Genomic DNA, 55625 nt, shown 5'->3' on the forward strand with positions numbered 1-55625 from the left:
TGGCTCTCGCGCACCCGAATTCCCAGACCCGGTCCCGGCCCTTAGACTGGAACGATGAACACATTCACCCTGTACCGGGGGCGCGCGCCTCTGCTGATCAGCCTGCCGCACGATGGCAGCTTCATTCCGGCGGACATCGCCGCGCGCATGCACCCGGCCGCGCGGCGCTCGCCCGACACCGACTGGCACGTGGCACGGTTGTACGAACCGCTGGCCGAGGCACTGGGGGCCAGCGTGCTGAAGCCCGTCGCCTCGCGTTACGTGGTCGATCTCAACCGGCCGGCCGATGGCCATGCGCTGTACCCCGGCCAGCGCGAGACCGGTCTGGTGCCGCTGGTCGGTTTCGATGGCGAACCGCTGTATCGCGAGGGCGAGGCGCCCGATGCGGCCGAAGTTCAACGGCGCATGAACGAATATTGGCAGCCGTACCACGATGCCCTGGCGCAGGAAATTGCGCGCCTGCAGGCGGAACACGGCCGTGTGGTGTTGTGGGAGGGGCATTCGATCCGCGGTCGCGTGCCGATGCTGTTCGAGGGCAGGCTGCCGGATTTCAACCTCGGCACCGCCGACGGAGCCAGCTGCGGCGGCGCCCTGCAGGCACGCCTGGTCGAATGCCTGCAGGCGCAGTCGCGATACAGCATCGCCGTCAACGGCCGTTTCAAGGGAGGTTACATCACCCGCCATTACGGCCGTCCGGATGCGGGCGTGCAGGCCGTGCAACTGGAGCTGGTGCAGCTCAACTACATGGACGAGGCAAGCTTTGCCTACGAGGCCTCGAAGGCGTCGCAGGTGCAGGCGTTGATCGGACGGTTGCTGCGCGCCTGCGTGGCTTGAACGCAAGAAATTGCCGACCGCGGGAGCGTTTTGCGACTGTCAAGTTCCAGCGCAATCCGGCGCAGGAAAATGGCCTGCCGCATTCAGCAGCCGTATCTCCTGCGCGCTGCATTGTCTCGTCGTCGCGCTACCCGAGGCGCCGGGTTCCGGCCGGGCTCGCGGCATTCCTTGTCCGAGGTTTGTCACCATGATGCGTAATGTTCTGATTGCCTCCCTGCTGGTTGCGGGCGTGGCGCTTTCCGGTTCGGTGCTGGCCCAGGCCGCTGCCCCGCAGGCCGCCACCCCTGCGGCGCAGACTGCAGTGGCAACCAAGGCCGCCCCGGCGACCGAAGCTGCGCCGAAAGCCGTCGCGCATACCACGACGCACCACAAGACCCACAAGCATCACAAGAGCCACAAGAAGGCCGCCACCACGCCGACCGCGGGCTGATCCCGCGCCGACCTGGAAAGGTTCTGGCTGAATGCCCCGCCGACTCAGGTCGGCGGGGTTTTTTGTGCCGGCAGCGCAGCGATGCACTTGAGCTCGATCGCGATCGGCGTGGGCAGGCTGTGGATGCCCAGCGTGGTGCGGCAGGCGTCCACGCCGGCGAAGTATTCCGCGTAGAGGCGGTTGTAGGTCGCGAAATCGCGCGACATGTCGGTCAGGAACACGGTGACGTCGACCAGGTCGGTCCATTGCGCGCCGCTGGCCTCCAGCACGGCGCGCACGTTGGCGAACACCTGCCGGCATTGCGCCTCGATGTCGTAGTCGATCAGCTTGCCGCCCGCGTCGTGCACATTGCCGGGAATGGCATTGCTGCCCGGTTGGCGCGGACCGACACCGGACAGGAACAGCAGGTCGCCGACCCAGCGCGCATGCGGATAGGTGCCCACCGGTTGCGGCGCGGCGTCGGTGCGGATGCCTGCGCCGCTCATGCGTCGCCGGTCCAGCGGCGGGTCAGCTGGGTCACGGCCTGCTCATATGCTTCGGGCAATTGTTCGCGTCCGCGCACGTCCAGCCCCAGATCGTGGATGCAGCCATTGTCCAGGCCGTAGATCCAGGCGTGCACCGCCAGTTGCTGGCCGCGCTCCCAGGCTTCGCGCACCACCGTGGTGTGGCATACGTTGAGCGCCTGTTCCAGCGCGTTCAGCTCGCACAGGTGGGCGTGGCGCAGGGCGAACGACTGGTTCGGGTCGAGCTTGTCCGAGTGCTTCATGGCGATGTCGGTGATGTGCCGCAGCCAGTTGTCGATCAGGCCCAGGCGGCTTTCCTTCAGTACCGCGCCGACGCCGCCGCAGCCGTAGTGGCCGACGACCAGGATGTGCTTGACCTTGAGCACGTCGACGGCGAACTGGATCGTGCTGAGCGCGTTGAGATCGGTGTGCACCACCACGTTGGCCACGTTGCGATGCACGAAGATCTCGCCCGGCGGCAGGTCGACGATCTGGGTGGCGGGCACGCGCGAATCCGAGCAGCCGATCCACAGATACTGCGGCGCCTGCTGCTGCGACAACTTCTCGAAAAAGGTCGGGTCCTGCGTGGTGACCTGATCGGCCCAGCGGCGGTTGTTCGCAAGCAGATCTTTCAGTGAATTCATCGAAACTCCCGTTCCTCGGACGTGCAATGGTCGCAGCGCGCTACGGCGTGGGGCCGTACGCGATGCAGATGTTTTTCGGTTCGGTGAAGAAGTGCAGCGCTTCGGCGCCACCCTCGCGCCCGACGCCGGATTGCTTGGCGCCGCCGAACGGCGTGCGCAGGTCGCGCAGCAGCCAGCAGTTGATCCACACGATGCCGAACTCGAGTTGCCCGGCCAGCCGGTGCGCGCGGGAAAGGTCCCGGGTCCACAGCGACGCGGCCAGTCCGTAGTGACTGTCGTTGGCGATCGCCAGCGCCTCCGCTTCATCCTCGAACGGGATCAACGCCACCACCGGACCGAAGATTTCCTGCTGGTTGGTTTGCGCCGACGAGGGCAGCCCTTCGATCACGGTCGGCGCAATGAACCAGCCGTGGGCGCAACGGCCGGGCAGGGTGATCGCCTCGCCGCCGCACAGCACGCGGCCGCCTTCGGCGCGGGCCTGCGCGATGCAGCCGATCACCTTGTCGTAGTGTGCCTGCGACACCATGGCGCCGAGGTCGCTGTCAGCGTCGTCCGGATCTCCCACGCGCAATGCCCGCACGCGCGCAAGGTAGCGTTCGCGGAACGCATCGTAGATGGAGCGCTGCACCAGCAGGCGCGAACCGCACAGGCAGATCTCGCCCTGGTTGGCGAAGCCCGAGCGCACGATGGTGTCGAGGTTGGCGTCGGAAAGATCCGCGTCGGCGAACACGATCGCCGGGTTCTTGCCGCCCATCTCCAGCGAGACTTTCTTGAACGCCGGTGCCGCGGCGGCAGCGATGGCCGCGCCGGTGCGCGTGGAGCCGGTGAACGACACCGCCTTGACCGCCGGATGCGCGACGATGGCCTCGCCGACCTTCGGTCCCAGCCCGTGCACGATGTTCAGCACCCCGGGCGGAAAGCCGGCCTCGATGCTCAGCTCGCCCAGCAGGGCGGCGGTGCACGGCGTGATCTCCGAGGGCTTGGCCAGCACCGTGTTGCCGGCCGCCAGTGCCGGCGCGATCTTCCAGGTGAACAGGTACAGCGGCAGGTTCCACGGACTGATGCAGCCGACCACGCCGAGTGGCTGGCGCAAGGTGTAGTTGATGGCGCCCGCGCCCGGCGTGCCCGCCTCCATTGCGTGCGACTCGCTGCCCCAACCGATGATCGCGGCGGCAAAGTAGCGCAGGTTGCTCACCGCGCGCGGAATGTCGAGACGACGTGCGAGGGCGAGCGGCTTGCCGCTGTCGCGCGATTCCAGCGCGGCGAACTCCTCCAGCCGCGCCTCGATCAGGTCGGCCAGGCGGTGCAACAAGTGAGCCCGTTGCTCGATCGGCGTGGCCGCCCAAGCGGTGGCCGCGCGACTGGCGGCTGCCACGGCGGCCCCGACATCGGCGACATCGGAATCCGGGCATTGCGTCAGCACGGCCGCCGTGGCGGGTTCGTGCACGTCGAGCCAGCTGTCGTGGACGGACGCCTGCAGGCGGCCGTCGATCAGGTTGGCTAGGCGCGGAGTCGACATCCGCATCATCTTAGATCCGGCACGCGACAATTGCACCGAACGCGACCGTATGCAGCGCACGCGGCGTACTGGATTGGCCGGGACTCAGTCGCGCTGCCTGCGCGTCCTGGCGCTCACAGCGAGCGCATGCGCCCACCATCGACCGGCAGGCTCACACCGGTGATGTAGCTGGCTGCCGGCGAGGAGAGGAAGGCCACGGCGGCCGCGGTTTCCGCGGGGTCGGCGAAGCGGCCCATCGGAACCTCCGCGGCCATCTCGCGCGCCACCTCCGCATCGTCGCGCCCGGATTTCTGCGCCCGCACCCGGACGATCTGCTCGATCCGCGGCGTATGGGTGGAGCCGGGCAGCACGTTGTTGACCGTGATGCCCGACCGTGCCAGTTCGCCGGCGAGGGTCTTGGCCCAGCTGGCCACCGCGCCGCGCGTGGCGTTGGAGACGCCGATACCGGCGAGCGGTTCCTTCACCGAAGTGGAGATGATGTTGACGATGCGGCCCCAACCGGCGTCGCGCATGCCGGGAATCACCACCTGCGCCAGCGTGTGGTTGGCCAGCAGGTGCTTGCCGAAGGCGTCGAGGAATTGCGGTGGCGTGGCGTCCAGGATGCTGCCCGGTGGTGGGCCGCCGCTGTTGTTGACCAGGATGTGCACGGGTGCCGCCGCGACCAGGGCCTCGACCCGCTCGCGCAGGCTGTCGATGTCGCCCGCGTCGGCGACGAGGAGATCGTGGTGCTGCGCGTCACCGGTACGCGGCAGACTGTCGACCACTTCGGCGAGCACCTCGGCGCGGCGCGCCAGCACGGTGACGCTGGCGCCGAGCAGGGCCAGCTCCACCGCGCACGCGCGGCCGATGCCCTGGGAGGCGCCGCAGACCAGCGCGTGGCGTCCGCTCAGATCCAGTTGCATGGGTGTTGCCTCCGCGAAAGATTCAGGACGAGAGACGTGTGGCCAGGGCGCCCAGCCAGCACAACCAACCCAGCCAGGGGCTCAGCCGCCACAGATTGCGCCAGCGGTCGATTGCCCGGTCGCCGAGCGCCGGCAATGCGGGCGAGCGCAGCACCTGTTGCATCCGCGCCCAGCGCCGCCAGGCGGAAGGCCTGGCATGGTCGGCTGCCGCGATGATCTGCCAGTGTTGCGGATAGCGCTGCCGCAACAGTGCGGCCAACCGGTATTGGGCCACGAACGACAACGCGAACAGGCTCACGCCGGCAACCAGCAACGACAGATACAGCACGATCACGATGGACTGCTGCTCTTTCCGCTCCACGGCAGCGGCAGATCGTTCAGCAGACCATTGCCGGTAGGCGCCTTGCCGCACACGGCGCTATCGATGGCCTTCTGATAAGTGGAGTTCATCACGCCGATCCACAGCGAGCCGTCCGGCCCGTGCGGAATGCTGAAGCTGCCGGTCGAGCTCATCTGCAAGGTGGCCGCCGTGGTGGTGGAGAACGAGGCCGGCGACTGTTCCCAGTAGGTCTTGCCCGCTTGCTGGTCGGCCGAGCTGTAGACCAGCAGGTAATGGGCCTTGTCACTGGCGATCTTGAAGCTGCCGAAGGCGCCGGTGGTCTCGTCGCTCCAGCCCATGTGTTCGCAAAGGCGGATGTCATCGAAGCGGATCGGCTGGAAGCCGTCGTCCAGCAGCACGATGGTGGGCGCGAAAAGATAACTGGAATGCAGCCAGCGGCCGTTCAATTCCGATTTGAGGGCCACCCGGTACGGCAGCTTCATCCCGGTGGGAAGGCGGAAAGCCAGGAAATAGCTCTTGGTGCCGTTGAGGTTGGCGACCATGCTGCCGCTGCCCAGGGTGAACTTCTGCGGCTGCCATGGCAGCAGGCTGCGGTAGGAGAAATCGGCGAAGCTGCTGCAGCAGGGCGTGGCCTGTTGCAGGTGCAGCTGGGCGATCTTCAGCGGATCGCCGGGATCCTCCGCGGGCGGCCGCAGGTTGGGCGGCAGCAACGCCTTGGCGGCATGGCAGCCGGTCAGCGCAAGGGCGGCGGTGAGCACGGCAGCAAGGGTGGCGAAGCGGTACGACATGGGCGTCAGAACTCGGCGGTGCCGGCGGCACGCGGGTAGGGGATGGCGTCGCGGATGTTGGACAAGCCGCAGATGTACACCAGCAGGCGCTCGAAGCCGAGGCCGAAACCGGCGTGCGGCACGGTGCCGTAGCGGCGCAGGTCACGGTACCAGCCATAGCTCGCCGGATCGAGGCCGAACTGGATCATGCGGCGGTCCAGATGATCCAGCCGCTCCTCGCGCTGGCTGCCGCCGATGATCTCGCCGATGCCGGGCGCGAGCACGTCCATCGCGGCCACGGTCTTCTCGTCATCGTTCAAGCGCATGTAGAACGCCTTGATCGCCTCGGGATAGTTCATCACGACCACGGGGCGGCCGACATGTTTCTCGGCGAGGTAGCGTTCGTGCTCGGTCTGCAGGTCGATGCCCCAGGCCACCGGATATTCGAACTTTTCGCCGGACTTCTTCAGGATCTCGATCGCGTCGGTGTAGTCGATGCGCTCGAACGGCTTGGCGATGAACGCCTCCATCCGGGTGATCGCATCCGCTTGCATGCGCTCGGCGAAGAACGCCATGTCGTCCGGGCGCTCGTCGAGCACGGCCTTGAAGATCGCCTTGAGGAACGCCTCGGCGCAATCGGCGTTGGCGGCGAGATCGGCGAACGCGATCTCCGGCTCGACCATCCAGAACTCGGCCAGATGGCGCGGGGTGTTGGAGTTCTCGGCGCGGAAGGTGGGGCCGAAGGTGTACACCTTGCTCATGGCCAGGCAGTACGCCTCGACGTTGAGCTGGCCGGACACGGTGAGAAACGCCTCGCGGCCGAAGAAATCCTTGCGGAAGTCGATCTTGCCGTCGGGCAGGCGCGGCAGGTTGGCCAGGTCCAGCGTGGACAGCCGGAACATGTCGCCGGCGCCTTCGGCGTCGGAGGTGGTGATGATCGGGGTATTGATCCAGAAGAAGCCCTGTTCGGTGAGGTGGCGATGGATCGCCGTCATCATCGTGTGGCGCACGCGGGTGACGGCGCCGAACAGGTTGGTGCGCGGGCGCAGGTGGGCCACCTCGCGCAGGAATTCCATCGAGTGCTGCTTGGGCTGGATCGGGTAGGTTTCCGGGTCGTCGACGAGGCCGGTGACGATCACTTCGTTCGCTTGCAGCTCGAAGCGCTGGCCCTTGCCCTGTGACGGCACCAGGGTGCCGCTGGCGATCACGCCGGCGCCGGCGGTGAGGTGTTTCACCTCGCTCTCGTAGTTGGCCAGGGTGGCCGGCACCACGGCCTGGATCGGGTCGAAGCAGGAGCCATCGGTGACATTGACGAAGGACAGGCCGGCCTTGGAGTCGCGGCGCGTGCGCACCCAGCCGCGCACGGTCACCTGGCTGCCGGCATCGATGCTGCCGGACAACGCCTGCTTCACACTGACCACGGCCATGAGTTGGAACTCCTGCTGCTTGCGCGCCGGTCGGCGCACTGGATGGGTGGCACGCGCGGCGCGCTGGGCCAAACCTGCATGATAATGTAGGGCTTGCCCGGGTCGCGACACCCGTGCTCCATTCCATGAGGTCGAACCTGCCAGCCATGAGCATCAGCATCACCCCCGCCGCCAACGAACGCATGCGCCACTTCCTAGCCTCGACGCCCGCAGCGGCAGGCGTTCGCTTCGGGGTCAAGCGCACCGGCTGTTCGGGGTTCGCCTACGTGGTCGACCTGGCCGAGTCGATGGACGAGGGCGACCGGCTGCTGGAGGTGGACGGCGTGCCGCTGATCGTCAGCGACAAGAGCCTGGCCCTGGTCGACGGCACGGTCATCGATTTCCAGCGCCACGGGCTCAACGCCAGCTTCGTGTTCCACAACCCGAACTCCACCGGCGAGTGCGGCTGCGGCGAGAGCTTCACCGTCAGCTGATTGTCTCCGCCCGGCGCGCAGGCTTTTCAATGACTTGCGTGGCCGTTGCGGGCCATCGTACAATTCCGCTTCTGTCCGCACCCGAAAGGGTGTTGACGGGACACTTGCCTCACCGCACCGACGGGAGGCTGCCAGGCCTCCGGGCCGCATCCACAAGGAGTCAACCCACAATGACCCTGCGTCATTACGAAGTCGTATTCATGGTCCATCCGGACCAGAGCGAGCAGGTTCCGGCCATGCTCGAGCGCTACAAGTCGCTGATCGAGGCCGACGGCGGCAAGATCCATCGCCTGGAAGACTGGGGCCGGCGCCAGCTGGCTTACCCGATCGTCAACCTGGCCAAGGCACATTACGTGCTGCTCAACATCGAAGTGAGCCAGAACGCGTTGAACGAGCTGGAGTCCGGCTTCCGTTTCAATGACGCGGTGCTGCGCCACCTGGTGATCCGTCGTGACGAGGCCGACATCGAGCCGTCCTTCATCCTGAAGTCGAAGGAAAAGGACGACGCCAAGTCCAGCCGTCGCCGCGACGACGACAACGATGGCGAGAGCCGTGGCCACGCCGACAACGATCGCGACAGCGACGACTGATCAGGGAGCACCGACATGTCCAAGTTTTTCCGCCGCCGCAAGTTCTGCCGCTTCACTGCCGAAGACGTGAAGGAGATCGACTACAAGGATCTCAACACCCTGCGCCAGTACGTCACCGAGAACGGCAAGATCGTGCCCAGCCGCATCACCGGCACCAAGGCGCGCTACCAGCGCCAGCTGGCCACCGCGATCAAGCGCGCCCGCTTCCTCTCGCTGCTGCCGTACACCGACAACCACGACGTCTGATTCAGACGCCGGGAATGGGGAATCGGGAGTCGCAAGAGCGTTGAGCTCTGCGGTTTCCGGGTTCCCATTTCCGATTCTCGATTCGCGAAAATTCGGACAACCGTCCTCTGGCTGCGTCGGGCCACACCGGCGCTAACGAACAGGAAAGCATCATGGAACTCATTCTTCTGCAGAAAGTCCGCAACCTCGGCAACCTCGGTGACAAGGTCACCGTGAAGCCGGGTTACGGCCGCAACTACCTGCTGCCGCAGGGCAAGGCCGCGCGCGCCAATGCGGCCAACCTGGCCGCATTCGAGCAGCGTCGCGCCGAGTACGAGGCCAAGGCCAACGCCGTGCTGGCCGATGCCGAGGCCCGCAAGGCCAAGCTCGCCGACGTGTCGGTGACAATCGCGGCGCACGCCAGCGCCGAGGGCAAGCTGTTCGGTTCGGTCGGCCCGCGCGACATCGCCGAGGCCCTGGCCGCCGAAGGTCACGCCGTCCACAAGGGCGAAGTGATCCTGGGCGAAGGCCCGCTGCGCAACACCGGCGAGTTCGAGGTCGCCGTGCACCTGCACGCCGACGTGCACACCACCGTCAAGGTGATCGTGGTCAGCGACAAGTAAGTTCCAGTCCGTCGGAAAACGTCCGGGCGCCGCGAGGCGCCCGTTTGTTTTTGGGGCAGGGAACGGGGAGTGGGAAACGGTCTGAGCATCGCGCTTCTGCCTTCGAGGTCCTGTTCCCTGTGCGCTGTGCGCCATCCCGGCCTTATCCCCATCAACCCACAGCTTATCCACAGGGTTGTTGTCTCGACGGTTGAGACGCCGCCGCGCATCATGGTGTCCGTGTGGCTACCCGCGTAGTGTCGGCGCATGACGTGCCGCTCGCGGGGCAATTCTCCGAGGTAGCTCGATGTCATTCGTACCCGAACGCAAGTCTTCTTCGCCGGCGATCGAGGCGCTGCGGGTGCCGCCGCATTCCATCGACGCGGAGCAGGCGGTGCTGGGCGGGTTGATGCTGGCTCCCGGCGCGCTGGACAACGTGGCCGACCGGCTGGGCGAGGACGACTTCTACCGCAAGGACCACCGGCTGATCTGGCGCGCGATCAACGAGCTGGCCAACAAGGGCATGCCGTGCGACGCGGTGACCCTGGGCGACTGGTTCGAAAGCAATGGCCTGGCCGAGATGGTCGGCGGCGCCGGCTACCTGATCGAGCTGGCCAACAGCACGCCCAGCGCGGCCAACATCGCCGCTTATGCCGAGATCGTGCGCGAGAAGTCGGTGCTGCGTCAGCTGATCGACGCCGGTACCTCGATCACCGAGGACGGCTATCGCCCCGAGGGCAAGAGCGTGCACGAGGTGCTGGAAAGCGCCGAACAGCGCGTGTTCCACATCGCCGAATCCGGTGCGCGCGGCAAGAAGGATTCCGTCTCGATGCGCGAGGCGGTGAAGGACGCCTTCAAGTTGCTCACCGAGCGTTACCAGAACCGCGGCCAGCTCACCGGCGTCAGCACCGGCTTCACCGACCTGGACGAGCTCACCTCCGGCCTGCAGCCGTCGGATCTCATCATCGTGGCGGCGCGCCCCTCGATGGGCAAGACCGCCTTCGCATTGAACATCGCCGAGACTGCGGCGCTGGGCAGCAAGAAGGCGGTGGTGGTGTTCTCGATGGAGATGTCCTCCTCGCAGCTCGCGTTCCGCCTGATCTCCTCGGTGGGCCGCATCCATCAGCAGCATCTGCGCAACGGCACGCTGGAGGAGGAGGACTGGCCGCGCGTCTCCAATGCCATCGCGCTGCTTTCGGACGCGAAGATCTTCATCGACGACACGCCCAGCCTGTCGCCGGTGGAGCTGCGTTCGCGCGCGCGCCGGCTGCATCGCGAGCACGGCGGTCTCGGCCTGATCGTGATCGACTACCTGCAGCTGATGCAGGTGCCCGGCAACACGGAGAATCGCGCCACCGAAATTTCAGAAATCTCGCGTTCACTCAAGGGACTTGCCAAGGAGCTGAACGTGCCGGTGATCGCCCTGTCGCAGTTGAACCGCTCGCTGGAACAGCGCGCCGACAAGCGCCCGATGATGTCCGACTTGCGCGAGTCCGGCGCCATCGAGCAGGATGCCGATGTGATCATGTTCATCTACCGCGACGAGTACTACAACAAGGAATCGCCGGACAAGGGCATCGCCGAAATCATCATCGGCAAGCAGCGCAACGGCCCCACCGACACCTGCAAGCTGACCTTCCTCGGCCACTACACGAAGTTCGTGAACTACGCGCCGGACTCGTTCGTGGGAGGGTTCGATTGAGGGCCGGGCATGGCGGGAAGGAAGCCACGAGCCGGGTAGCCTTTCCGGCGGTTCAGGCGACGCTGCCCGTCGTGCATGCCGTTCCAGACTGGCGCAACCTCTGCGGTTGCCAATCCCGTATCCCTGATTCCGAACTCCGCCCACAGTGAGTCGCACCACCGTCGCCACCATCCATCTCGGTGCGCTGCGCCACAATCTGGCGCGGCTCAAAACCATGGCCGCGCCGGCCAGGGTGATGGCGGTGGTCAAGGCCGATGCCTACGGCCACGGACTGGAACGTGTCGCCCGCGCGCTGGGGAGCGAGGCCGAGTGTTTTGCCGTGGCGGCGCTGGGCGACGGCCTCCGGCTGCGCGCGGCGGGGCATCGGCAGCGCATCGTGGTGTTGTCCGGGCCGGACAATGCGGGCGACCTCGCCGAGATGCAGCGGCTGCAACTTGAGGCGACCATTCATCACGAGGCGCAGTTGCCGTGGCTGGCTGCGATGGCGTCGGCGCGCGGAAGGCTGCGCGTGTGGCTGAAGGTCGACAGCGGCATGCATCGGCTGGGCTTCGCGCCCGAGCGCGTCGCGGCGGTGCACGCGCAGCTTGCCGCGATGGCCGGCGTCGATCCCGAGATCGGCCTGCTCACGCATTTTTCCGACTCGGAAGTGTTCGGCGGCGCGCAGACGCCGGCGCAGATCGCCCGCTTTGCGGCAGTGACCGATTCGTTTGCCGGCCCGCGCTCGCTGTCCAATTCTGCTGCGGTGCTCGGCTGGCCCGATGCGCGCGGCGACTGGGTGCGCACCGGCGGATTGCTGTACGGCTTGTCGGTCGTGGACGGCAAGTGCGGCGCCGACTTCGGCTTCCGCCCGGCGATGACGCTGTCCACCCGGCTGATCGCGATCAACCGCATCGGCCGCGGCGAGCGCATCGGCTACAACGGCACCTGGACCTGCCCCGAGGACATGCCGGTCGGCGTGGCCGCGGTCGGCTATGGCGACGGCTACCCGCGCAGCGTCGCCGCCGGCACCCCGGTACTGGTCGGCGACCGCCGCGTGGTGTTGATCGGCCGCGTCTCGATGGACCTGATCACACTCGACCTGCGCGATGCGCCCGAAGCGAAGATCGGCGACCGGGTGACGCTGTGGGGGTCGCAGCTTCCGGTCGAAACCATCGCCGCCGCGGCCGGCACGATCTCCTACGACCTCACCTGCGGCATGACCCGTCGCGTGCTGTTCGTCGAGGACGAAGGCTGACATCGTTGCGCGCCGCGCGCGTCTCGCCGCCTGCGATGGCCGCGCACTAAACTCGTCGTCCTCAGTCGCCTTCACCCGGGAAACCCGCATGGCCAAAGCCAGGACCGCCTACGTCTGCACCGAATGCGGCGCCGAGCACAGCAAGTGGCAGGGGCAGTGCGTCGAGTGCGGGGTGTGGAACACGCTAAGCGCGATCGTGCTGGAGCCGGCCACCGCGGGCAAGGCGTCAGTGGGCGCGCAGCGATCCAGCTACGCTGGCGCCGCCGCGGGTGCGCCGAAGATCACGCCGTTGACCGAGGTGATGCTGACCACCGAGGCACGCACGCTGACCGGCATCGGCGAGCTGGACCGCGTGCTTGGCGGCGGCTTGGTGCAAGGCTCGGTAGTGCTGATCGGCGGCGATCCGGGCATCGGCAAGTCGACCCTGCTGCTGCAGGTGCTCGGCACGCTGGGCCTGCAGTTGCCCAGCGTCTACGTCACCGGCGAGGAATCGCTGGCGCAGGTCGCCGCGCGTGCGCAGCGCCTGGGCCTGGCGCTGGAGCCGCTGCAGGCGCTGGCCGAGACTTGCATCGAGCGCATTCTCGAACAGGCCATGGCCACCCGGCCGAAGGTGCTGGTGATCGACTCGATCCAGACCATCTGGACCGAGCTGCTGGCCGCCGCGCCCGGCTCGGTGTCGCAGGTACGCGAGTCCGCCGCCAAGCTCACCCGCTTCGCCAAGGAGACCGGCACCGCGGTGTTCCTGGTCGGCCACGTGACCAAGGAGGGCGGCATCGCCGGCCCGCGCGTGCTCGAGCACATGGTCGATGCGGTGCTGTATTTCGAGGGCGAATCGGGCAGCCGGTTCCGCGTGCTGCGCGCGTTCAAGAACCGCTTCGGCGCGGTCAACGAGCTGGGTGTGTTCGCGATGAGCGACAAGGGCCTGCGCGAGGTGCCGAATCCGTCGGCGATCTTCCTTTCGAACCATGCCGGACCGACTTCCGGCAGTGCCGTGATGGTCACCCGCGAGGGCACTCGGCCGCTGCTGGTCGAGGTGCAGGCGCTGGTCGACCAGTCCTCGCTGGGCAATCCGCGCCGGGTCACCCTGGGCCTGGAACAGAACCGCCTCGCCATGCTGCTGGCGGTACTGCACCGGCACGGCGGCGTGGCGGCGTACGACCAGGACGTGTTCGTCAACGTGGTGGGCGGCATCCGCGTGCAGGAAACCGCGGCCGACCTGCCGGTGTTGCTGGCGGTGCTGTCCAGCCTGCGCGATCGACCGCTGCCGGAGCACATGGTCACCTTCGGCGAGGTCGGCCTGTCCGGCGAGATCCGCCCGGTGCCCAATGGCGAGGAGCGGCTCAAGGAGGCCGCCCACCATGGTTTCCGTCGCGCGATCGTGCCCAAGGCGAATGCGCCGAAGAAGGGCAGGGTCGGCGAGATGGAAGTGGTCGGCGTGGAGCGCTTGGGCGAGGCGATCGACGCCTGCCGCTAGAGCGTTGCGGGCGGATTCAGCCCATCGTGCGCTGCAGAACCACTTCCAGCACGAATTTCGAGCCGAAGAATGCCAGCCCCAGCACCGCCATGCCGATCAGGGTGAGATTGACGGCGCTGCGCCCCCGCCAACCATGGCGCCAGCGCCCCCACAGCAACGCCCCGAAGATCAGCCATGCCACGACGCTGAGCACGGTGGTGTGTACCAGGTGTTGCGCGCGGATATTGGCGATGAACAGGAAGCCACTCAGCAAGGTCAGGGTGAGCAGCGCGAACCCGGCGCCGATCAGGCGAAACAGCAAGGCTTCGGTCTGGGTCAGCGGTGGCAGGGCGCGAACCAGCCGGCCCGGTCGGCGCGCGCGCAGCGCGCGCTCCTGCACCGCCAGCAGCAGGGCAAGCACAGCCGCGATCGACAGCACGCCGTAGGCAAGCAGGGCGATCACCACGTGCAACTGGATCTGCCAGTCCATGGGCCTGGGCACGGTCGGTGGCGCCAGGAACACATCCAGCGCCAGCAGCAGCGCGGCCAGCGGAAACACGATCACGCCCAACCCGGCGACCGGTCGCGACACATTCACCAGCAGGGTCAGCGCGGCCACCACGCAGGCCACCAGCGACAGCGCGGCGAAGAAATGCAGGTCGAGCCGGCCGCCATGTGCTCCCAGCAGCACCGCTGCGTGCAGCAGGACCGCGACCGTCGCCGTCGCCAGGCCGAGTCGCCGCGGCGCGCGCGGGCAACCCGTCAGCGGTGCGGCCAGCAGAGCGGCGCCGCCGGCGTAGAGGGCGATGGAGAGAATGGAAGGAAGGATCAGCGGCATGACGGTGAAGTGTCGCACAGGGCCCGGCCGGGTTGCATGCGGGAGCCGGTCGATCCGTCCGCTATAATCGCCGTCTTTCCCGTTTGCCGGTTTCGCCATGTTCGAGTCGCTCAGCCAACGCCTTGCCACCACCGTCAACCGACTGCGCGGTCGCGGCCGGCTGACCGACGAGAACATCCGCGAGGCCCTGCGCGAAGTACGCATCGCGCTGCTGGAGGCCGATGTGGCCTTGCCGGTCGTGCAGGCGCTGATCCAGCGCATCAAGGTGCGCGCGGTCGGCCAGGAGGTGGCGCGCAGCCTGTCGCCCGGCCAGGCGCTGGTGAAGGTGGTCAGCGACGAGCTGACCATGGTGATGGGCAAGGCGAACACCGAGCTGAACCTTGCCCAGCAGCCGCCGGCGGTGGTGCTGATGGCCGGCCTGCAGGGCGCCGGCAAGACCACCACGGTGGCCAAGCTGGCGCGCCTGCTGACCGAGCGCAAGAAGAAAAAGGTGATGGTGGTCAGCTGCGACGTCTATCGTCCGGCCGCGATCGAGCAGTTGCGCACCCTGGCCGAACAGGTCGGCGTGAAGTTCTTCCCCTCCGAAGCGGGCCAGGATCCGGTGCGCATCGCCAGGGACGCCGTCGCCGCCGCGCGTCGCGAAGTGGTCGATGTGCTGCTGGTCGACACCGCCGGCCGCCTGCACGTGGACGAGGCGATGATGGCCGAGATCAAGGCCTTGCACGCCGCGATCACCCCGATCGAAACCCTGTTCGTGGTCGACTCGATGACCGGCCAGGATGCCGCCAACACGGCCAAGGCGTTCGACGAGGCACTGCCGCTGACCGGCGTGGTGCTGACCAAGACCGATGGCGACGCCCGCGGCGGCGCGGCGCTGTCGGTGCGTTACGTCATCGGCAAGCCGATCAAGTTCCTCGGCGCCGGCGAAAAGACCGACGCGCTGGAACCATTCCACCCCGACCGCCTCGCCCAGCGCATCCTCGGCATGGGCGACGTGCTGAGCCTGGTCGAGGAGGTCGAGCGCAAGGTCGACCAGGACAAGGCGCAGAAGCTGGCCCAGAAGGTGATGAAGGGCAAGCGCTTCGACCTCAACGACATGAAGGACCAACTGGAGCAGATGGGCAACATGGGCGGCCTCGCCGGCCTGCTGGACAAGCTGCCCGGCGTCTCCAGCCTGCCCGACAGCGTGAAGTCGAAGGTCAACGACGGCGAGATGAAGAAGATGATCGCGATCATCAACTCCATGACCGGCAAGGAGCGCCGCCACCCGGATCTGCTCAACGGTTCGCGCCGCGCCCGCGTGGCGCGCGGCTCCGGCACCCAGCCGGCCGACGTCAACCGGGTGCTCAAGCAGTACATGCAGATGGAAAAGATGATGTCCAAGCTGGGCAAGGGCGGCAGCAAGGGCCTGTTGCGGCAGATGCGCGGCGCCATGAAGGGCATGGGCGGCATGGGCGGCTTGCCGCCGATGCGGTGATGGGCGGCGGTGCGGGCGGGGATGGCTTTGCCGTTGCCTATTCCCTTTTCGCCGTTACCCCTTTAAAATGCCCCGTTTCCCGCGCACGACTCTCGTGCGCCTGCCGCTGATTCGGCAATTTCCGGAGTTTTACCATGGTCAAGATTCGTCTTTCGCGCGGTGGCGCCAAGGGCCGTCCGTTCTACCACGTCGTGGTGACCGATCAGCGCAGCAAGCGCGACGGCCGCAACATCGAGAACGTGGGATTCTACAACCCGGTGGCATCGGGCAAGGACAAGCGCCTCGAGCTGAACGTGGCGCGCGTGCAGGAGTGGGTCGGCAAGGGTGCGCAGATGAGTGACAAGGTCGCCGCCCTGGTCAAGGAAGCCGGCAAGCAGCAGGCTGCCTGAGCGACGCTCGCGTGGGTGGCGTGGCAACCGGTCGGCGCGTGCTGATCGGGCGCATCGTCGGGCTGTACGGCGTGCAGGGCTGGCTGAAGATCGAATCCTTCGCCGAGCCGCGCATGCGGATCTTCGATTACCAGCCGTGGCTGCTCGGTGCAGCGCCCGGCACGGAAATGCAGGTCTCGGGAGTAAAGGGTCGGCCGCAGGGCAAGGGCATGGTGGCGCAGCTGCCCGGCGTGGACGACCGGGATCAGGCAGCAGCGCTGATCGGTCTCGACATTCATGTCGCCCGCGAACAACTGCCTGCTCCGGCGAAGGATGAGTATTACTGGGTCGATCTCGAAGGACTTGAGGTCGTCACCACGGACAACGTGGAGCTGGGACGGGTCAGTCACCTGTTCGCCACCGGTGCCAACGATGTCGTGGTGGTCAGGGACGGTACGCGCGAGCGGCTGATCCCCTTCGTCCAGGGTTCGTATGTGCGTTCGGTGGACTTGTCCGCAGGGCGCATGGTGGTGGACTGGGATCCCGAGTTCTGACGTCCCCGGGTTGTGGGCAGAGGATCCAGGATCATGCGCATCGACGTCGTCAGCCTGTTTCCCGACTTCGTGCGCCAGTGCGCCGCCGTCGGTGTGGTGGGACGCGCGCAGCAACGCGAGTTGCTGCAGGTGGAAACCTGGAACCCGCGCGACTACGCCACCGACAGGCACCGCAGCGTGGACAGCAGCTCGTACGGCGGCGGTCCCGGCATGGTGATGATGATCGAGCCCTTGCGCACCACCTTGAAGGCGATGCGCGAGGCGGCACCGGAACCGGTGCATCTGGTTTATCTCAGTCCGCAGGGAGCGCGGCTGACGCAGGGCAGGGTGGAGGCGCTGGCGAAACTGCCGCGCATCGGCCTGCTCTGCGGACGTTACGAAGGTGTGGACGAGCGTCTGCTGGCGCACGAGGTCGACGAGGAGCTTTCCATCGGCGATTATGTGCTGTCTGGTGGCGAGCTTGCCGCGGCGGTGATCATCGACGCGGTGGGGCGCTTGCAGGATGGCGCGTTGAACGACGCGCAGTCCGCCGAGCAGGATTCATTCTCGGATGGCCTGCTGGATTGTCCGCATTATGGAAAACCGGTGCGGGATGCGCTGGGTGAAGTACCGGCAGTGCTGCTGTCCGGCGACCATGCGGCCATTGCCCGCTGGCGCCTCAAGCAATCGCTGGGACGCACCTGGCTGCGCCGTCCGGACTTGTTGTCACAGCATGGGCTGGATGCGGCATCCCGGGCCTTGCTGGATGAATTTCGCCGTGAACATGCCTCCGGGCAGCCGACACGGCAAGACGATGCGGTCGAGTGACGGCCGCAGCCTTGATATCGCAAAAGTGAACCGACAGGTGCGCCATGAACAAGATCATTGAACAGTTCGAATCCGAGCAGATCACCCGCCAGCTGCCGGACTTCGGCCCCGGCGACACCGTGGTGGTCAACGTGAAGGTGAAGGAAGGCAACCGCGAGCGCGTGCAGGCGTTCGAGGGCATCGTCATCGCCAAGCGCAGCCGCGGCCTGCATTCGGCCTTCACCGTGCGCAAGATTTCGCATGGCACCGGCGTGGAGCGCGTGTTCCAGGCGCACAGCCCGGCCATCGACTCGGTGTCGGTCAAGCGCAAGGGCAAGGTCCGCGGCGCCAAGCTGTATTACCTGCGTGGCCTGGAAGGCAAGGCCGCCCGCATCAAGGAAGACATCGCCGCCGCTGCCGCCGCCAAGGCGAATGCCAAGGCCGCCGCTGCCGCCGCTGCCGAGTAATCCTCGCGCTGCGAAGGCTGCATGAAAAACCCCGCGGAGCGATCCGCGGGGTTTTTTTGTGTGCCTCGGCCATTCGGCGAAAGCCGCCTGATGTTCCTGCGGTTCCCGAATCCCGAAACGGCATTCACTCCAGCCGCTGCGGTACCTGCAGGAAGTTGCCCTGCACGAAGTCGACGCCGCAGGCGAACAGCAGCGACGTGCTGGTGGCATCCTCGACCCATTCGGCGATCGTCAGGCGCTTCAGCTCGTGCGCCTGCTGGCAGATCTCGGCGACCTTCTTCTGGCTGTCGGCGTGCTGCGGCAGGTCGGCCATGTGGCTGCGGTCGATCTTGAGGTAGTCGGCGTCGATGTGGTTCAGCAGCTGGAACGAGTTCAGGCCCGAGCCGAACTGTTCCAGCGCGAAGCCGCCACCCATCTTCTTCCAGGTGTTGACGAACTCCTGCGCGGGTCGCAGCAGGGTCATCACCTTGCTTTCGGTCATCTCCAGCACCAGGCGGCCGTGTTTCAGTCGCGCCTTGCCCAGGCGCTCCTTCAGCCAGGGCAGCAGGCTGTCGTCCTGCAGCGAGGCGGCGGTGAGCTTGATGAAGAACGTGGTCGGCTGCCCCTGCGGTTCGCGTGCCTGCAGGATGCGAATGGCCTGGTCGAGCACCCAGCGGTCGATCGCGCCGGTGAGGTTGTGCTTCTCGGCGATCGGCATGAAGAACCCCGGCAGCACCTCGCCCTGCGGGCCGTTCATGCGCAGCAGGATCTCGGAGAACTCGCCCTCGGCGTCCTGCAGGCTGATCGTCTGCTGGTGGTACAGCACCAGGCCGTTGCTGGCCAGGGCCTGTTGCAGCAGGTCCAGCCAGTAGCGCTCGCGCTCCTCGTCGGCCTTCTCCCGCGCCGCCGGATCGTGCAGTTCGACCTGGCTGCCGCCCAGGTTCTGCGCGGTGCGCAAGGCGTGGCTGGCCTGGTTGAGGAGGAGTTCGCTGTTGGCGTTCTTTTCGCCGAGCAGGCTGCCGCCCACGCTGGCGGTGACCGTTACCGAGCGCGTGCCGACATCGAAGATTTCGCTGCTGACGCTGTGCTGCAGCTTGGCGATCCATTCGCGGATCGCCTCGTCCGAGCGCGAATCCAGGGTCACCCCGAAGGTGTGCTCGGCGAGCATGCCGGCGATGTCGGTGGAGCCCAGCAGCATGCGGATGCGCCCGGCGAAGCCGGCCAGCAGCTCGTCGGTCTTGCCCAGACCGATGCCGTTGACCAGCGAGGCCCAATTGTCCGGTTCGATCAGCAGCAGCGACTGGCCCTTCTTGCCCTTGGCCGCCTCGGTCACTGCGTCGTCGATGCACGCCAGCATGTGCTGGCGGTTGTACAAGCCGGTGACCGGATCGCGCTGCAACTGCTCCAGCACGGCCGGGTCGACCACCTGGCGGCGGAACACGATCTGCAGGCAGCGTTCGCCCTCGAAGGTGGCCGGGGCGAACTCCACCGTGGCATCGAAGCGGCTGTCGTCGGCACGCCGCGCGCGCAGCGGGAGCTGGGCGGGGAACTTGCCCTGGTGGGCCTGGCCGCGCAACAGGGCCTTCATCTCCTCGGCGTTGGCCGAGTCGATCATGTCCAGCAGCGGCATGCCGAGCAGATCGTCGAAACTCTCGTAGCCGAAGGTGTCGAGGTAGGCCTGGTTGGCGCGCACGTGCATGCCCTCGTGCACATACGCGATCGCATCGGTGGAGGAGTCGAGCAGGGCGTCGCAGCGACGCTCGGTTTCGCGCAGCGCGGTATGCAGCCAGCGCACCTGGCGGCGGGTATGCAGGGATTCGAATTCGCGTTTCAGCACCGCGATGAGCTGCTTCGGGTGGTTGCGCGAGGCCACGCCGCGGGCACCGTGGACGAACAGGTCGGCGACCAGCTCGCTGTCCATGTTGGTGACCAGACCGACCAAGGCGAAGTCGCGGCCGGAGGCCTCCATCACGCCCATGGTTTCGTCCAGGCCGACATCGGTGACCGACGGATCGAACATCACCACGTCAGGTTCCAGCTCGGCCACCGCCGAGCGCACCTGCTCGATGTTGGTGGCGCGCGCCGGACGCACCGCGATGCCGCTGTTGCGCATCAGGCTGATGATCTGCTCGGCCTCCTCGAGGGAGTTTTCCACGAACAGGATCTTGATGACGAAGTCTTTTTTCATGGGGTGCGACGTGGGTTCCGGGCAGGGCGGGCGCCCGAGACGGGTCCGCATGGTCGATGGCAATGAGTGTTTGTAGCGGATTCCGCTGTCGCTCGCCACCGCTGCGGCAGGTCCGGGCCCGGGTGCCGGCGGCTCACAACGGTCGCTTGGCCGGGTCGCCCGCCACCTCGCGCACCAGCCGCGGCACCAGGTAGCCGGGCAGGCGCGCGCGCAGGGCATCCAGCAGGGCCAGCGCGGTGTCGTCGGCCACCTCGAAATGGGCGGTGCCGTGGACCCGGTCCAGCTGGTGCAGGTAATAGGGCAGCACGCCGGCGGCGAACAGGCGCTCGGAAAGGTCGGCGAGCGCGTCGGCGTCATCGTTGACGCCGCGCAGCAGCACGGACTGGTTCAGCAGCGTCGCGCCGGTGCCGCGCAAGGCGGCACAGGCCGCGTCGACGCTGGCATCGAGCTCGTTGGCGTGGTTGGCGTGCAGCACCACGACTTTCTGCAGCGGGAGGCCGGCCAGCCAGGCCAGCAGGGCGTCGTCGACCCGCTCGGGCAGCACGACCGGCAATCGCGTGTGGATGCGCAGGCGGATCACCTGTGGCAGCTCGGCCAGGCCACGGGTCAGCTCCTCCAGCTTGGGCGTGACCAGCGACAGCGGGTCGCCGCCGGACAGGATCAGTTCGCGGATCGACGGGTCGGCGCGCAGCCGCTCCAGCGGCTCGCGCCAGTGCGATGCGGCTGCAATCTCCTCGCCGTAGGGGAAGTGCCGACGGAAGCAGTAGCGGCAGTTCACCGCACAGCTGCCGCTGGCGATCAGCAGCGCGCGCCCCTCGTACTTGTGCAGCATGCCGTGGCCGGCCTTGGCCGAGAGGTCGCCCACGGCGTCAAGGGTGAAGCCGGCGACCCGGTCGTGCTCGGCGCGCTGGGGCAACACCTGCAGTAGCAGCGGGTCGCGCGGGTCGCCGCGCCGCATGCGCGCCACGAAACCGCGCGGCACGCGCAGGGCGAAACCGGCGTCGTCCGGCGGCAGCAGGTCGGTGCGGTCGCCCAGGCCCACCGCCTGCAGCAGTTCGGCCGGGTCGGTGATGGCGTTGCGCCATGGCTCGCGCCAGTCGGTTGCAGGCGACGATAGGCGGGCACTGGGGCTTGCGGTTATCATGGAGAGCCTTGGGCGGGCCTCTTGGCCCGTGAAAAGATACCCATTTTAGCCGTCCTGGGGGACGGTTTTACCTTTGGAGCAGACAGCGCATGGCGACCCTCGGCCTCAACGACGTCAAGACGGGCAAGAAGATCCTCCACAACGGCGATCCCTGGATCATCACCGAGGCCGACTTCATCAAGCCGGGCAAGGGCCAGGCGTTCACCCGCATCCGCATCCGCAACCTGAAGGACGGCCGCACCACCGAACAGACGCTGAAGTCCAGCGACTCGTTCGAGGAGGCCGACGTCACCGACACCGACATGCAGCTGTCCTTCATCGACGGCATCGGCAAGGATCGTCTGTGGCACTTCATGAACATGGAAACGTTCGAGATGGTGCCGGCGACACAGGCCGCGATGGGCGATGCGTGGAAGTGGCTCAAGGGCGAAGAGGAGTGCGTGGTCACCCTGTTCAACGGCAACATCGTGGCGGTGCAGGCGCCGAAGTTCGTCGAGCTCAAGATCGTCGAGACCGACCCCGGTGTGCGCGGCGACACCTCCGGCGGTGGCGGCAAGCCGGCCACGCTGGAAACCGGTGCCGTGGTGCGCGTGCCGCTGTTCGTCGGCCAAGACGAAGTGATCAAGGTCGACACCCGTACCGGCGAATACGACAGCCGCGTCAAGTGACGTATCGGCCTGCGTGCTTGCGCGCGGCTTTGCCGATACGTCATCCCTGCGAAGGCAGGGATCCAGTGCAGCACTCGTGCGAAGCACGCAAAGCCCTTTGCGCTCAGGCAACGGCGAGGGGGCCGGATGACCAGCCCCGCTGTTGCAAAGCGGCACCAGCCTTATGCTGGTGCACGATTCGAAGGGGCGGCGACCGCAAGGTACCGCCCCTTGTCGTATCAAGATCGACCATGGAATGAGCGAACGATGAGCCAGACCACGCCGCACCCCATCGACCTGCTGATCGAGGCGCGCTGGGTGGTGCCCATCGAGCCGCATGCGGTGGTGCTGGAAAACCACGCCGTGGCGATCGACGGCGGGAACATCTTGGCGTTGCTGCCGATCGCCGCCGCCCGCGCCGCCTACGCGCCGCGCGAGCGCGTCGAGCTGGGCGAGCACGCGCTGATCCCCGGCCTGGTCAACAGCCACACCCACAACCCGATGACCCTGCTGCGTGGTCTCGCTGACGACCTGCCGCTGATGGTCTGGCTGCAGCAGCACATCTGGCCGGCCGAGGCCAAGGTGATCGGGCCGGAGTTCGTGCGCGACGGCGTCGAACTGGCTGTCGCCGAGATGCTGCGCGGCGGCACCACCTGCGCCAACGAGAACTATTTCTTCCCCGACGTGATCGGCGCGACTTATCGCAAGCTGGGTTTCCGCGCGGTGGTGGGCCTGCCGGTGATCGAGTTCCCCACCGCCTGGGCGACCAGCCAGGACGAGTATTTCGCGCGCGCCGGCGAAGTGCACGACAGCTTCCGCAGCGATCCGCTGGTCAGCACCGCGTTCGCGCCGCATGCGCCGTACACGGTCTCTGACGAAAGCTTCGAGCGGATCCGGCTGCAATCCGACCAGCTCGACATCCCGGTGCACCTGCACCTGCACGAGACCGCGCACGAGATCGAGGAAGAAAAGAAGAAGAGCGGGCTGCGCCCGTTCCAGCGCCTGCAGCGGCTGGGCCTGGTCAACGACCGCCTGATCGCGGTGCACATGACCCAGGTCACCGAAGGCGAGATCGCCGCCTGCGCCAGCGCGGGCGTCTCGGTGGTGCATTGTCCGGAATCCAATCTCAAGCTCGCCTCCGGCTTCTGCCCGGCGGAGCAGTTCCGGCGCGCCGGCGTGAACCTGGCGATCGGCACCGACGGTTGTGCCTCCAACAACGACCTGGACATGTTCGGCGAGATGCGCACCGCGGCGCAGCTGGCCAAGGCGGTGGCGCAGGATGCCGCCGCCTTCGACGCCGCGTTCGCGCTGCGTGCGGCGACGCTCGACGGCGCGCGTGCGATCGGGCTGGAAGCAAGCATCGGCTCGATCGAACCCGGCAAGCAGGCCGACCTGGCTGCCGTGCGCCTGAGCGACCTGGAAACCCAGCCGCTGTACCACGTCGCCTCGCAACTGGTCTACGCCTGCAACCGCCAGCAGGTCACCGACGTGTGGATCGCCGGGCGCCGCAAGCTGGCCGCGCGCGAGCTGATCGGCATGGACACCGCAGCGATCCTCGCGCGCACGCGTGCCTGGCGTGAGCGGATCGTTGCGGCCTGAGCGCCGGCTCCCGGTTTCCCGGATCGCCATGGCCTCACCGATGTAAAGTGGGAATTTTCGATGAATCATTATCTGGTCTTGCTGATTCGCCGGCCGCAACTCGATCCCGCCGTGGTGCCGCTGCACCTGGCGTACCTGGAGCGCTTGCGCGGCGAGGGCAGGGTGCAGCTGTCCGGCGGCTTCAGCGACAAATCCGGTGGTGCCTACCTGCTGCACGCCGCCGATCTCGCCGAGGCGACGGCGTTGGTGCACCAGGATCCCGCGCATGTGAGTGGCGGTTGGGACATCACGGTGCACGAGTGGCTGGCGCATTGATCCTTGCGCTCATCCATGGCCGCACTTTTCGATAAATTCATGGATTCAACGTGGACCCGAACATGACTGCCGCCAACGTCAGCCCCGCCGAAATCGCCCGCTTCGACCTGTTGGCGGCCCGCTGGTGGGACCCTGACGGCGAATCGCGGCCGCTGCACGACCTCAATCCGGTGCGCACGGCCTACATCGCAGCGCGCGCTGATCTGCGCGGCGTGCGCGTGGCCGATGTCGGTTGCGGCGGCGGCCTGCTCAGCGAATCGCTGGCCCGCGCCGGGGCGCGTGTCACCGGCATCGACCTGGGCGAGAAGGTGATCGACATCGCGCGACTGCACCTGCACGAGTCGAGCCTGCAGGTCGATTACCGGGTACAGTCCTCCGCCGAGCTGGCGACTGCCGAGCCGGCGGCATTCGACGTGGTGTGCTGCATGGAGCTGATCGAGCACGTGCCCGATCCGGCGGCGTTGGTCACCGACCTGGCCGCGATGCTCAGGCCCGGCGGGCGGCTGTTCATGTCCACCATCAACCGCACGCCGGCAGCCTTCGGTGCGGCGATCCTGGGTGCCGAGTACCTGCTGCGCATGCTTCCGCGCGGGACGCATCACTACGCGCAGTTCCTCAAGCCTTCCGAGCTGTCGCGGCTGCTGCGCGGTGCCGGCCTGGAGCTGGAGGACGTCAGCGGACTGGCCTACAACCCGTTCCGCCGCGAGGCGCGCCTGAGCACGCTCACGGCGGTCAATTACGTGCTTTGCGCATACAAGCCGGCATGAGCAAGCTGCTGCCTTCATCCGTTTCCGGCGTCCTGTTCGATCTCGATGGCACCTTGCTGGACAGCGCGCCCGATCTGTATGCCGCGTTGCAGGAGCAGTGCGCCGAGGAAGGCGTGGCATCGCCCGCCTACGCGCCGGTGCGCGAGGTGGTCTCGCGTGGCGCCCGTGCGGTGTTGCGCTGCGCCTTCGCCTCGCGCGGCGAGGCGGCCATCGAGGCGCTGGTGCCCCGTTACCTGCAACTTTACGAGCAGCTGATGGCCCGCGACACGCGTGCCTTCGACGGGGTCGACGACCTGCTGACGCGGCTAGAGGCGCGTGGCCTGCGCTGGGGCATCGTCACCAACAAGGCGGCGTTCCTGACCGACGAATTGCTGCGCCGGATCGGCTGGTCCACGCGCGCCGCCGCGGTGGTGTGCGGCGACACCCTGCCGGTGAAGAAGCCCGACCCTGCCCCGGTGCTGCTGGCCTGCGAACGCGCGGGACTGGTGCCGGGCCAGTGTCTGTTCGTCGGCGACGACCGCCGCGACGTGCAGGCCGGCACAGCGGCGGGCCTGTTCACCGTGGCCGCGAGCTGGGGCTACCTCGACGGCGGTGACCCGCATGCCTGGGACGCCGATGTCGTGCTCGATCACCCCGCCGCACTGGCCGCGCTGCTGCAACTGGAACCGGCGACGGCATGAGCGAACAGACTGGACAGAACGCGGTGTTGCAGGGCTTCATCGACAAATGGCTGGCCGCGCAGCCGCAGCAGCGCGTGGCACTGGCCTTCGTCGACGGCCACCGTCACCCGGGCCACGTGGCACTGGCCGCGCTGGAGCAGGAGCTGCTGAGCGCGGCCTACGGCATCCGCGAGCCGCAGGTGGCGGCCGCCAAGCTCGGCTGGTGGGCGGAGGAACTGGCCGGTGCGGCGTCCAGCGGCGGGCGGCATCCGCTCACCCAGGTGCTGTTCGACGACGAACGCGGCCACGCGATCGCCACCGAACTGTGGGTGGCGCCGGTACTGGCGGCGATGGCGCAGCTGGAGCAGGGCACGGCGGCCGATTACGCCGGCCAGCTGCAGGCGGCGATGCCGCTGCATGGCGCGCTGGCCGCGCTGGAGACGGCGTGGTGGTACGGTGCGGCGGCCTCGTCCGGACGCGCCGCCAGGATTGCCGTACTCAACCATCTGCTGCATGCCCTGTTGCACCTTGAGGCGGATGCCGAACGCGACCGCCTGCCGCTGCCGATGGCGCGGCTGGCGCGCCACGGCCTGGATCGCGCACAGCTGAGCAAGCCCGGTCCGGCCAGGCAGCAGGCGATTACCGCCCAACTCGATGACTTGCTGGGTGACTGGCGCGCCGCTGACGCGCTTGGCGGGCCGCTCAGCGTGTTTCGTGCCGTCGAGTCGCGCCATGCCCGCGCGCTGGCGCAGCACGCCTCGCACGCTGCCGATGCACTGGCCGCCCTGCGGGCCGGCCAGCCGCGTACGCCATGGTCGACGCCGTGGCGGGCGTGGCACGCTGCCCGTGCATGGCGGCGTCAGGCGCGGTAGTTTTGCGTGAGCAGACGCAGTGTTTCCGTGGTGCCGCCATTGTGAGGCGGCAGTCTTGCCCCAAGATTGGCGGTTTCGCGGCGGCTCGTCGCGCCGATGTCAGGATCCCCACCATGCCGAACCAGGAAAACACCGCCCGCCTGCTCCCCGATGTTGCCGTGCACGCGCAACCTCATCTTGCCGGCGCGCTGGATTGGGTCGGCATGGCCGAGATCCAGGTGCCGGTGTTGTTCGACGCGGGTGATGGGCAGCCGCAACGCTCCAGCGCCCGTGTCGGCGCCTTCGTCAACCTCAAGCGGCCGGACAAGCGCGGCATCCACATGTCGCGGCTCTATCTGCAGGTGGAGCAGGCACTGGGCACGCAGACCTTGAGCGCCGACATGCTGCGCTCGCTGCTGCGCGGCTTCCTCGACTCGCACCAGGATCTGTCCGATCGCGCCTGCCTCAGCATCCATTTCGAACATCTCGTGCGCCGGCCGGCGCTGAAGAGCGCGAACAGTGGCTGGCGCGCCTATCCGGTGTGCATCGAGGCCAGCCTGGTCGGCGACCAGTTCCTGCTCGAGTTCGGCACCGAGGTGGTCTATTCCTCGACCTGTCCGGCCTCGGCCGCGCTCTCGCGACAGTTGATCCAGGACCAGTTCATCCACGATTTCGCGCCGGGCGAGACGCTCGATCACGCCGCGGTGCTGGCGTGGCTGGGCAGCGAGAAGGGCATCGTGGCCGCCGCCCATGCCCAGCGCAGCGTGGCGCGCCTGCGCGTGCGCCCGGCGGCCGGCGCCGGCTTCCACCTGGTCGAGCTGATCGATCGGGTCGAAAGCGCGCTCGGCACGCCGGTGCAGACCGCGGTAAAGCGCGAGGACGAACAGGCCTTCGCGCTGGCCAACGGCAGCAACCTGATGTTCTGCGAGGACGCCGCCCGGCGTATCCAGAAGGCGCTCGATGCCGACGACCGCCTCGGCGATTTCCACATTCGGGTGGAACACCAGGAGAGCCTGCACCCGCACGACGCCGTTGCCTACGCCAGCAAGGGCGTGGAGGGCGGCTACGGTTCCATCGGTTAGGCCGCGCGATCGTCAGCGGGAGTGCGGCGCATCCGGATCGCTCGGCGCGTCGGGGTTGCGGCAGCTCACAAAATGAAAATGTTCCGGCACCGGATCCTCCCCGCCGGTACACAGCGGCTGGCAGCGCAGCAATCGCCATGCGGCCAGCAGACTGCCGCGCCACGGACCGAAGCGGATGACCGCGATCCGTGCATAATCGGAGCAACTGGGGTGGAAGCGGCAGCGGGGGCCAAGCAGGGGGCTGAGCCAGCGCTTGTACAAAGCCAGCAACCACAGTATCAATCGGGCAGGGATATTCACGGGTACCGAAGCGGCGTGCGCCATGTAGTGGTACAAGTATTCCAGAAGCAGGCTTGCCGGTGTTGAATGCATCGGCTATAACACGCGGCCCCCAAGGCCAATCAGGGTGAAGGGATATGGCGAAGACCAAAGCGAGTTCGACCGCCGCCAAGGCGCACAAGGGCAAGACGCCGAACAAGGCCGGCAGCACGGCTGACAAGTCGAAACCGACGGCGGGCAAGGGGCGGGGCAAGGTTGCCGCCAAATCCCCGGCACGGGCCGCTGTGAAAACCGCCAGCAAGGCCACCCCGAAGAAAGCCACGTCCACCAAGGCCACCAAGCCGGCCGCTCGCGCCCCGATGAAGAAAGCCGCGGCAGGCAAGAGCATCACCAAGAGCAAGGCACCGGCGGGCAAGGCCGCCGCGAAGAAGGCGCCGGTGAAGAAGGCCGCCGTGAAGAAGGTTGCCGCGAAGAAAGCTCCGGTGAAGAAGGCTCCCGCGAAGAAGGCTTCGTCAGGCAAGGCGGCAGCCAAGGCGCCAGTCAGGAAGGCAGTGGCCAAGCCCGTCGTGAAGAAGCCGGCAGCGCGCAAGGCCCCTGCCAAGGCGGCGTCACGAAGCGGCGCGGCAAAGAAGCCGGCGACCAGGACGACGCATGGCAGGGCCACCCAGCCGGCGGCGCCGGCAGACAGGCCGGCAACACACGCGGCGCGGCCGGAGCCGGTCGCGGCGAACCATCATTCCCCCTCGCCCGCGAGCAGGCTTTTCAAAGGCAAGGTAGCCAGCGCCACGGCCATGGTCAGTGCTCCCGGGCGTCATGCCACTTCCCACAAGAAATCGAAGAACTCATCGTCCCCAATGAATAAACTGGCAACAAAAACTCTCGACAACGGCGTCACCCGTGAAGACGGGCGCTACGCATTGCCTTCCACCAGCACGATCTCCTTGCCCAAGGGCTATCGCCCGTCCAGCGACGAGGAGTACATGAATCCGCGGCACCTGGCCTATTTCCGCAACAAGCTGCGCGAATGGCGCGAGCAGTTGGTGGAAGAGTCGCGCCAGACCATGGACAACCTGCGCGAGGAAGTGCGCGACGTCGGCGACGAAGCCGAGCGGGCCACCCGCGAGACCGAAAACTCGCTGGAGCTGCGCACCCGCGATCGCTACCGCAAGCTGATCTCCAAGATCGACAAGGCGTTGCGCCGGATCGAAGAGGGCAGCTATGGTTTCTGCGAAGAGACCGACGAGGAGATCGGCGTCGATCGTCTCGACGCGCGCCCGATCGCCACGCTCTCGCTCGATGCACAGGAGCGTCGCGAACATCTGCAGAAGCAGATGGGGGACTGATCAGGGCGTGAGTCGCGTCACCGCAAAAAGCCCCGCTTCGAGCGGGGCTTTTTGCTCACTTCTATCCGGCTGCTGCCGCAGCGTATCCCTTCAGCTTGGCCAGCATCGCGGTCAGGCCGTTCGAGCGGGTCGGTGACAGGTGTTTGGCCAGACCGATCGCCTGAATGAAATCCGGCTCGGTGGCGACGATCTCGGCGGCTGAGCGATCGGAATAAACCCGCAGCACCAGGGCAATCAGGCCCGAGACGATGGCGGAGTCGCTGGTGGCCTCGAAGTGCATGCAGGCCGCGTTTCCGCTGGGGACCAGCCACACCATCGACTGGCAGCCGTGCACGCGCCATGCATCGGTCTTGCGTTCCTCGGGGAACGGCGGCAGTTGCCGGCCGAGATCGATCAGGTACTGGTAGCGCTCGCTCCAGTCGCCGAGGAAGGCGAACTCTTCGGCGATTTCCTGCTGGGCCTGGTCAGTGCTGTGGGTGGCGGTGGCGTTCATGCGCGCATTATCGCGCGGAGCAGGGCGGGAAATGAAATGCGCAGGGGCACGCCCCGTGGGTGATGTTCTTCGCTGCGCAGCGAAAAGCGTCGCGCACAGGGTGCGCCCCTGCATGATCGTCAAGCCTTGGCGATGCTCCAGCGCGTGCCTTGCGCGCCATCCTCGATCACCACGCCCATCGCAGCCAGCTCGTCGCGGATCGCATCGGCGCGGGCGAAGTCTCGGGCGCTGCGGGCGGCGCGACGCGATTCCAGCATCGCCTCGATCTGCGCGGCGTCCACTTCGGTGCCGCCGGCATGCTTGAACCAGGCTTCCGGATCCTGTTGCAGCAACCCGAGCAGCGCGCCGCCGCCGAGCAGCTCCGCCTTGGCCGCCGGGGTGCCGTGCTGGCGCGCGGCATCGGCAAGCACCGCCAGTTCGGCCAGCGCCTGGGGCGTGTTGAGGTCGTCGCACAGCGCCGCCTCGACCGCGGCCGGCACGGGCAGTTGCGCCGCGTCGATCGCCACGTCACCGAGGTCGCGCAACACCCGGTACCAGCCGTCGAGCGTGCTGACCGACTGCTGGATGGCGCCATCGGACCAGTCCAGCGGCTGGCGGTAGTGGCCGCTGAGCAGACGCAGGCGCAGCGCCTCCGGCGGGTGGAGCTTCAACAACTCATGCACCAGCAGCACGTTGCCCAGCGACTTGGACATCTTGCGGCCGTCGAAGGTGAGCATGCCGTTGTGCATCCACCAGCGCGCGAAGGTCTTGCCGCCGTGCGCACAGGTGGATTGCGCGATCTCGTTCTCGTGATGCGGGAACAGCAGGTCGACGCCACCGGCGTGGATGTCGATCGTCTCGCCCAGTTGCGCGGCGCACATCGCCGAGCACTCGATGTGCCAGCCGGGACGGCCGCGGCCCCACGGACTGTCCCAGCCGGGCAGTTCGGGCGTGGAGGGTTTCCACAGCACGAAGTCGGCGGGGTTCTTCTTGTACGGCGCAACCTCCACGCGGGCCCCGGCGATCAATTCCTCGGTGTCGCGACCGGACAGCGCGCCGTAGTCGGGGTACGAGGCCACGTCGAACAGCACGTGGCCTTCGGCGGCGTAGGCGTGGCCGTCGGCGATGAGTGCCTCGTTCATCGCGATGATCGCGCCGATGTGTGCGGTGGCGTGCGGTTCGAGGTCCGGCGGCGCGATGCCCAGGCCGGCCATGTCCTCGCGGTAGGCGCGCGCGTAGCGCTCGGTGATGCTCGAGATCGGCACGCCTTCGGCAAGCGCCGCGGCATTGATCTTGTCCTCGACGTCGGTGATGTTGCGCGCGTAAACCACCTGCGGGTAGTGCCGCCGCAGCAGCCGTGCCAGCACGTCGAACACCACCGGTCCACGCGCGTTGCCGATGTGCACGTAGTTGTAGACCGTAGGCCCGCACAGGTACATCGTGACGCGCGCGGGATCGAGCGGGGCAAACGGTTCGGTACGGCGCGTCAGGCTGTTGTAGAGCGAAATCGGCATCGGTCACATCCGCGAGGGAGTCGGCGGTCGGGCGGGCAGGTTGCGCATCTTAACAAGCGGCGATGCGGGCCGCGCCCCGGCTTGTCTGGCGCCTGGTCGGGCCCGGCGGCAGGTAACGCCGAAAGACCTGCGGCAAACGGCCGCCACGGCTGAACAAAGCGGCCCTGCCTAAGCGTGTATTCATAGTGAATTTGCTGCAATGCTGCCAGTCCGCGCGTGGCGTGGAACGTGCATTACGGGAGCAGGTCATGGTCAAGTTATGGGTTTTCGCGTTGGCGCTGGCCATGATGGCGGCCGGCGTGCACGCGCAGAATGCGCCGTATCCCAACGATGACGGCAACGCCCACTACGGCTGGGCCGACGTGCTGCGCGCCGATCCGGTCCACGGCGTGACGCGCACCAACGTGCCGCGGCAGGAATGCTACGACCAGCAGGTGGTGCGCCATGAAGGCGGCAACAACACCGCCGGCACGGTGCTGGGCGCGGTGATCGGCGGCGTGCTGGGCAACACGGTGGGCAAGGGCGACGGGCGCAAGGCGGCGACGGTCGCCGGTGCCGTGGCCGGTGGCGCGATCGGCAATCGCAGCGCGCGCGGTCGCGACTACGAGACCACCCAGACCCAGTGCCGCGAGGTCAACACCGTTACCGAGCAGCGCCGGATCATCGGCTACGATGTGGAGTACCGCTATCGCGGCGAGGTCTACATGTCGCGGCTGGACTACGATCCGGGCGAGCGCCTGCGTGTGCGGGTTTCCGTTACGCCGGTGGATTGACCCCAACTCCGGCCCTCATCCATCTCGCCGCCCTGAGGGCGGCGATTTTTGTTGCAGGTGTCGGTGCCTGCCGGGCGGGCACTTGATCCGTTGCAGATTTTTGTTGCATGGCAGCGAAATTCTCGCCATGATGTCCGCCAGTCACCCGGAACGTCGCATGTCTTCAGCCGTCTATACCGCCACCGTACTCACCAGCGCCCGCGCGGCCGCTGGCATGACGTCGCGTGCGCGCCGACCGATGATTCGACATCCGGCCGGGTAGGCAGTCGCACGCGTTTCTTGTGCATCGACGACAAACCCGGCCCTTGCGCCGGGTTTTTTGTGTTTTGGATTGGGAGCTTTGCATGACCATTCGCCACTTCATCACCACCCAGGATTACAGCCGCGCCGAGATCGACGCGCTGCTGGAGCAGGCCGCCGCGTTCAAGCGCTCGCCGCGCGGCCAGCAACTGGCCGGCAAGTCGATCGCGCTGCTGTTCTTCAACCCCTCGATGCGCACCCGCACCAGCTTCGAGCTGGGTGCGTTCCAGCTGGGCGGCCATGCCATCGTGCTGGCGCCGGGCAAGGACGCGTGGCCGATCGAGTTCGAGGTGGGCAGCGTGATGGACGGCGACACCGAGGAGCACATCGCCGAGGTGGCGCGGGTGCTGTCGCGTTACGTCGACCTGATCGCGGTGCGCGCGTTCCCGAAGTTCCAGGACTGGGCGGTGGACCGCCAGGACAAGGTGATCAAGGCGTTCGCGCAGTACGCCACGGTGCCGGTGGTCAACATGGAGACGATCACCCACCCCTGCCAGGAGCTGGCCCACGCGTTGGCGCTGAAGGAACACCTGGGGGACCTCACCAGGAAGAAGTACGTGCTGACCTGGACCTACCATCCGAAGCCGCTGAACACTGCGGTGGCGAACTCGGCGCTCTTGATCGCCACCAAGATGGGTATGGACGTGACCCTCTTGTGCCCCACGCCGGACTATGTGCTGGACGAGCGCTACATGGCGTTTGGCCGTCTGAACGCCGAGCAGAACGGCGGTTCGCTGAAGGTCAGCCACGACATCGAGGAAGCCTACGCCGGCGCCGACGTGGTCTACGCCAAGAGCTGGGGCGCGTTGCCGTTCTTTGGCCAGTGGGACAAGGAGAAGCCGATCCGCGAGGCCAACAAGCACTTCATTGTCGACGAGGCGAAGATGGCGCTGACCAACCACGGCTTGTTCAGCCATTGCCTGCCGCTGCGCCGGAACATCAAGGCCACCGATGCGGTGATGGATTCGCCCGCCTGCATCGCCATCGACGAGGCCGAGAACCGTCTGCACGTGCAGAAAGCGGTGATGGCGTCGCTGGTCGGGCGGGGTTGAGCAGCCATGTACATGCCGAAGCATTTCGCCGAAACGCGCGTGGAGGTCCTGCATGGGATGATCCACGATTATCCGTTCGCCACCGTGGTGGCCAAGGCGGCGGACGGCCTGGTCGCCAACCACCTGCCGTTCGAGCTGGTCGGCGGGCTGCTGCACGGCCATGTCGCGCGAGGCAACGAACTGGCGCGGCTGGACGGCGCCGAGGTGCTGCTGGTGTTCCAGGGGCCGGACGGCTACATCAGCCCGAACTGGTACCCGACCAAGCAGGAAACGCATCGCGAGGTGCCGACCTGGAACTACGCGGTGGTGCACGTGCATGGCCGCTTGAAGGTGATCGACGACGCGGCCTGGCTGCGTCGCCTGCTGGAAACCCTGACCGATCGCCATGAGGCCGGCCAGCCGCAGCCGTGGAAGATCACCGATGCGCCGGACGACCACATCGAAAAATCCCTGCGCGCGATCGTCGGCCTCGAAGTCGCGGTCGAGCGCATCGAGGGCAAGTTCAAGCTCAACCAGAACCACCCCGCGCGCAATCGAGCCGGCGTGATCGCCGGCCTGCGCGAGCGCGACGGCAATGGCGACGCGGAACTGGCCGCATTGATGGCACAACAGGAGCAAGCATCGTGAATCATCCACATCACTATCACGTCGAGGTGGAATGGACCGGCAACCTCGGCACGGGCACCGACGGTTATCGCAACTACAGCCGCGACCATGTGATCCGCATCGCGGGAAAAGCCGAACTGGCCGGCTCGTCCGATCCGACCTTTCGCGGCGATGCCACCCGACACAATCCGGAAGACATGCTGGTCACCGCGCTGTCGACCTGCCACATGCTGTCCTATCTGCACATGGCCACCGTGGCCGGCGTGGTGGTGACGGCTTATACCGACGCCGCCGAAGGCACGATGGTCACCGAAGGCGACGGCGGCCGCTTCGCCGAAGTGGTGCTGCGTCCCGTGGTGACGATCAGCGCTGCCAGCGACCCGGCCAAGGCCGAGGCCGCGCACGAAGTTGCGCACCACGCCTGCTTCATTGCCAACTCCGTGAATTTCCCGGTGCGCTGCGAGCCGCGCACCGTTGTCGCATCCGACTGAATCAATCCAGGATCTGCAAGCCATGAGCAAAGACATCGTCCTCGCCTTCTCCGGCGGCCTCGACACCAGCTTCTGCGTGCCCTACCTGCAGGAGCGCGGTTGGGCCGTGCACACCGTGTTCGCCGACACCGGCGGCGTCGACGCAGAGGAGCGGGCCTTCATCGAGGCCCGCGCGAAGGAACTGGGCGTGGCCAGCCACGTCACCATCGACGGTGGCCCGGCGATCTGGGCGGGCTTCGTCAAGCCGTTCGTGTGGGCAGGCGAGGGCTACCAGGGCCAGTATCCGCTGCTGGTGTCCGACCGCTACCTGATCGTCGAGGCCGCGCTGAAGCGCGCCGCCGAGCTGGGCACGAAGGCGATCGCGCACGGCTGCACCGGCATGGGCAACGACCAGGTGCGTTTCGACCTGGCGGTGAAGGCGCTGGGTGATTACCAGATCGTGGCGCCGATCCGCGAGATCCAGAAGGAGCACACGCAGACGCGCTCCTACGAGCAGAAGTATCTGGAGGAACGCGGCTTCGGCGTACGCGCCAAGCAGCAGGCCTACACCATCAACGAGAATCTGCTCGGTCTGACCATGTCCGGCGGCGAGATCGACCAGTGGCAGGCGCCCGGTGCCGGCGCGGTGGGCTGGTGCAAGCCGCGCGCCGAATGGCCGTCCAAGCCGCTGCAGGTGAAGATCGGTTTCGTCGGTGGCGAGGCGGTGACGCTGGATGGAGAAAAGATCGTCGGGCATACGATGCTGGCGAAGTTGAACGGCCTGTTCGCCGCCTATGGCGTGGGCCGCGGCCTCTACACCGGCGACACCACCATCGGCCTCAAGGGCCGCATCATCTTCGAGGCACCGGGGCTGACCGCGCTGCTTGCCGCGCATCGCGCGCTGGAAGAAGCGGTGCTCAGCAAGCAGCAGAACCGCTTCAAGCCGGAGGTGGCGCGCAAATGGGTGGAGCTGGTCTACGAGGGCTTCTTCCATGATCCGCTAAAGACCGACCTGGAAGCATTCCTGGCCTCCAGCCAGTCTGCCGTCAACGGCACAGTGACGCTGGAGACGAACGGCGGCAGCGTCGGCGCGGTGGCGGTGGAGTCGAAGCACATCCTCAACGCCAGGGGCGCCACCTACGCGCAGTCGGCCGACTGGGGCGTGGAAGAGGCCGAGGGCTTCATCAAGTTGTTCGGCATGAGCAGCACGCTGTGGGCCGAGGTCAATCGCGGATGAGCGCCCTGCTCGACGCCACGCTGGAGCATCTGAAAGCGCTGGTCGGTTTCGACACGCGCAACCCGCCGCGCGCGATCGACACCGGCGGCATTTTCGATTACCTGCGCGCGCAGCTGCCGGGCTTCACTGTGACGGTGACCGATTTCGGTGCCGGCGCGGTGGCGCTGCACGCCGTGCGCGGCGAACCGAAGTACCTGTTCAACGTGCATCTGGACACGGTGCCGGATTCGCCGGCCTGGACGGCCGACCCGCACACGTTGCGGATCACCGACGATCGCGCGATCGGCCTCGGTGCCTGCGACATCAAGGGCGCGGCGGCCGCGCTGCTGGCGGTGGCGAACGCCAGCGACGGCGATCTGGCGCTGCTGTTCAGCACCGACGAGGAAGCGAACGATGCGCGCTGCATCGCCGGCTTTTTGCAGTCTTTTCCCCCTCTCCCCCTGGGAGAGGGCCGGGGTGAGGGTACGGGCGGAGCCGGAGATCCGGCTTCGAGCGCACCCTCACCCCAACCCCTCTCACCCGCAAGGGGACTCCCTGAGGGTTGCCGGCGGGAGAGGGGCTATCAAGCGGTGATCGTGGCCGAGCCCACCCGGGGCGAGGCGGTGCTGGCCCATCGCGGCATCCAGTCGGTGCTGATGCGTTTCGCCGGGCAGGCGGGTCACGCCTCGGGTGAGCAGAAGCCCAGCGACAGCGCGTTGCACCAGGCCGTGCGCTGGGGCAGCGCCGCGCTGGATTTCGTGGCGGCACAGTCGCACGAACGTTTCGGCGGGCTCACCGGCCTGCGCTTCAACATCGGCCGCGTCGAGGGCGGCATCAAGGCGAACATGATCGCGCCGACGGCGGAAGTGCGCTTCGGCTTCCGCGCCCTGCCCACGATGAATCCGGATCATCTGCTGATCCGTTTCCGCAATCTGGTCGAGCCGGCTCCGCTGGAGTTCGACGAAACCTTCCGCGGCCCCTCGTTGCCGGCCGGCGACACCGCCACGGCGGAGATCCGCCGCCTCGCCGCGCGTGACCTGGCCGACGAGCTGGAGATCCCCGTGGGCAATGCGGTGGACTTCTGGACCGAAGCTGCGCTGTTTTCCGCCGCCGGCTACACCGCCTTCGTCTACGGCCCCGGCGACATCGCCCAGGCGCACAGCGCCGACGAATGGGTCGCGCTGGATCAACTCGAACACTATGCGCAAACGGTTTACCGAATCGTTGAGAAGTCCGGCCAGGGACGGCCGGTTTTTGACCCCCGCGATCATGGATGAGCGCAAGGAACAAACAATGGACACGGCTAAGCACAACACCCGCAAGACCATCGTGCGCCTGCTCTCGAGCATGGGCAGCGCGAAGGAAATCCAGCAGTACCTGAAGCGCTTCTCCGCGCTGGACGCCAAGCGCTTCGCCGTGGTCAAGGTCGGCGGCGCGGTGCTGCGCGACGAGCTGGCCGACCTCGCCTCGTCGCTGACCTTCCTGCAGCAGGTGGGGCTGACCCCGATCGTGCTGCACGGCGCCGGCCCGCAACTGGATGAGGAGCTGGCCGCCGCCGGCATCGTGAAGCAGACGGTGGGCGGCCTGCGCGTGACCTCGCCGAAGGCGCTGGGCATCGTGCGCCGCGTGTTCATGCAGCAGAACCTGAAACTGGTGGAGGCGCTGCAGTCGATGGACACCCGTGCCACCGCGGTGCCGTCGGGCGTGTTCATGGCCAGCTACCTCGACCGCGACACCCTGGGCCTGGTCGGCAAGGTCGACAGCATCAATCTGGCGCCGATCGAGGCCAGCCTGCGCGCGAACTCGATCCCGGTGATCGCCAGCCTGGGCGAGACCGACGAGGGGCAGCTCCTCAACGTCAACGCCGACGTTGCCGCCAACGAACTGGTGCGAGTGCTGCAGCCGTACAAGATCGTCTTCCTCACCGGCACCGGCGGCCTGCTCGACGGCGAGGGCAAGGTGATCGACTCGATCAACCTCAGCACCGAGTACGAGCAGCTGATGGCGCAGCCGTGGATCAACGGCGGCATGCGCCTGAAGATCGAGCAGATCGCCGACCTGCTGGCCGACCTGCCGCTGACCTCGTCGGTGTCGATCACCCGGCCGTCCGAACTGGCCAAGGAACTGTTCACCCACAAGGGTTCGGGCACGCTGGTGCGGCGCGGCGAGAAGGTGCAGCGCTTCGAGTCGTGGCAGGGCGTGGACCTGGCGCGCATGCGCACGCTGATCGAATCGAGTTTCGGCCGCACCCTGGTGCCGGACTACTTCGAGCGCACGCAGCCATACCGCATCTACGTGAGCGAGAACTACCGCGCCGCGATGATCCTCACCATGGAAGGCGACCTGCCCTACCTGGACAAGTTCGCCGTGCTCGACGACGCGCAGGGCGAAGGCCTGGGCCGCGCCGTGTGGCAGGTGATGCGTGAGGAGAATCCGCAGCTGTTCTGGCGCTCGCGCCATCACAACCCGGTCAACATCTTCTACTACGCCGAGTCCGACGGCTGCCTCAAGCAGCCGCGCTGGAAGGTGTTCTGGTACGGCCTGGACGGCAGCTTCGACAGCATCGCCCGCTGCGTGGCGCATTGCGCGCAGCGCCAGCCGACGCTGGTGGATTGAGACATCAACTCCCTCCCCTGCGAAGCAGGGGAGGGCTGGGGTGGGGTCGCTCTTGATCTTGATGGAAGATCAAAAGCCTCACCCCCTCCCAACCTCCCCCTGCCTTGCAGGGGGAGGGGCAACAGCAGCGCAGGAGTGAATCGGTGACACACGACAAGAAAACGATCGGCATCGTCGGCGCGCGCGGCCACACCGGCATGGAGCTGATCCGCCTGATCGCGGCGCACCCGGCGCTGCAGCTGGCCTTCGTCTCCTCGCGCGAGCTGGACGGCCAGCGCGTGAGCGAGCACAGCGATGCCTACGCGGGCGAGCTGCGCTACGAGAGCCTCGATCCCGCCGCCGTGGCGGCCAAGCGCGCCGACGTGGTGATCCTCGCCTTGCCCAACGGCAAGGCGGCGCCCTATGTGGAAGCCATCGACCAGGCGGCGCCGGATACGCTCATCGTCGACCTCTCCGCCGACTACCGCTTCGACCAGGCCTGGTATTACGGCCTGCCCGAACTCACCCGCGGCAACTGGCGCGGCGAGCGGCACATCAGCAATCCCGGCTGCTACGCCACCGCGATGGAACTCTCCATCGCGCCGCTGAAGGACCTGCTGGCCGCGCCGCCGGTGTGCTTCGGCGTCTCCGGCTACTCCGGCGCCGGGACCACGCCGTCGGACAAGAACGACCCGGACAAGCTGCGCGACAACCTGATGCCGTACGCGCTCACCGGCCACATGCACGAAAAGGAAGCCAGCTTCCGCCTCGGCATCCCGGTGGAGTTCATGCCGCACGTGGCGCCGCACTTCCGCGGCCTCACCGTCACCAGCAACCTGTACCTGACCCGGGCGCTGAAGCGCGAGGACGTGCTGCAGCGTTTCCACGCGGCCTACGACGGCGAGAACCTGGTCAGCGTGACCGACGAGGCGCCGTGGGTCAGCCGCGTCGCGCACCAGCATTACGCCGAGATCGGCGGCTTCGCCGTGTCGGCCGACGGCAAGCGCGTGGTGATCGTGGCCACGCTGGACAACCTGCTCAAGGGCGCCGCCACCCAGGCGATGCAGAACATCAACCGCGCGATCGGCGTCGACGAATACACCGCGATTCCCGCCTGATCGCCGTCATTCCCGCGCAAGCGGGTATCCAGTGCCTTCAGCGCGTAACCACACCGGGCTCCGGCTTGACCAGCTTCACTGTTGAGAAGTGCCTCGCCGGAGTGACGAACAATCAGACGAGAGCCGACGATGACCCAACCCCTCTGGCAGAAATCCAGCATCAAGATCGACGCGAAGATCATGCGCTTCCTCGCCGGCGACGACGTGCTGCTGGATCGCGAGTTCTTCCTGCACGACATCGCCGCCAGCAAGGCGCACGTGGAAGGGCTGGAACATATCGGCGTGGTCAGTGCCGACGAGGCCGCCGCGCTCAAGCGCGAGCTGGATGCGCTGGCCGACGACTTCGCCGGCGGCGCGTTCGTGCTGGACCAGCGCTACGAGGACGGCCATTCGGCGATCGAGGCCCGCCTCACCGAGCGCCTGGGCGACGCCGGCCGCCGCGTGCACACCGGGCGCAGCCGCAACGACCAGATCCTGGTCGCCACGCGCCTATGGCTGAAGGACAAGCTCATCGCGCTGGAAGCGCATTGCCGCGCGATCGCCGAAGTCTGCCTCGACCGTGCGGCACAGCCGGCGCTGCCGCTGCCGGGCTATACCCACCTGCAACGCGCGGTGGTGTCATCCACCGGCATGTGGTTCGCCGGTTTCGCCGAGGGCTTCATCGACAACGTGCTGCGCGCGCGGCAGACGCTGGCGCTGATCGACGCCAACCCGCTCGGCACGGCCGCCGGCTACGGCGTGAACCTTGCGCTCGACCGCGCACACACCACCCAGGCGCTCGGCTTCGCGCGCATGCAGCTCAGCCCGATCTACGCGCAGCTGTCGCGCGGCAAGTTCGAGATGGCCGTGCTGGAGGCGATCGGCGGCGCGTTGCTCGACCTGCGCCGGCTGGCCTGGGACCTGTCGCTGTTCACCACCGCCGAGTTCGGTTTCGTCGCGCTGCCGGCCGAGTACACCACCGGCAGCTCGATCATGCCGAACAAGCGCAATCCCGACGTGATCGAACTGCTGCGCGCCAGCTACGCCAGCGTGGCCGCCGCGCGCACCGAGATCGAGCAGCTGCTGTCGCTGCCGTCCGGCTACCAGCGCGACCTGCAGTTCTCCAAGGGTTCGATCTTCCACGGCGTGCGCCACGGCCTGATGGCGCTGGAGCTGGTGCCCGACCTGCTGGCGCGGCTGGCGTGGAACGAGGGCGCGATGCGCGCGGCGATCGAGCCGGCGATGTACGCCACCGACGTGGCGATCGAGCAGGCCGCCGCCGGCGTGCCGTTCCGCGACGCCTACCGTGCCGCCGCGGAAGCTGCGGCGTCGGCAGGGCAGGGGCGCACGCCGGAAGACAGCCTCGCCGCCCGCGTGTCGCCGGGCGCCGGTCACGACCTGCGGCTGGATGAACTGCACGCGCGCTTGCGCGCACTCGACGACTGAAGCGGAGACACGGGCATGGCGGCGATCGACACGGGGAACGCGCACACCGAGCTGCCCGCACAGGCGCTGCCGACCTGGCGCCGCGCCGTATTGAAGGTGGGCAGCAACCTGCTCGCCGCCGACGGCGGCGGCCTCACCCCGCGTCATGCCGAGGCGCTGGCCGCGTTCATCGCCGCCAGCCAGACGGAAGGCCGCGAGGTGGTGCTGGTGTCTTCCGGCGCGGTGGCGGCGGGGCGTGCGCTGCTGCGCCGGCACGCCAGCGCCGGCGGCGGGCTGGCCGCGCGCCAGGCGCTGGCCGCGCTGGGCCAGGCGCCGATGGTCGCGCTGTGGCAGTCGCTGTTCGCGCGGCCGGTGGCGCAGGTGCTGCTGACCCACGACGACCTGCGCAACCGCCGCCGCTACCTCAACGCGCGCGCCACCCTGCGCGAGCTGCTGCAGCTCGGCGTGCTGCCGGTGGTGAACGAGAACGACACCGTCTCGGTGGATGAATTGAAGCTCGGCGACAACGACAACCTTGCCGCCATCGTCGCCGCGCTGGTCGATGCCGACCTGCTGCTGATCGCCTCCGACGTCGCTGCGCTGTACAGCGCCGACCCGCGGCGCGATCCGGCGGCCACGCCGATCCTGCAGGTCGAGACACTGTCGCCTGCCGTGATGGCGATGGCTGGAGGCAGCACCGGAGGGATGGGTACCGGAGGCATGCGCACCAAGCTGGAGGCGGCCGGCAAGGCACGATCGGCCGGCATGGCGACGGCTTTGTTTGACGGTCGCGACGCGGCCACCGTGCAAGCCCTGGCGCGTGGCGAGCTGCATGGAACCCTGGTGCGTGCGCCACGGGCACGCATGCAGGCGCGCAAGTACTGGTTGTTGCACGCGCCAGCGTCGAACGGGTGCATCCAGGTCGATGCCGGCGCCGCCGCTGCGCTGGCCAGGGGGCGCGCGTCGCTGCTGCCCGGCGGCATCGCCGCGGTGATGGGCGAGTTCCAGCGTGGCGATCTGGTCGACGTGGTCGATGGCGGCGGGCGTCGCATCGCCCGCGGGCTGAGCCAGTACGCCGCCGCCGAAGTGCGTCGGTTGCGTGGCCGGCACAGCCGTGACATCGAGGTATTGCTCGGTTACAGCCACGGTGCCGAAGTGATTCATCGCGATGATCTCGCGCGCCTTCCCGACAGCTGCATGACGGACCCGGCGTGAAGGTGCTCGTCGATCGATGCGGCGTGGTGCGGTTGCAATCGCCGAGGTCGTCGCCATGTCTTCATCGATAAGCCGCTTCCGACCCACCTGTCAGAGGACGATGACCCCGATTCGAAAGTTCCGCCAGCAAACCGTTCCGCCATGGCGCCGCGCCGTGCTCAAGGTCGGCAGCAGCCTGCTCGCCGCCGACGGCGGCGGGCTCAGCACGCGCTACGCGCTGGGCCTGGCGCAGTTCATTGCCTCGTGTCACGCCTCCGGTCGCGAGATCGTGCTGGTTTCCTCCGGCGCCGTCGCCGCCGGGCGAATGCTGATGCAGCACCTGCCGGAGGACACCAGCAATGCCGCGCGCCAGGCCATGGCCGCGCTGGGCCAGACGCAGACGGTGGCGTTGTGGCAGCGCCTGTTCGACCGCCCGCTGGCGCAGGTCTTGCTGACCCACGACGATCTGCGCCACCGGCGCCGCTACCTCAACGCCCGCGCCACCCTGAGCGAGTTGCTCGCCTACCACGTGATGCCGGTGGTGAACGAGAACGACACCGTCGCGGTGGACGAGCTCACCCTGGGCGACAACGACAACCTCGCCGCGATCGTCGCCGCGCTGATCGACGCCGACATGCTGCTGATCGCCACCGACATCGACGGCCTGTACACCGCCGACCCGCGCAGCGATCCCGATGCGCAGCCGGTCGATGAAGTGCATGAGCTGACCGCCGAGATCATGGGCATGGCCGGCGCCGCGGGCAGCCGGGTCGGCACCGGCGGCATGCGCACCAAGCTGGAGGCCGCCGAGAAGGCGGCCGCGGCGGGCATCCAGACCATCCTGTTCAATGGCCGCGACAGCGAGGTGGTCAACCTGCTTGGCCGCGACCTGCTGCACGGCACCTTGCTGCGCACCAGCGCCACCCGCCTGCAGGCACGCAAATACTGGCTGCTGCACGTGCCGGCCGTGCCCGGTTGCATCCACGTCGACGCCGGCGCGGCACGCGCACTCAGCGACGATGGCGCCTCGCTGCTGCCCAAGGGCGTGATCGACGCGGTCGGCGATTTCCAGCGCGGCGACATGGTCGAAATCGTCGGCGACGGCACCGACGGCGAACCGTTCGTGGTGGCCCGCGGCATCACCCAGTACGGCGCCGCCGAAATCAACCGCATCGCGGGCAACCATACGCGCGACATCCGCGAACGCCTCGGCTACAGCTACGGCGAACGCGTCGTGCATCGCGACGACCTGGTCGTCACCACCGATTGTGGAGTGAGCCCATGAAGGCATCCGTGCGCGACAGCGCGATCCTCTGCCAGCGCGCGGCCGTGCAGGTCGCCGCGCTTTCCACCGAAGCCCGCAACGCCTTGTTGTGCTCGATGGCCGACGCGCTGCAGGCGCAGGTCCAGGCCATCCTCGCGGCCAATGCCGAAGACCTGCGCCTGGCGCGGGAGAAGGGCATCGGCGAGGCCATGCTCGACCGCCTCGCGCTGGACGAGGGCCGCGTGCGCGGCATCGCCGACGCCGTGCGCCAGGTGGCGGCCCTGCCCGATCCGGTCGGCCGGGTGACGCACCGCGAACGTTCGGAAAAAGGCTTCACGATCGAACGCGTGCGCGTGCCGCTGGGCGTGATCGCGATGATCTACGAGGCGCGCCCCAACGTCACCGCGGACGCGGCGGCGCTGTGCCTCAAGGCCGGCAATGGCGTGATCCTGCGCGGCGGTTCGGAGGCCGTGCGCTCCAATCGTGCCATCGCGGCCTGCCTGCACGGTGCCATGCGTGCGGCGGGCGTGCCGGAGGGCGCGCTGGTGCTGCTGGACGACCTCAGTCGCGAGGCGATGCTGGAGCTGGTGCAGTTGTCGGACATCGTCGACCTGGTCATCCCGCGCGGCGGCGAAGGGTTGATCCGCTTCGTCACCGAGCATGCGCGCGTGCCGGTGATCAAGCACTACAAGGGCGTGTGCCACCTGTACGTCGATGCGCAGGCTGATCTGGACAAGGCGCTGGACATCCTGGTCGACGGCAAGACCTCGCGCCCCGCCGCCTGCAATGCGCTGGAGACGTTGCTGGTGCATGCCGACGTGGCCGCGACGTTCCTGCCGCGTGCGGTCGCCACCTTGCGCGAGCGCGGGGTCGAGTTGCTCGGCGACGAACGCACGCGCGCGTTGTGCCCGTCGATGGCGCCGGCCGGCGAGGACGATTTCGCCGCCGAGTTCCTCAGCCTGAAGCTGGCGATCGGCATGGTGGACAGTGTCGACGAGGCGATCGCACACATCCGCCGCTTCGGCTCCGACCACACTGAGGTGATCGCCACCGAGGATCGCGGCACCGCCGACCGTTTCGTGCAGGCGCTGCGCTCGGCCGTCGTGATGGTCAATGCATCCTCGCGCTTCAGCGACGGCGGCGAGCTGGGCCTGGGCGCCGAGATCGGCATCTCCACCACGCGCCTGCACTGGTACGGCCCGATGGGCGCCGAGGCGCTGACCATCGAGCGCTTCGTGCTGCGCGGTGATGGCCAGGTGCGGCACGCCGAAAGCCGACGGTGAAGGCGATCGACGTGCGGCTCAGCTCCGTACGAGGGCGTGCCGCCAGTGCGGCAACGCGCCGGGGTCCAGCTTGCGGATGCTCGATGAAGGGATACGGGTCAGCGTCATCGTCCTCGCTCCGACGGGCCGGCGCCTGCACGATGACCCGCGGGCGATCCATCCGTGGATTCGCCATGGTTTGCGCCGATCAGTTCGACGGGGCCAGCAAACGGGTCAACTGGTCGAGCTGGGCGCGGTAGCGGTCCAGTACCTGCGCAGTGATCGTCGCGTAGCGGTCGGCCTCATCCCAGCGTCGCGCCTCGATCGCCTCGCGTACGCCGGGAACGGTCTTGACGCCGTAGCCGGTGAGCATGCCGGGTGCGTAGATGAAGTGCTTGAACCACGGCCGGCCGGGCAGGCCGTCGGCATCGGTCAGGAGCTGTTCCATCCGCCCCATCTGCCGGTTGAGCTGGCGCAGCCGTGCAGCCGGCAGGGCAAAGCCGCGGGCGGCCTGCCGCGCGTAGGCGGTCTGGAAGGCCTGCGCGCTTCGCTCCAGCTGGCCGGCAGACCGATCCAGCGGGGCCAGTTCGATCGCCGGCACGTCGGAGTCGCGCGCCGGCGGCAGCAGCGGCCGGGTCGGGTCACTGTCCAGCGCATAGGCATGTGCGTCGAGCAACTGGTGCTGTTGCGCCGTGGCCTTGCGCGTCTTCTCGATCAACTTGTGCAGCTCGCCGACGTAGCCGTCCAGTGTCTGGCTGAAATCGCCGAAGCGCAGCGGCAACACGTCCGCGTCGGCAGTACGCAGCACGATGTGGCCGGCCACCTTGGCCAGCGCCACGCCGTACTCGAAGGTGGGATCGCCGAAGCGAAGGTAATGGTCGAACGAGTCGTAGCGCGAATGGTAGATGCCGCCGTTGTCGTCTTCGCCGCCGAAGCCCAGGTCGAGCGAGGCGATGCCGAGATGCTCCAGGAACGGGCTGTAATCGGAGCCCGAACCCAGCGCCTCGATCGGCAGATCACCGCCGTCGGCCGCCAGCTTGGCGTTGGCCTTGGCTTCGGGTTTCGCCTTGGAGTCGCTGCCTTCGATCATCAGGTGTGCGCGCAGGCGCTCACCCACGCTCACCTGCGTTTCCGGATCAGTCACGCCGTCAGCCACCTGATTGACCAGGTGCTGCAGCGAATGGCTGCCGCCAGCACCGAGGAAGCCGCGCCCGTTGGTGTCCGAGTTGACGTAGAGCACGGCCTTGGCCTGCAGCTCTTTCGCGTGCGCCTCGGCCCATTCGGTGGAACCAAGCAGGCCCGGCTCCTCGCCGTCCCAACTGGCGTAGACCAGGGTGCGCTGCGGCCGCCAGCCCTGCTTGAGCAGGGCGCCGATGGCCTTGGCCTCGGCCATCAGGGCCACGTTGCCGGCCAACGGATCCCATGCGCCGAACACCCAGCCGTCATGATGGTTGCCGCGGACGATCCACTGGTCCGGCGCGCTGGCGCCCTCGATCTTCGCGATCACGTCATAGATCGGCTTGCGGTTCCAGTCCGACAGCACGGTCAGGTGTGCCTTGGCCGTGCTCTGGCCGACGTGATAAGTCAGCGGCAACGCGCCGCGCCAGGTCGCGGGCGCCACCGGGCCGCCCAGCGACTTCAGCAGCGGGGTGGCGTCGGCGGGGGAGATCGGCAGCACCGGAATCTTCAGCAGGGTTTTCGCATCCTTGATCGCCAGCCGCTTGGCGCCGGGCGTGGAGCCGATGCCGGGTGTCAGCGGGTCACCGGGATATTGCTGCATGTCGGCGACCGAGCCGCGCTGCACGCCTTCGGCGGGGCGCCAGCCGCCCTCGGGCCAGGTGTCGCCCCGGGCGTAGCCGTCCTCGTGCGGATCGGAGTAGATCAGGCAGCCGACCGCGCCATGTTCCTGCGCCAGCTTCGGCTTCAGCCCGCGCCAGCCACCGCCGTAGCGGGTGATCACGATCTTGCCGCGCACGTCGATGCCGAGGCGGGCCAGCTCCTTGTAGTCGTCCGGCATGCCGTAGTTGACGTACACCAGCGGCGCGGTGACATCGCCGTCGCCGCCGTAGACGTTGTAGGGCGGCAGCACGCCTGGCAGTGCCGAGGTGGCGTCGCCGGCGACCGGCGGTTCGTGCAGGGTGGCGGTGAACGGCTGCGGCCCGAGCAGTTCCAGCGCGACTTTCTTCGGCGTCGGGTACAGCACCTCGAACGTCTCGATGTGCGCATCCCAGCCCCACGCGCGGAACTGCTCCAGCATGAACTCGGCATTCGCCTTGTCGTGCGGCGAGCCGACCTGGTTCGGCGCCGAAGCCATCCGCTTCAGCCATTCACGCAGCTCGGCCGGATCGAGCTGGGCGTCGAAACGCTGCTCCAGGCCGAGTTGGGTGGCCGCGTGTGCGGGGGTGAAGCCGAGCAGGTCGCTCGCCGGGGCGTTGGGCTCGGTAGCGGCGGCCGTGAAGGTGGCCAGTGTGCTGGCCATGGCCAGCAGCACACGCACTTTCGTTCGGTTCATGGAAGGTTCCCCTTTCAGTGGCTGATGATGGGCGTCGCGGCCGTCCATGCATGCGCTGTGGCCAGACATTCCGTACGGGTTGATCCGATCCCCATTGTGCTCCCGTTTCTAGGCAACGCCCCCGTGCCGGTCGACACGGGCGCGTCGTGGCCCGGCGAGGTCTCGCGTGCAACCGGCGGCGTGTTGCGGCCATACTTGCGGCCACTCTTCGAGAGCACGGAGCGTCGCATGCGTCTTTGCTGGATTCCGGTCCTCTTCGGCTGTGCATGGCTGGCCTGGCCATGCGTGCCGGCCCACGCCCAGTCGGCGGCTCAGTGGCATGCGCGGCAGATGGACGCCATCAAGAAATCCGACGCGCTGATGCGCGAGGCCCGCAAGTATCCGGACCTGCTGGCGCAGTACAAGTTTCTGCATGACGCGTACGTCGGCAACAGCGACCCCGCCTTCCGGGTCATTTTCGGCCAGTACCTGAGCTCGACGCAGACCTTCGTCGGCGATTACCAGGGCGCCGCCGAAAGCTTCTCCATCAAGCAGTCGGCCGAGGGCGATGACCGTCCCTCGCCGCTGGACAATCCCGCGTACACCGCCCAGCCGGCGCTGAGCGCCATCCCGGAACTGGCCAAAGGCTACCGCGCGGTGTTCTTCAACGAGGCGCACAACATTCCGCGCACCCGCACGCTGACCGTGCAGCTGCTGGCCAAACTGCGGGCCGAGGGATTCAACTACTTTGCCGCCGAAACCATCAATTCACGGGACATCGGGTTGCAGTCGCGCGGCTATCCGACCGACAACAGCGGCTTCTACACGGAAGAACCGATCGCTGCGGAAATGGTGCGCACCGCGCTGAAGCTGGGCTACAAGGTCATCGGCTATGACGCGCTCTCGGACGTCACCGGCGATGCACGCCAGGCCGAACAGGCACGCAACATCCATCGGCAGGTGTTCAAGAGCGATCCGAACGCCAGGCTGGTGCTCGATGCCGGTTACGCGCACATCATGGAGGAAGGTGATTTCCAGGGCGGCTCGTCGATGGCCCAGTATCTGCACCGGTGGTACGGCATCGACATCCTGACGGTGGAGCAGACCATGCTGTACGGGCATCCCGCCGCGGGCGACGACCATCCGTACTACGCCCCGGTCATGGATCGATTGCACCCGAATGAGCCGCTGGTCTTCATCGGCAAGGACGGCAAGCCCTGGTCGCTGCGTCCGGGTTATGACGTCAGCGTGTGGTTCCCTCCGACGATCATCCGCCGCGGCCGGCCCACGTGGGCGTCGCTCGGCGGCGAGCGCATGCCGTATTACGCCAGCGGCCAGCCCTGCAACCGGCATTACCCCTGCCTGATCGAGGCGCGCTACGCCAATGAGGGCGACGATGCCATTCCCGCGGATCGGCTGGTGCTCGATCCGGTGTCTCCCGACGCCAGCGCCGGTGTGCGCGCCGTGACCAGCGCATCACCTTTCAGCGAACTCTATCTGCGTCCGGGCAAATACCGCGTGACCTACACCGACGTGGGCGCCACCAAACTGTATTCGAGCATCATCACCGTCAAGACCGGTGCCGACGCGGAGCAGGCCAACGGCCCTTCGGGTTCGAAGCTTTCTTCGGACGCTGCCTGTGAGCGCGCAGGCAAGCCCGAGCCGAACTGCAAGGTGATGGATCCCATTCCCACAGACCGGCGGTGGTAGTCCGAAAGCTCGTGATGTTGCTGCGCGCCGCCGCGGGATGTCACCGGGGCGGCGGCGGATCGGCTGAAGAGCCATCGCGATTCTTCATCGACGCCTCGTCCCCTTTGCGTATCGTGATGGTTCGCGAAAACAACCGCGTGGCGTCCGCGTCGGTGTAGGTCACGCGGTATTTGCCGGGGCGCAGATAGAGCTCGCTGAAGGGCACCTTGGCGTCGGTCACCACCCGTTCGCTGGACAGGGCATTGAGCGGCACGGGATCGAGCACCAGCCGATCGGCCGGGATGGCATCGTCGCCCTCGCTGGCGTAGCGTGCCTCGACCATGCAGGGGTAGTGGCGATCGCAGGGCTCTCCACTGACGTAATAGGGCGTGCGTTCGCCGCCGAGCGACGCCCACGTCGGCCGGCCGCGGCGCGTTGTTTGCGGCGGGAACCAGACGCTGACGTCATAACCCGGACGCAGCGACCAGGGCTTGCCGTCCTTGCCGATGAAGACCACCGGTTCCGCGGGGTGCAGTCGACCCATGACGGGGGCGTAATACGGATGGTCGTCGCTGGCCTCGGGATGCCCGTACAGCATGGTCTGCTCCACCGTCAGCACGTCGAGATGGGTCAGCCGGTACAGGTGTTCGGCCATGGACATGCCGCCCTGGAAGTCGCCTTCTTCCAGGATGTGCGCGTAACCGGCATCCACCACCAGCCTGGCGTTTGGATCGTTCTTGAATACCTGTCGATAGATGTTGCGCGCCTGTTCCGCTTCGCGCGCGTCACCGGTGGAGTTGGACAGCGCGTCGTAGCCGATGACCTTGTAGCCAAGCTTCAGCGCGGTGCGCACCATCTCCGCGGCGATCGGCTCTTCCGTATAGAAGCCGCTGTTGCTGGTCGGGTAGCCACGTGACTGCAGTTTCGTGTCCGTCTGATAGACGGTCTCGGCGGCGAAGTAGTCGAACCCCTCGGCTCGCAGTCTGGCCAGCAGCTGCACGGTCACCGTGCGCGTCAGCGGAATGTTGTGCGCCTCGTTGAAGAACACCGCGCGGTAGCCCCTGGCCAGTTTCGGGATGGCGCTCAGCGCCGGCTGGGCGGAGTAGGCGGGATCGTCCAGCGGCGAGGGGCGGTCGTCGGGCAGTGGTCGCTGGGCGATCGAGAACATGCGCGCGGCGTCGTCGTAATCGCCGATGAAGCTCTGATACCAGCTCAGGTACTGGCCGAAAATGACCCGGAACACGGAGTTCTGGCTGCTGAAGTAAGCGTCGCGCATGAACTGGAACTGGGCGAGCATGCCGGCACGCCTGCTGGCCTGCTGCATGATCGCGTCGGACTTGCGCGCAGCCTCCATCTGGCGCTCCTGCCACGCCGGAATCGACTGGGCCTGCGCCGGCGTGGCCGAGGCGGCCAGCCACGCGCCAGCGAGCGCGGCCACGATCAGGATGGAACGCATCGACGGCATGGAACACTCCCGTGGCCTCATGGACGCACCGGCAGGATTCACTGCAACCGCGGGGTCGGCTGCATGGAAAGCGTACCCCAAACCCGGGCGATTGCCTGTGCCAATCGGCACCGTGGGCGGTCGTCCCGGAACGGGAGCACAATGGTATTTCGACCAATCAGCGGAGAACGTCATGCGTCCGACCATGCTCGCTTTGTTGCTCACTCTCGCACTCCCCGCGGCTGCCGTGGCCCAGGTGTCCGACCTGCACAGCGGGGCGATTTCCGCCGCCGTCCAGAAAGGCGTCGACGATCCGGCGCGTGCGGCGGACAGCCACGAGGATGCCCGCCGCAAGGTGGCGCTGGTGATGACCTTTGCCGAGGTCAAGCCCGGCCAGAAGGTGCTTGAGCTGGTCCCGGGCGGCGGCTACTGGACGCGGGTGTTCAGCGCCATCGTCGGGCCTTCGGGACATGTCTATACGGTCTGGCCGGACGAGATGGGCAAATACTCCGCCAAGAGCCTGGCCAACTGGCAGAAGCTGACCGCCACGCCGCATTACGCCAACGTGAGCTTGTTGCAGCAGCCGGCGGCGAAATTGAGCGTACCGGTGCCGGTGGACCTGGTGTTCACTTCGCAGAACTACCACGACTACCACGACTCGTTCATGGGTCCGGTCGACATGGCCAGCTTCGACAAGCAGGTCTACGACGCGCTCAAGCCCGGCGGTTTGTTCGTGGTGATCGACCACGTGGCCCCCGCCGGCTCCGGCCTGGCCGATACCGACACCCTGCACCGCATCGACCCGGAGGCCGTCAAGCGCGAGGTCGAGGCCGCCGGCTTCGTCTTCGACGGCGAAAGCAATGCCCTGCGCAACCCCGCCGACGCGCACACGGCCACGGTTTTCGACAAGTCGATACGCGGTCACACCGACCAGTTCATCTATCGCTTCCGCAAGCCGGCGAAATAACGCTGCGCCGATGAACCCCGGGGATTCACGCCCGCCCGGCACGGATGCCGCCGACCCCATGCCGCAGCCGCCGCCCGAGCCGGACGCCACCGACTGTTGCGGCGAAGGCTGCGTGCGCTGCGTCTACGACGTGCACGACGAAAAGCTCGAACGCTACGAACGGGCATTGGCAGCGTGGCGCACCCGGCACCCGGAGGCGGATGGTTGACCATCGGCGAGATCAGTACCTGCGCGTCTTTCATGAAAGACCCGAAAGTTCCTGCGCCTTCTGTGGTACATAAGTCAAATCGGCGAGCGGAAGGCGCCGGATCAAGTGAGTGCGATGGGCGCACTCCAGCCAATAAGGTGAGGAAGGTCGATGAGCAGAGTGCAAACGGGTTTGTTGTGGATCGTGGCGTGCGCCGTGTTTGCGCTGCCGGCCTTGAGCCATGCCGTGGGTCCGGACTGGAAGGTCGTGACGGATTCGCCGAAGGCTTTTGCCAAGCAGGCCGCCGAGGTGCGCAAGGAGATGGGGCCACGCGGCGCGTATGGCGGCATCAGCGGGAACGAGCGTGCGGCAGTCAACGAGGACCTGGACAAGATCGCGGCCCTGCTGAAGGAGCGCGGTTCAGTCAGCCAGCTCAACGACAGCGAACAGGTCGACCTGATGAATGCGCAGGAACGCATCAATGCGGTGCTGGCCCGCAACGAGGGCAATCGCCTGATCTGCACGATGGAACAGCGCCTTGGCACGAACTTCAAGCACAAGGTTTGCCGCACCCAGGCCGAGATCGACGGCATCCGCCGCAATTCCCAGGAAGGTTTCCAGAACACCGTGATGCGGGGTGGTGCCACCCAGGCCAGGGGCAACTAGTCGCAAGCGAGGCCTTCCGCTCCGGCCTCGGTGACGAGGCCGAAGCGGTACGGTGCAGTGCAGTGCGTTTCCGGGTGCAGGCTCTCATGGTTCCGAGGGACCGGAGCGCCTGACGGCGTGGCGCATTGATTGATTTCCGCCGGACCGCACAGTCCGGCGATCCGTCACGGCGTCGGTCCTGCGCCCGGCTTCGGGCGCATGAAAGCCGGTTTGGTCGGCGCCTGCCGGGTTTCGTCGCAATCCACGCGATTTTCCGCGGCGGGGCCGCTAGTCTCGTTGGCGATCTCCCCAGCGTGGATGGTTGCCGTGTTTCGAAGCCTGTTTTTCTACCTCCGATTGATCGTGGCCTGGTACCTGCTGGTGCTGGTGGCGACATTGTCCGTGAGCTGGATCTGGTCGGGGCTGGGCAGCCTGGTGCAGTTGCTGGGGCTGGTGGTGATCGTGTTCGTGGTGATCCGCGCGCATTCGCACCTGGTGCGGGTGCGCATGATTGCCGGCAAGCTGACCAACGCCGCGCTGGCCAGCCGGCAGCGACGGCAGATCGAGGTGCCGTTCGAGGCGGAGGAGGCGTTCGAATTGCTGGACGCCGCGATTCGCGAACTGCCGGGCGTCGAGCAGGTGGATTCGACGCGCAACCACCTGCAGATCCGCGCCACCGCGGTTTACGCCGACCCCTATGACCTGACCCAGCTGGGGCGCTGGAATCCGATGCGCTGGATCGTCAGCCAGCGCAACCGGATCCTGGCGACGGTCAACCGCGGTGACGGCAGCAGCAGCTTCAGCCTGGTGTGCGAGCCGTGCAGTGCACCGTGGAGCGACTGGTTGCAGGTGGACGATGGCGTCAACCTGGAGAATCTCGAGGCGATCGCTCGCGCGGTGACGCTAGGTGTGGCCAGCCGCCGTCGCGGCGAGCAGGCGGCGGCGGCGCAGACGGCGACCGAGAAGGAACTGGCCATCGCCAGGCTCAGCCTGCTGCAGGCGCAGGTGGAACCACACTTCCTGTACAACACGCTGGCCAGTGCGCAGGTGCTGGTGCGCAGCGATCCGGCCGGGGCGGATGCGATGCTGGGGCACTTGATCCAGTACCTGCGCCACTCGCTGCCGCGTACCGATCGCGCGCTGGCCAGCCTGGGCGAGGAACTGGAACGCTCGCGTGCCTACCTGGCCATCCTGAAGATCCGCATGGGTGCGCGGCTGAACGTGCAGATCGATGTGCCCGACGAACTGCTGGCCACGCCGCTGCCGCCGATGTTGCTGCAAACCCTGGTGGAGAACGCGATCAAGCACGGCCTGGAACCGCGACCCGGCGACGGCACGGTGTGGATCTTCGCGCGCAGGCAGGATGGCCGCGTGGCCGTCACCGTGGCGGACGACGGCAAGGGCTTCGGCGCGCAGGAAAGCGGCGCGGGCATCGGCCTGAAGAATGCGCGCGAACGGTTGAAGCTGATCTACGCCGGCCAGGCCAGCCTGGCCATCGCGGCGAATTTCCCGCAGGGGGTCGCCGCCACCATCAATGTGCCGGAGCACTACAACGAGGAGCGGGCCCATGGCTAAGGGTGTGATTGCCGAAGACGAGGCCTTGTTGCGCCAGTCGCTGCGCGCCGCGCTGGAGACGGCATGGCCGCAGCTGGACATCGTCGCGGAGTGCGAGGACGGGGCCAGCGCGCTGGAGGCGATCGTCGAGCACCGGCCGGACGTGGCCTTTCTCGACATCCGCATGCCGGGACTCACCGGGCTGGAGGTCGCCACCGCCGCGGCCGAGGCATGCCCGGCGACCCAGGTGGTGTTCGTCACCGCCTACGACCAGTACGCCATCGACGCCTTCGAGCGTGGTGCGATCGACTATCTGCTCAAGCCGGTCGCCCCGGAACGGTTGCGGGCGACCGTGGAGCGCGTGCAGTCGCGCGTGGGCGCGGATCGGTCCGACACTGCCTCGCTGGCCGACCTGGTCCGCCAGATCGGCAGCCGGCTGGGGCCGGCGCGCCAGCAACCGCCGCTGAGCTGGGTCACCGCCAGCACCGGGCGGGAGACGCGGCTGATCCTGCTCGACGACGTCGCCTATTTCCGCGCCGACAACAAATACACCACGGTGGTCACCGCCGAGGGCGAGGCGCTGCTGCGCACGCCGATCCGCGAGCTGCTGGAGGTGCTCGATCCGACCGTGTTCAAGCAGATCCACCGCGGCACCGTGATCAACATGAAGGCGATCGCCGGCGTCACCCGCGACGAGACCGGCAAGGGCATCGTGCGCCTGCGCGAGCGGCCGGAAACGCTCAGCGTGAGCGCGCCGTTCATGACCCTGTTCCGCAACATGTAGCCGCTGCGTTCGCGCCGGTTCCTCGGGAGGACGACCATGCACTATCTCATCGCGCTGATCTGGCTGGTGCTCTCGCTGGCCGGGGTGGAGGGCTACGGCAGCCAGTCGCACGCCACGCGCGCCAGCGTCAACGGCGTCGACGTGCTTTACAGCCGTACGCGGATTGTCGCCGACATCGCCGACATCACCTGCGTGCGCAGCGCCAGCGGGCGTTGCCACTATCGCCTGCTGACGTGCCCGATGCCGGGTGCGCGTGGGGCAGGCGCATCGGGCTGCGACGCGGACAGCGTGCGGCAATTCGTGCTGGCGAGCGGGGCAAGCCGGGACGTGGCGGGCCTGCCCGCGCGCTTCATGCTTTGCGTGGGGGCCGGTGGCGACGGCGTGGGGGCGGAATGCGACACGCTCTCCGCGGCGCGTTCGCCGCTCACCGGCTGGTGAGCCGCGGGGTTACTTGTCCTTCTTCTTTTCGTGCTTGGCGGCGCGCTTCTCCTTCAGCGTTTTCGCCGGCTTCTTCTTCTCGTTCTTTTTCGAATCCATGCCCTTGCTCATGCCCTGCTCCTCGACGTGGACGATGGTGTGCCAAGTCTAGGCGTTTCCTCGACCGAGGAGGAGGTGTCATGGCCCTGGTTCAGGCATTGTCGAGGGTGGCGGTGAAATGCTGGCCGAGGTCGCGCTGGCAGCGGGCGAGCACGGCCGGAGGCATGACGCCCGGCCAGCTGTGCGCCAGCTCGGAGTCGGCGGGTAATTCACCGCTTTCCACCAGCAGGCTCAGGCTGGCCACGCTGTCGGCTACCGCCAGCGCGCGGCCCAGCGGCGAGGACGCTGCGCTGACCTCGCCCTGGCACTCGGCCAGGGCGCCGAGCACGCGCGCGGGCAGCTCCCACTGGCGGGCGGCCTGCAGCGAGAGTTGTGCAGCCAGCCTCGCGCAATGTCGCACGAAGGCAGCCGACAACGGCGGTGGCGTGGCGCCAGGCATCAGCTGATCCAGCAGGCGCACCACCGCGCCGGTGCCGGCATGGCGCACGATGCCGGCGAGGTAGGCCTCGAACGCATCGCAGCCGGTAGTCCGACCCAGCCATGCGCAGGCGTGCGCGCAGCGTTCCGCGTGACCCCACAGACGCCCGCCGGCGGCGTGGCCCATGCTGCCGGTATTGCCTTGCAGGATCGGCTTCATCACGTGCTGGGTGATCACCCGGCGCAGGCCATCCTGGCCGAGCAGCACCACCGCCTGTTGCAGGCTGCCGATCGGTTGTGCCGATCGGTAGAACACGGTGCTGGTGGCGCGCATGACCTCGCCCACCATCAGCGGGTCGCGGCCGACCAGCTTGGCCAGCTCGGCGCCTGCCGCCTCGTCGCTCTTGAGGGTGCGCAGCAGTTGCGGCAGCACGGTCGGCAGGCGTGGCAGGCTGCGCAGGTCGAAGCGTGCACCGAGCAGTTCCAGCCGCCGCAGCAGGGCCGCTTCGACGGGCTGTGGCTCGTCCTGGCTGGCCGGCGGCAGGCCGAGCACGAGCCGGTGGAAGCGTTCGTCGATCTGCGCCAGTGACGGCGCATCGGTCGCGGCATGGCTGGTGGCTGGCGCGGCGGCGGTGGATGCCGGCGCAGGCGGTCGCGCCGCGGCGGTGCGCCGCGGAGTGAC

Annotated in this window: 57 protein-coding genes (1 of these 57 only partly in view); 41 read left to right on the top strand and 16 right to left on the bottom strand. The window is 67.5% G+C overall.

Annotated features, from left to right (window positions below; all coding sequences use genetic code 11):
* Positions 1-54 precede the first annotated feature (54 nt).
* Positions 55-834, top strand: coding sequence for an N-formylglutamate deformylase (hutG, locus tag B1991_RS08900; protein WP_136258371.1), 780 nt, complete (start codon positions 55-57; stop codon positions 832-834).
* Between the two features lie 187 nt (positions 835-1021).
* Complete coding sequence (locus B1991_RS08905) at positions 1022-1264, top strand: hypothetical protein (RefSeq protein ID WP_136258372.1); 243 nt, start codon at positions 1022-1024, stop codon at positions 1262-1264.
* Positions 1265-1308: 44 nt separating this feature from the next.
* On the opposite strand, the gene B1991_RS08910 is transcribed toward B1991_RS08905, so the two are convergent.
* From B1991_RS08910 to asnS, 7 genes are all read right to left on the bottom strand, one after another.
* Entirely contained in the window at positions 1309-1749 is a 441-nt protein-coding gene (locus B1991_RS08910) for a RidA family protein (RefSeq protein WP_136258373.1), read from the bottom strand.
* The gene (gene can / locus B1991_RS08915) at positions 1746-2411 is read right to left on the bottom strand and encodes a carbonate dehydratase (protein WP_136258374.1); all 666 of its coding nucleotides are present in this window, start codon (positions 2409-2411) and stop codon (positions 1746-1748) included. Before can ends, B1991_RS08910 begins: the two co-directional genes overlap by 4 nt.
* Positions 2412-2451: 40 nt before the next feature.
* On the bottom strand, positions 2452-3930 hold the full coding sequence (locus B1991_RS08920) for an aldehyde dehydrogenase (protein ID WP_136258375.1): 1479 nt from the start codon (positions 3928-3930) through the stop codon (positions 2452-2454).
* 113 nt (positions 3931-4043) lie between these two features.
* Entirely contained in the window at positions 4044-4832 is a 789-nt protein-coding gene (locus B1991_RS08925; RefSeq protein ID WP_136258376.1) for an SDR family oxidoreductase, read from the bottom strand.
* A gap of 22 nt (positions 4833-4854) precedes the next feature.
* A complete protein-coding gene (locus B1991_RS08930) occupies positions 4855-5166 on the bottom strand; it encodes a hypothetical protein (protein WP_136258377.1) in 312 nt (103 codons plus the stop codon).
* Positions 5163-5960 (bottom strand): MalM family protein, encoded by a 798-nt coding sequence (locus B1991_RS08935; RefSeq protein WP_136258378.1) that lies wholly within the window; start codon positions 5958-5960, stop codon positions 5163-5165. The genes B1991_RS08930 and B1991_RS08935 overlap by 4 nt, the downstream gene beginning before the upstream one ends.
* Before the next feature lie 5 nt (positions 5961-5965).
* Entirely contained in the window at positions 5966-7366 is a 1401-nt protein-coding gene (asnS, locus tag B1991_RS08940; RefSeq protein ID WP_136258379.1) for an asparagine--tRNA ligase, read from the bottom strand.
* A gap of 146 nt (positions 7367-7512) precedes the next feature.
* Between asnS and B1991_RS08945 the strand changes: the two genes are divergently transcribed.
* The 7 genes from B1991_RS08945 (at position 7513) to radA (ending at position 13666) form a co-directional block, all read left to right on the top strand.
* Positions 7513-7839 carry a HesB/IscA family protein gene (locus B1991_RS08945; RefSeq protein WP_136258380.1) on the top strand — a complete coding sequence of 109 codons (327 nt, stop codon included), beginning with the start codon at positions 7513-7515 and terminating at the stop codon, positions 7837-7839.
* Positions 7840-8009: 170 nt separating this feature from the next.
* Positions 8010-8429 carry a 30S ribosomal protein S6 gene (gene rpsF / locus B1991_RS08950; RefSeq protein WP_136258381.1) on the top strand — a complete coding sequence of 140 codons (420 nt, stop codon included), beginning with the start codon at positions 8010-8012 and terminating at the stop codon, positions 8427-8429.
* Positions 8430-8444: 15 nt separating this feature from the next.
* Positions 8445-8675: a 30S ribosomal protein S18 gene (gene rpsR, locus B1991_RS08955; RefSeq protein WP_007081973.1), complete on the top strand. Its 231-nt coding sequence runs from the start codon at positions 8445-8447 to the stop codon at positions 8673-8675.
* Between the two features lie 152 nt (positions 8676-8827).
* Entirely contained in the window at positions 8828-9277 is a 450-nt protein-coding gene (rplI, locus tag B1991_RS08960; protein WP_136258382.1) for a 50S ribosomal protein L9, read from the top strand.
* A 286-nt stretch (positions 9278-9563) separates the two neighbouring features.
* Positions 9564-10958: a replicative DNA helicase gene (locus B1991_RS08965; RefSeq protein WP_136258383.1), complete on the top strand. Its 1395-nt coding sequence runs from the start codon at positions 9564-9566 to the stop codon at positions 10956-10958.
* A gap of 145 nt (positions 10959-11103) precedes the next feature.
* Positions 11104-12192 carry an alanine racemase gene (gene alr, locus B1991_RS08970; RefSeq protein ID WP_136258384.1) on the top strand — a complete coding sequence of 363 codons (1089 nt, stop codon included), beginning with the start codon at positions 11104-11106 and terminating at the stop codon, positions 12190-12192.
* A gap of 88 nt (positions 12193-12280) precedes the next feature.
* Positions 12281-13666 (top strand): DNA repair protein RadA, encoded by a 1386-nt coding sequence (radA, locus tag B1991_RS08975; protein ID WP_136258385.1) that lies wholly within the window; start codon positions 12281-12283, stop codon positions 13664-13666.
* Positions 13667-13682: 16 nt separating this feature from the next.
* Here the strand turns inward: radA and B1991_RS08980 are convergent, their stop codons facing one another.
* Positions 13683-14483, bottom strand: coding sequence for a cytochrome C assembly family protein (locus B1991_RS08980; protein ID WP_136258386.1), 801 nt, complete (start codon positions 14481-14483; stop codon positions 13683-13685).
* 97 nt (positions 14484-14580) lie between these two features.
* On the opposite strand from B1991_RS08980, the gene ffh reads away from it, so the two are divergent.
* The 5 genes from ffh (at position 14581) to rplS (ending at position 18135) form a co-directional block, all read left to right on the top strand.
* Positions 14581-15960 carry a signal recognition particle protein gene (ffh, locus tag B1991_RS08985; RefSeq protein ID WP_136258387.1) on the top strand — a complete coding sequence of 460 codons (1380 nt, stop codon included), beginning with the start codon at positions 14581-14583 and terminating at the stop codon, positions 15958-15960.
* Between the two features lie 134 nt (positions 15961-16094).
* Positions 16095-16349, top strand: a complete 255-nt coding sequence (gene rpsP / locus B1991_RS08990; protein ID WP_136258388.1) for a 30S ribosomal protein S16 — start codon at positions 16095-16097, stop codon at positions 16347-16349.
* Positions 16350-16369: 20 nt separating this feature from the next.
* Positions 16370-16882: a ribosome maturation factor RimM gene (gene rimM / locus B1991_RS08995; protein WP_136258389.1), complete on the top strand. Its 513-nt coding sequence runs from the start codon at positions 16370-16372 to the stop codon at positions 16880-16882.
* Between the two features lie 33 nt (positions 16883-16915).
* On the top strand, positions 16916-17689 hold the full coding sequence (gene trmD, locus B1991_RS09000) for a tRNA (guanosine(37)-N1)-methyltransferase TrmD (RefSeq protein ID WP_136258390.1): 774 nt from the start codon (positions 16916-16918) through the stop codon (positions 17687-17689).
* Between the two features lie 44 nt (positions 17690-17733).
* On the top strand, positions 17734-18135 hold the full coding sequence (rplS, locus tag B1991_RS09005) for a 50S ribosomal protein L19 (protein ID WP_136258391.1): 402 nt from the start codon (positions 17734-17736) through the stop codon (positions 18133-18135).
* A 124-nt stretch (positions 18136-18259) separates the two neighbouring features.
* Here the strand turns inward: rplS and B1991_RS09010 are convergent, their stop codons facing one another.
* Both B1991_RS09010 and epmB read right to left on the bottom strand, forming a co-directional pair.
* Positions 18260-20302, bottom strand: coding sequence for an EAL domain-containing protein (locus B1991_RS09010; RefSeq protein WP_136258392.1), 2043 nt, complete (start codon positions 20300-20302; stop codon positions 18260-18262).
* A 133-nt stretch (positions 20303-20435) separates the two neighbouring features.
* On the bottom strand, positions 20436-21446 hold the full coding sequence (gene epmB / locus B1991_RS09015; protein ID WP_136258393.1) for an EF-P beta-lysylation protein EpmB: 1011 nt from the start codon (positions 21444-21446) through the stop codon (positions 20436-20438).
* A gap of 89 nt (positions 21447-21535) precedes the next feature.
* On the opposite strand from epmB, the gene efp reads away from it, so the two are divergent.
* The 7 genes from efp (at position 21536) to folE2 (ending at position 27366) form a co-directional block, all read left to right on the top strand.
* Positions 21536-22114 carry an elongation factor P gene (gene efp, locus B1991_RS09020; protein WP_136258394.1) on the top strand — a complete coding sequence of 193 codons (579 nt, stop codon included), beginning with the start codon at positions 21536-21538 and terminating at the stop codon, positions 22112-22114.
* A 246-nt stretch (positions 22115-22360) separates the two neighbouring features.
* Entirely contained in the window at positions 22361-23692 is a 1332-nt protein-coding gene (locus B1991_RS09025) for a TRZ/ATZ family hydrolase (RefSeq protein WP_136258395.1), read from the top strand.
* 60 nt (positions 23693-23752) lie between these two features.
* Complete coding sequence (locus tag B1991_RS09030) at positions 23753-24007, top strand: YciI family protein (RefSeq protein ID WP_136258396.1); 255 nt, start codon at positions 23753-23755, stop codon at positions 24005-24007.
* A 62-nt stretch (positions 24008-24069) separates the two neighbouring features.
* Positions 24070-24774 (top strand): bifunctional 2-polyprenyl-6-hydroxyphenol methylase/3-demethylubiquinol 3-O-methyltransferase UbiG, encoded by a 705-nt coding sequence (ubiG, locus tag B1991_RS09035; RefSeq protein ID WP_136258397.1) that lies wholly within the window; start codon positions 24070-24072, stop codon positions 24772-24774.
* Positions 24771-25454, top strand: coding sequence for a phosphoglycolate phosphatase (gene gph, locus B1991_RS09040; RefSeq protein WP_136258398.1), 684 nt, complete (start codon positions 24771-24773; stop codon positions 25452-25454). The genes ubiG and gph overlap by 4 nt, the downstream gene beginning before the upstream one ends.
* Positions 25451-26305, top strand: coding sequence for a phytoene synthase (locus B1991_RS09045; protein ID WP_136258399.1), 855 nt, complete (start codon positions 25451-25453; stop codon positions 26303-26305). The genes gph and B1991_RS09045 overlap by 4 nt, the downstream gene beginning before the upstream one ends.
* A gap of 113 nt (positions 26306-26418) precedes the next feature.
* Positions 26419-27366: a GTP cyclohydrolase FolE2 gene (gene folE2 / locus B1991_RS09050; RefSeq protein WP_136258400.1), complete on the top strand. Its 948-nt coding sequence runs from the start codon at positions 26419-26421 to the stop codon at positions 27364-27366.
* A gap of 12 nt (positions 27367-27378) precedes the next feature.
* On the opposite strand, the gene yidD is transcribed toward folE2, so the two are convergent.
* The gene (gene yidD / locus B1991_RS09055; protein WP_136258480.1) at positions 27379-27690 is read right to left on the bottom strand and encodes a membrane protein insertion efficiency factor YidD; all 312 of its coding nucleotides are present in this window, start codon (positions 27688-27690) and stop codon (positions 27379-27381) included.
* A gap of 92 nt (positions 27691-27782) precedes the next feature.
* Between yidD and dksA the strand changes: the two genes are divergently transcribed.
* The gene (dksA, locus tag B1991_RS18640) at positions 27783-28988 is read left to right on the top strand and encodes an RNA polymerase-binding protein DksA (RefSeq protein WP_168709607.1); all 1206 of its coding nucleotides are present in this window, start codon (positions 27783-27785) and stop codon (positions 28986-28988) included.
* Between the two features lie 61 nt (positions 28989-29049).
* On the opposite strand, the gene B1991_RS09065 is transcribed toward dksA, so the two are convergent.
* Together B1991_RS09065 and cysS are read right to left on the bottom strand one after the other, a co-directional pair.
* The gene (locus B1991_RS09065) at positions 29050-29481 is read right to left on the bottom strand and encodes a SufE family protein (RefSeq protein WP_136258401.1); all 432 of its coding nucleotides are present in this window, start codon (positions 29479-29481) and stop codon (positions 29050-29052) included.
* Between the two features lie 119 nt (positions 29482-29600).
* Entirely contained in the window at positions 29601-30974 is a 1374-nt protein-coding gene (gene cysS / locus B1991_RS09070; RefSeq protein WP_136258402.1) for a cysteine--tRNA ligase, read from the bottom strand.
* Positions 30975-31222: 248 nt separating this feature from the next.
* Between cysS and B1991_RS09075 the strand changes: the two genes are divergently transcribed.
* From B1991_RS09075 to B1991_RS09130, 12 genes are all read left to right on the top strand, one after another.
* Positions 31223-31747: a glycine zipper 2TM domain-containing protein gene (locus B1991_RS09075; RefSeq protein ID WP_136258403.1), complete on the top strand. Its 525-nt coding sequence runs from the start codon at positions 31223-31225 to the stop codon at positions 31745-31747.
* A 344-nt stretch (positions 31748-32091) separates the two neighbouring features.
* Complete coding sequence (locus B1991_RS09080; RefSeq protein WP_136258404.1) at positions 32092-33099, top strand: N-acetylornithine carbamoyltransferase; 1008 nt, start codon at positions 32092-32094, stop codon at positions 33097-33099.
* Positions 33100-33105: 6 nt separating this feature from the next.
* Positions 33106-33726: an FMN-binding negative transcriptional regulator gene (locus B1991_RS09085; RefSeq protein WP_136258405.1), complete on the top strand. Its 621-nt coding sequence runs from the start codon at positions 33106-33108 to the stop codon at positions 33724-33726.
* Entirely contained in the window at positions 33723-34196 is a 474-nt protein-coding gene (locus B1991_RS09090) for an OsmC family protein (RefSeq protein ID WP_136258406.1), read from the top strand. The genes B1991_RS09085 and B1991_RS09090 overlap by 4 nt, the downstream gene beginning before the upstream one ends.
* Before the next feature lie 22 nt (positions 34197-34218).
* Positions 34219-35412: an argininosuccinate synthase gene (locus tag B1991_RS09095; RefSeq protein WP_136258407.1), complete on the top strand. Its 1194-nt coding sequence runs from the start codon at positions 34219-34221 to the stop codon at positions 35410-35412.
* Entirely contained in the window at positions 35409-36668 is a 1260-nt protein-coding gene (locus B1991_RS09100) for an acetylornithine deacetylase (protein WP_136258408.1), read from the top strand. Before B1991_RS09095 ends, B1991_RS09100 begins: the two co-directional genes overlap by 4 nt.
* 16 nt (positions 36669-36684) lie before the next feature.
* Entirely contained in the window at positions 36685-38007 is a 1323-nt protein-coding gene (locus tag B1991_RS09105) for an acetylglutamate kinase (protein ID WP_136258409.1), read from the top strand.
* A 143-nt stretch (positions 38008-38150) separates the two neighbouring features.
* Positions 38151-39104 (top strand): N-acetyl-gamma-glutamyl-phosphate reductase, encoded by a 954-nt coding sequence (argC, locus tag B1991_RS09110; RefSeq protein ID WP_136258410.1) that lies wholly within the window; start codon positions 38151-38153, stop codon positions 39102-39104.
* A gap of 129 nt (positions 39105-39233) precedes the next feature.
* On the top strand, positions 39234-40529 hold the full coding sequence (locus B1991_RS09115; RefSeq protein WP_136258411.1) for an argininosuccinate lyase: 1296 nt from the start codon (positions 39234-39236) through the stop codon (positions 40527-40529).
* A 15-nt stretch (positions 40530-40544) separates the two neighbouring features.
* Positions 40545-41723, top strand: coding sequence for a glutamate 5-kinase (proB, locus tag B1991_RS09120; RefSeq protein WP_136258412.1), 1179 nt, complete (start codon positions 40545-40547; stop codon positions 41721-41723).
* Between the two features lie 100 nt (positions 41724-41823).
* Positions 41824-42987 (top strand): glutamate 5-kinase, encoded by a 1164-nt coding sequence (gene proB / locus B1991_RS09125; protein WP_136258413.1) that lies wholly within the window; start codon positions 41824-41826, stop codon positions 42985-42987.
* Complete coding sequence (locus B1991_RS09130) at positions 42984-44249, top strand: glutamate-5-semialdehyde dehydrogenase (protein WP_136258414.1); 1266 nt, start codon at positions 42984-42986, stop codon at positions 44247-44249. The genes proB (B1991_RS09125) and B1991_RS09130 overlap by 4 nt, the downstream gene beginning before the upstream one ends.
* Positions 44250-44436: 187 nt before the next feature.
* On the opposite strand, the gene B1991_RS09135 is transcribed toward B1991_RS09130, so the two are convergent.
* Entirely contained in the window at positions 44437-46740 is a 2304-nt protein-coding gene (locus tag B1991_RS09135; RefSeq protein WP_136258415.1) for a transferrin receptor-like dimerization domain-containing protein, read from the bottom strand.
* A 24-nt stretch (positions 46741-46764) separates the two neighbouring features.
* Between B1991_RS09135 and B1991_RS09140 the strand changes: the two genes are divergently transcribed.
* Complete coding sequence (locus tag B1991_RS09140) at positions 46765-48429, top strand: hypothetical protein (RefSeq protein WP_136258416.1); 1665 nt, start codon at positions 46765-46767, stop codon at positions 48427-48429.
* A gap of 40 nt (positions 48430-48469) precedes the next feature.
* On the opposite strand, the gene B1991_RS09145 is transcribed toward B1991_RS09140, so the two are convergent.
* The gene (locus B1991_RS09145) at positions 48470-49873 is read right to left on the bottom strand and encodes a hypothetical protein (RefSeq protein WP_246031114.1); all 1404 of its coding nucleotides are present in this window, start codon (positions 49871-49873) and stop codon (positions 48470-48472) included.
* A gap of 172 nt (positions 49874-50045) precedes the next feature.
* Between B1991_RS09145 and B1991_RS09150 the strand changes: the two genes are divergently transcribed.
* The 6 genes from B1991_RS09150 (at position 50046) to B1991_RS09175 (ending at position 54427) form a co-directional block, all read left to right on the top strand.
* Positions 50046-50819 (top strand): class I SAM-dependent methyltransferase, encoded by a 774-nt coding sequence (locus B1991_RS09150; protein ID WP_136258417.1) that lies wholly within the window; start codon positions 50046-50048, stop codon positions 50817-50819.
* A gap of 58 nt (positions 50820-50877) precedes the next feature.
* Entirely contained in the window at positions 50878-51027 is a 150-nt protein-coding gene (locus B1991_RS09155) for an oxidoreductase-like domain-containing protein (protein WP_425466666.1), read from the top strand.
* 150 nt (positions 51028-51177) lie between these two features.
* Positions 51178-51672: a hypothetical protein gene (locus tag B1991_RS09160; RefSeq protein ID WP_136258419.1), complete on the top strand. Its 495-nt coding sequence runs from the start codon at positions 51178-51180 to the stop codon at positions 51670-51672.
* A gap of 297 nt (positions 51673-51969) precedes the next feature.
* Positions 51970-53226: a histidine kinase gene (locus B1991_RS09165; RefSeq protein ID WP_136258420.1), complete on the top strand. Its 1257-nt coding sequence runs from the start codon at positions 51970-51972 to the stop codon at positions 53224-53226.
* Entirely contained in the window at positions 53219-53989 is a 771-nt protein-coding gene (locus B1991_RS09170) for a LytR/AlgR family response regulator transcription factor (RefSeq protein ID WP_136258421.1), read from the top strand. The genes B1991_RS09165 and B1991_RS09170 overlap by 8 nt, the downstream gene beginning before the upstream one ends.
* A gap of 36 nt (positions 53990-54025) precedes the next feature.
* Positions 54026-54427 carry a hypothetical protein gene (locus B1991_RS09175; RefSeq protein WP_136258422.1) on the top strand — a complete coding sequence of 134 codons (402 nt, stop codon included), beginning with the start codon at positions 54026-54028 and terminating at the stop codon, positions 54425-54427.
* A gap of 190 nt (positions 54428-54617) precedes the next feature.
* Here the strand turns inward: B1991_RS09175 and B1991_RS09185 are convergent, their stop codons facing one another.
* Positions 54618-55625: the 3' portion of an HDOD domain-containing protein gene (locus B1991_RS09185; RefSeq protein ID WP_246031116.1), read on the bottom strand. It continues 48 nt past the right edge of the window; the window shows 1008 of its 1056 coding nt (coding positions 49-1056); its start codon lies off the right edge, out of view; its stop codon occupies positions 54618-54620.

Source organism: Rhodanobacter lindaniclasticus (assembly GCF_004799035.1).
Classification (GTDB): Bacteria; Pseudomonadota; Gammaproteobacteria; order Xanthomonadales; family Rhodanobacteraceae; genus Rhodanobacter; species Rhodanobacter lindaniclasticus.

Coding starts and splice junctions, on each gene's coding strand:
- asnS (WP_136258379.1), bottom strand. CDS start 7,366: ATGGCCGTGGTCAGTGTGAAGCAGGCGTTGTCCGGCAGCATCGATGCC.
- B1991_RS08905 (WP_136258372.1), top strand. CDS start 1,022: ATGATGCGTAATGTTCTGATTGCCTCCCTGCTGGTTGCGGGCGTGGCG.
- B1991_RS09145 (WP_246031114.1), bottom strand. CDS start 49,873: ATGCCGTCGATGCGTTCCATCCTGATCGTGGCCGCGCTCGCTGGCGCG.
- B1991_RS09065 (WP_136258401.1), bottom strand. CDS start 29,481: ATGAACGCCACCGCCACCCACAGCACTGACCAGGCCCAGCAGGAAATC.
- B1991_RS09010 (WP_136258392.1), bottom strand. CDS start 20,302: ATGAAAAAAGACTTCGTCATCAAGATCCTGTTCGTGGAAAACTCCCTC.
- B1991_RS09175 (WP_136258422.1), top strand. CDS start 54,026: ATGCACTATCTCATCGCGCTGATCTGGCTGGTGCTCTCGCTGGCCGGG.
- B1991_RS09150 (WP_136258417.1), top strand. CDS start 50,046: ATGCGTCCGACCATGCTCGCTTTGTTGCTCACTCTCGCACTCCCCGCG.
- B1991_RS09135 (WP_136258415.1), bottom strand. CDS start 46,740: ATGAACCGAACGAAAGTGCGTGTGCTGCTGGCCATGGCCAGCACACTG.
- B1991_RS09030 (WP_136258396.1), top strand. CDS start 23,753: ATGAATCATTATCTGGTCTTGCTGATTCGCCGGCCGCAACTCGATCCC.
- B1991_RS08965 (WP_136258383.1), top strand. CDS start 9,564: ATGTCATTCGTACCCGAACGCAAGTCTTCTTCGCCGGCGATCGAGGCG.
- B1991_RS08910 (WP_136258373.1), bottom strand. CDS start 1,749: ATGAGCGGCGCAGGCATCCGCACCGACGCCGCGCCGCAACCGGTGGGC.
- cysS (WP_136258402.1), bottom strand. CDS start 30,974: ATGCCGATTTCGCTCTACAACAGCCTGACGCGCCGTACCGAACCGTTT.
- B1991_RS09045 (WP_136258399.1), top strand. CDS start 25,451: ATGAGCGAACAGACTGGACAGAACGCGGTGTTGCAGGGCTTCATCGAC.
- B1991_RS09130 (WP_136258414.1), top strand. CDS start 42,984: ATGAAGGCATCCGTGCGCGACAGCGCGATCCTCTGCCAGCGCGCGGCC.
- can (WP_136258374.1), bottom strand. CDS start 2,411: ATGAATTCACTGAAAGATCTGCTTGCGAACAACCGCCGCTGGGCCGAT.
- folE2 (WP_136258400.1), top strand. CDS start 26,419: ATGCCGAACCAGGAAAACACCGCCCGCCTGCTCCCCGATGTTGCCGTG.
- rplI (WP_136258382.1), top strand. CDS start 8,828: ATGGAACTCATTCTTCTGCAGAAAGTCCGCAACCTCGGCAACCTCGGT.
- B1991_RS09155 (WP_425466666.1), top strand. CDS start 50,878: ATGCCGCAGCCGCCGCCCGAGCCGGACGCCACCGACTGTTGCGGCGAA.
- B1991_RS09100 (WP_136258408.1), top strand. CDS start 35,409: ATGAGCGCCCTGCTCGACGCCACGCTGGAGCATCTGAAAGCGCTGGTC.
- rpsF (WP_136258381.1), top strand. CDS start 8,010: ATGACCCTGCGTCATTACGAAGTCGTATTCATGGTCCATCCGGACCAG.
- B1991_RS09140 (WP_136258416.1), top strand. CDS start 46,765: ATGATGGGCGTCGCGGCCGTCCATGCATGCGCTGTGGCCAGACATTCC.
- ubiG (WP_136258397.1), top strand. CDS start 24,070: ATGACTGCCGCCAACGTCAGCCCCGCCGAAATCGCCCGCTTCGACCTG.
- B1991_RS09165 (WP_136258420.1), top strand. CDS start 51,970: ATGGTTGCCGTGTTTCGAAGCCTGTTTTTCTACCTCCGATTGATCGTG.
- B1991_RS08935 (WP_136258378.1), bottom strand. CDS start 5,960: ATGTCGTACCGCTTCGCCACCCTTGCTGCCGTGCTCACCGCCGCCCTT.
- B1991_RS09075 (WP_136258403.1), top strand. CDS start 31,223: ATGGTCAAGTTATGGGTTTTCGCGTTGGCGCTGGCCATGATGGCGGCC.
- B1991_RS09025 (WP_136258395.1), top strand. CDS start 22,361: ATGAGCCAGACCACGCCGCACCCCATCGACCTGCTGATCGAGGCGCGC.
- epmB (WP_136258393.1), bottom strand. CDS start 21,446: ATGATAACCGCAAGCCCCAGTGCCCGCCTATCGTCGCCTGCAACCGAC.
- B1991_RS08925 (WP_136258376.1), bottom strand. CDS start 4,832: ATGCAACTGGATCTGAGCGGACGCCACGCGCTGGTCTGCGGCGCCTCC.
- B1991_RS09085 (WP_136258405.1), top strand. CDS start 33,106: ATGTACATGCCGAAGCATTTCGCCGAAACGCGCGTGGAGGTCCTGCAT.
- gph (WP_136258398.1), top strand. CDS start 24,771: ATGAGCAAGCTGCTGCCTTCATCCGTTTCCGGCGTCCTGTTCGATCTC.
- B1991_RS09160 (WP_136258419.1), top strand. CDS start 51,178: ATGAGCAGAGTGCAAACGGGTTTGTTGTGGATCGTGGCGTGCGCCGTG.
- B1991_RS09105 (WP_136258409.1), top strand. CDS start 36,685: ATGGACACGGCTAAGCACAACACCCGCAAGACCATCGTGCGCCTGCTC.
- rpsP (WP_136258388.1), top strand. CDS start 16,095: ATGGTCAAGATTCGTCTTTCGCGCGGTGGCGCCAAGGGCCGTCCGTTC.
- ffh (WP_136258387.1), top strand. CDS start 14,581: ATGTTCGAGTCGCTCAGCCAACGCCTTGCCACCACCGTCAACCGACTG.
- B1991_RS08980 (WP_136258386.1), bottom strand. CDS start 14,483: ATGCCGCTGATCCTTCCTTCCATTCTCTCCATCGCCCTCTACGCCGGC.
- B1991_RS09095 (WP_136258407.1), top strand. CDS start 34,219: ATGAGCAAAGACATCGTCCTCGCCTTCTCCGGCGGCCTCGACACCAGC.
- proB (WP_136258413.1), top strand. CDS start 41,824: ATGACCCCGATTCGAAAGTTCCGCCAGCAAACCGTTCCGCCATGGCGC.
- trmD (WP_136258390.1), top strand. CDS start 16,916: ATGCGCATCGACGTCGTCAGCCTGTTTCCCGACTTCGTGCGCCAGTGC.
- efp (WP_136258394.1), top strand. CDS start 21,536: ATGGCGACCCTCGGCCTCAACGACGTCAAGACGGGCAAGAAGATCCTC.
- B1991_RS09115 (WP_136258411.1), top strand. CDS start 39,234: ATGACCCAACCCCTCTGGCAGAAATCCAGCATCAAGATCGACGCGAAG.
- radA (WP_136258385.1), top strand. CDS start 12,281: ATGGCCAAAGCCAGGACCGCCTACGTCTGCACCGAATGCGGCGCCGAG.
- B1991_RS08920 (WP_136258375.1), bottom strand. CDS start 3,930: ATGTCGACTCCGCGCCTAGCCAACCTGATCGACGGCCGCCTGCAGGCG.
- B1991_RS09170 (WP_136258421.1), top strand. CDS start 53,219: ATGGCTAAGGGTGTGATTGCCGAAGACGAGGCCTTGTTGCGCCAGTCG.
- rpsR (WP_007081973.1), top strand. CDS start 8,445: ATGTCCAAGTTTTTCCGCCGCCGCAAGTTCTGCCGCTTCACTGCCGAA.
- yidD (WP_136258480.1), bottom strand. CDS start 27,690: ATGGCGCACGCCGCTTCGGTACCCGTGAATATCCCTGCCCGATTGATA.
- proB (WP_136258412.1), top strand. CDS start 40,545: ATGGCGGCGATCGACACGGGGAACGCGCACACCGAGCTGCCCGCACAG.
- rplS (WP_136258391.1), top strand. CDS start 17,734: ATGAACAAGATCATTGAACAGTTCGAATCCGAGCAGATCACCCGCCAG.
- B1991_RS09080 (WP_136258404.1), top strand. CDS start 32,092: ATGACCATTCGCCACTTCATCACCACCCAGGATTACAGCCGCGCCGAG.
- dksA (WP_168709607.1), top strand. CDS start 27,783: ATGGCGAAGACCAAAGCGAGTTCGACCGCCGCCAAGGCGCACAAGGGC.
- hutG (WP_136258371.1), top strand. CDS start 55: ATGAACACATTCACCCTGTACCGGGGGCGCGCGCCTCTGCTGATCAGC.
- B1991_RS08945 (WP_136258380.1), top strand. CDS start 7,513: ATGAGCATCAGCATCACCCCCGCCGCCAACGAACGCATGCGCCACTTC.